The sequence below is a fragment of the Epibacterium sp. Ofav1-8 genome (genome assembly GCF_022348185.1).
In the GTDB taxonomy this organism is placed as follows: domain Bacteria; phylum Pseudomonadota; class Alphaproteobacteria; order Rhodobacterales; family Rhodobacteraceae; genus Epibacterium.
On sequence record NZ_JAKRFD010000002.1, the window covers coordinates 452,139 to 508,752 of the forward strand.

Below are 56,614 nucleotides of genomic sequence, written 5' to 3' on the forward strand. Positions count from 1 at the left end.
AACCCTAAGAAGGCCGTCACGACGCAAGGATGAGGCAAAAAATCATGTCGCAAGAGCTGATCGACGGGCTGCTGGCCGCGTTTCCGATGCCTGCCGTTCTGATCGATCAGACCGAGCGTTTGATCGCGGCCAATGTCGAAGGCGCAACCCTGCTTGGCCCGCAGGTGATCGGGCGCCATTTTGCCACCATCCTGCGGCAACCCAATGTGACCTCGGCGATCGAGTCCTGCTTGCTTGATCGCCAGCCACGCACCGCGCGCCACCTGTCCAATGACGGCGCGCAGGACACCACCTTTGAGGTCACCCTGCGCTATGTCCCGGGGGTGGGCGCGGTCAAGGGCGGCGCGGTGCTGTTGTGTTTCGACGACATCACCGACCGGGAGCAGGCCAGTCAGATGCGACGCGATTTTGTCGCCAACGTCAGCCATGAGCTGCGCACGCCGCTGACGGCGCTGATGGGGTTCATCGAGACCCTGCGCGGGGCCGCACGGGACGATGCCGATGCACGCGACCGGTTTCTCAATATCATGGAGGGCGAAGCCAGCCGGATGAATCGCCTGGTGGGGGACCTGCTGTCGCTGAACCGGGTGGAAAGCGAGGAACGCGTCCGCCCGAAAGAGCGGATCGATCTGGTCAGCTACCTGAACTCCACCATCAAATCGCTTGGCCCGCTGGCGGAATCCGGCGGCACCGCACTGACGCTTGATGCGCCGGATGCGCCGGTGGAAATCCCCGCCGATCCCGATCAGATCCAGCAGGTGTTCACCAACCTGATCGAGAATGCGCTGAAATACGGGGGCGAGACGGTCACCGTCTCCCTGAGCGCGCTGGACCGCGATCCGGCCCTGCGTTGCCCGGCCGTGCGGGTGCAGGTGACGGATGATGGCCCCGGCATCGATCCGGTGCATCTGCCGCGCCTCACCGAACGGTTCTATCGCGCCGACAACCACCGGTCGCGGGAGCTGGGCGGCACCGGCCTCGGGCTGGCGATCGTCAAGCATATCATCAACCGCCACCGGGGACGGCTGCGGGTGGAAAGCGACCTCGGCAAGGGCGCAACCTTCACGGTGATCCTGCCGCGATAAGCGCTGCGCGACCCGAAAACCTGCATTCTGTGACAACATGTTAACGGCCGGCACCTGCGGAAACCCCGCGCGTGCCGGCCGTAGGCCATGTAAAACAGCGCGCTTTGCGAACTGTTTCAGTTTTTTTCTCTTCCGGGCGCCGGTTGTCATACAGCTGTTACACAGCTGTCACAAAAGCCACACCTGCGCCTTCTAGGAGGGGCGCAAGATCATCTTGGGGGTGATCGTAAACTTCTTAAACTCATGGAGACGTAAATGTCCTTTGTGAAACTGACCGCATCGACCCTGGCCATCGCCGCCGTGTCGGCCACCGCAGCTGCTGCTCGTGACCAGGTGCAGATCGCTGGCTCCTCCACCGTTCTGCCTTACGCGTCGATCGTGGCGGAAGTGTTCGGCGAGAACACCGACTTCCCGACCCCGGTCGTGGAATCCGGCGGTTCCTCCGCTGGCCTGAAGCGCTTCTGCGAAGGCGTTGGCGAAAACACCATCGACGTTGCAAACGCATCCCGCAAGATCCGCGAAAAAGAGATCAAGGCCTGTGCCGACAACGGCGTGACCGACATCATCGAAGTGCGCATCGGCTATGACGGCATCGTGTTTGCCTCCCAGCAGTCCGGTCCCGACTTCGCCGCGTTTGAACCGGCCGACATCTACAACGCCATCGGCGCAACCGTCGTGAAAGACGGCGAGCTGGTCGCCAACCCGCACCAGAACTGGTCCGAGTTCAACAGCGATCTGCCCGATGCGGAAATCGCCATGTTCATCCCCGGCACCAAGCACGGCACCCGCGAAGTCTTCGAAGAAAAAGTCCTGCTGCAGGGCTGTGAAGACACCGGCGCCGTTGCCGCCATGGAAGAAAAAGGCATGGACGAAGACGCCATCGAAGACGCGTGCTTCGACGTGCGTCAGGACGGCAAGTCCGTGGACATCGACGGTGACTACACCGAGACCCTGGCGCGTATCGACGCCAACACCAACGGCATCGGCGTGTTCGGCCTGGCGTTCTACGAGAACAACACCGACAAGCTGAAAGTGGCGACCATGTCCGGCGTGACCCCGTCCACCGAGACCATCTCCACCGGCGAATACCCCGTGTCCCGCCCGCTGTTCTTCTACGTGAAGAAAGCCCACATCGGCGTGATCCCGGGCCTGCAGGAATACGCACAGTTCTTCGTGGCTGACGAGATCGCAGGCCCCTCCGGCCCGCTCGCCAACTACGGTCTGGTTTCGGATCCGGAACTGGCCAAAACCCAGGACGCCGTCGCCAACGCGACCACCATGGGCTCCGGCAGCTAAATCCGGCCCTAGGCCAAATGTTGGGGGCGGTGTCTAGCGCCGCCCCCATTCCCTTTCTGGACGTTTTACCGACAACATGACCTCGGGGGTTACGATGCCACTTTTCTGGCTGATCTTGATCGTGCTCGTGATCGCGGCGGTGGGCTATATGCTCGGCCGATCGCGGGCGCTGGCCAATGCGGGGGGCGACAGCAGAGAGCTGCACTCGCTGCCGTCCTATTACGGCTGGAACGTGGCGCTCAAAGCTATGGTGCCCACCTTCGGGCTTTTGATCGTCTGGCTTCTGGCGCAACCGCTCTATGTCAACTCGGTGATCTCCGGCATGATCCCCGACAGTGCCATCGACGACGGCTCCTCGCGCGGGCTGGTGATGGCAGAGGTGCGCCGGGCGGCGACCGGTCTCGACAATGCGGTCGCGCAGGGGCTGATGGACGAGGACTTCGCCCGCAACGCCCGCGCCGATTTCACCGATGTGACCCAGCGCCTCAAGGATGCCGGGCAGATCGTGACAGCCGAGGTGACCCAGACCGTGCTGCGCGCCGCGCAGCGTTACCGGATCGTCAATTCCACCGGCTATCTGATCATGTCGATCGCGGCGATCGTGGTCGCGCTGGCGGGCACGCTGTTCGCCCTGCGTGAAACCCGCGCCCTGTTCCGCGCCCGCAACGTGGTTGAATTCGGCATCCACGCGCTGCTGGTGGCGGCCGCCTCGATCGCCATCCTGACCACGGTGGGCATCGTGCTGTCGCTGGTGTTCAACACCTGGGAGTTCTTCCGCCTCTATCCGGCAAGCGACTTCTTCTTCGGCCTCAACTGGGCGCCGAGCTTCTCTGGCCGCGGCGGGTCGTCCGACCTCGGCGTGCTGCCGCTGCTGTGGGGCACCTTCTACATCTCCATCGTGGCGCTGGCCGTGGCGGTGCCGATCGGCCTCTTTGCCGCGATCTACCTGTCGGAATACGCCAGCCCCCGGGTCCGTTCCGTGGCCAAGCCGCTGCTGGAGATCCTCGCCGGTATCCCGACCATCGTCTACGGTCTGTTTGCCTTGCTCACCGTTGGTCCGCTGCTGCTGAAAGTCTTTGGCGATGACGGGCTCGGCTGGATGCAGGCCGGCACCGCCGTGATGACCGCCGGTCTGGTGATGGGCATCATGCTCATTCCCTTTGTGTCCTCGCTGTCCGACGACATCATCAACGCGGTGCCGCAGGCGATGCGCGACGGCTCTTACGGGCTGGGTGCGACGCAATCGGAAACCATCCGCCAGGTGGTGATCCCGGCAGCACTGCCCGGCATCGTCGGCGCCATCCTGCTGGCGGCCTCGCGCGCCATCGGCGAGACCATGATCGTGGTGCTTGGGGCAGGGGCCGCGGCCCGGCTCAGTCTCAACCCCTTTGAGGCGATGACCACCGTCACCGCCAAGATCGTCAGCCAGTTGACCGGGGACGCCGACTTTGCCAGCCCCGAGGCGCTGGTCGCCTTCGCCCTCGGCATGACCCTCTTCGTGCTGACGCTGGGTCTCAACATCATCGCCCTCTACATCGTCCGCAAATACCGGGAGCAGTACGAATGACCGACGCAAGCATGGACAACCCGACCCCTGCACGCTCCAGGTCGCTGAGCCAGACCGACCCCAACACGCGCCGTCGCAACGCCGCAGAGAGACGTTTTCGCGCCTACGGTATGGCTGCGATCCTGGTCGGCCTGTTCTTCCTGACGGTGCTGTTCGTGTCGATCGTCCGCTCCGGCCTGCCGGCCTTTACCCGGACGGTGGTGACGGTGGACTTCACCCTCACCCAGGAGCAGATGGACGCCGCCGAAAGCGAATTGTTCAAGACCAAGGCCTATTCGAACCTGTTCATCGCCTCCCTCCAGGAGCAGCTGCAACAGCGCGGCATGACCGTGGAATTCGACGAGGCGGCGATCGAGCGCCTGCTCGGCAAGGTGGGCGGCACCCTGCGGGCCCACTACCAGGCGAACCCGGATGAGCTGAGCCAACCGGTGGCTTTTGAACTTGCGGCCTCCAGCCGGGTCGACGGCTACTTCAAGGGCCGGGTGCAACGCGAAACCCTGCAAGACAGCCGCTTCCTGCAATTGAGCGACCTCGATCTGGTCGATGCGCTGGAAGAGGCGGGCATCATCAAGCAAGCCTTCAGCTGGGCCTTTATCACGGGCGCCGACTCGGGCGTGGACAACCCCGGCGGGGCCGGGATCGGCGCCTCGGTTGTCGGCTCCTTCTTCATGATGCTGGTGGTTCTGGTGCTGTCGCTGCCGATCGGCGTTGCCGCGTCGATCTACCTGGAAGAGTTTGCACCGCAGAACCGCTTTACCGACCTGATCGAGGTGAACATCTCCAACCTCGCGGCGGTGCCGTCGATCGTGTTTGGTATCCTCGGCCTTGCGGTGTTCATCCAGTTCATGCATCTGCCGCAATCCGCGCCGCTGGTGGGGGGGCTGGTACTGTCGCTGATGACGCTGCCCACCATCATCATCTCCACCCGCGCGTCGCTGAAGGCGGTGCCGCCGTCGATCCGTGACGCGGCCCTCGGCGTGGGCGCATCGAAGATGCAGGCGGTGTTCCATCACGTGTTGCCGCTGGCCGCACCGGGTATCCTGACCGGCACCATCATCGGCCTCGCCCAGGCGCTTGGGGAAACCGCACCGCTGTTGCTGATCGGCATGGTCGGCTTTGTGGCCCGCGGCTATCCCGAAGGCTTTGTCGAAGGCTTCACCGAGCCGAACTCGGCCATGCCGGCCCAGATCTACACCTGGGCGGCGCGCGCGGATGTCAGCTTTTACGAAAAGGCCTGGGGTGGCATCATCATCCTGCTTGCCTTCCTCTTGACCATGAACATCATCGCCATCATCCTGCGCCGTCGCTTCGAGCGTCGCTGGTAAGGGGAGTATTTCAAATGAACGACATGACAGCAGTGGATAAGACCGTGGAAACTCAACGTACCAAGATCGCCGCGCAAAACGTCAACGTCTATTACGGCGACAGCCACGCCATCAAGGACGTCAACGTGGAAATCGAAGACAAGACCGTGACCGCCTTTATCGGCCCGTCCGGCTGCGGCAAGTCGACCTTTCTGCGGTGCCTGAACCGGATGAACGACACCATCGACATCTGCCGGGTGACCGGGGATATCCTGCTCGAAGGCGAAGACATCTACGCCAAGAGCGTCGACCCGGTGCAGCTGCGGGCGCAGGTGGGGATGGTGTTCCAGAAGCCGAACCCGTTCCCCAAATCGATCTATGACAACGTCGCATATGGTCCGCGTATCCACGGGATGGCCAAATCCAAATCAGACCTGGACGACATCGTCGAGAAATCCCTGCGCCGCGGCGCCATCTGGGATGAGGTCAAGGACCGTCTTCATGCGCCCGGCACCGGCCTGTCCGGTGGTCAGCAACAGCGTCTGTGCATTGCCCGCGCCGTTGCCACCGAACCCGAGGTGCTGCTGATGGACGAGCCGTGCTCCGCACTGGACCCGATCGCCACCGCGCAGGTGGAGGAGCTAATCGACGAGCTGCGCGAGAACTATTCGGTCGTGATCGTGACCCACTCGATGCAACAGGCGGCGCGCGTCAGCCAGAAGACCGCCTTCTTCCACCTCGGCAACCTGGTGGAATTCGGTCCCACCGGTCAGATCTTTACCAACCCCGAAGATCCGCGCACCGAAAGCTACATCACCGGCCGTATCGGCTAAGGCAGAGAGACAGTCTCATGGAAGAACAACATATCGCATCCGCCTTTGACCGGGATCTCGAAGCGATTCAGGCCCGGATCATGAAGATGGGTGGCCTCGTGGAGGCTGCCATCATGGAAGCCGCCCGGGCCCTGGAAACCCGTGACGAGGAACTGGCCGCCCAGGTGGTCAAGGCCGACGCCGCCATCGACGGTCTCGAAGAGATGATCAACGAGGACGCCGCCCGGGTGATCGCCATTCGCGCCCCAGCGGCGGTGGACCTGCGCGTGGTGCTCAGCGTCATGAAGATCTCCGGCCATCTCGAACGCATCGGCGACTATGCCAAGAACATGGCAAAGCGCACTGGCGTGCTGGCCCAGAGCCCGGCCGTGGCCGACAGCGCCGCCGCCCTGCGTCGCATGGCCCGCGAAGTGGAACTGATGCTGAAGGATGCGCTGGACAGCTATATCCAGCGTGACGTGGAACTGGCCCAGGATGTCATCGACCGCGACCGCGATGTCGATCAGATGTACAATGCGCTGTTTCGCGAATTCCTGACCCATATGATGGAAGATCCGCGCAACATCACCTCCTGCATGCATCTGCATTTCATCGCCAAGAACATCGAACGCATGGGCGACCACGTGACCGCCATGGCAGAGCAGGTGGTCTATCTCGTGACCGGCAACAAGCCGGAAGAAGAGCGCGCGAAGGCGGACACCACCTCTATTTCGACCCAGGAGGTCTAAGCCATGGCAGTCGATCAGCCCACAGTTCTGGTCGTCGAAGACGAACTGGCACAGCGCGAAGTGCTGGCCTACAACCTGGAGGCCGACGGCTTTCGGGTGATCAAGGCGGAAAACGGTGAGGAAGCCCTGCTTCTGGTCGAGGAAGACATGCCCGACATCATCGTTCTGGACTGGATGATGCCCAATCTGACCGGGATCGAAGTCTGTCGCCGCCTGAAGACCCGCAACGAGACCCGTGGCATTCCGATCATCATGCTGTCGGCCCGCTCCGAGGAGGTCGACAAGGTCCGCGGCCTGGAAACCGGCGCCGATGATTATGTGGTCAAACCCTATTCGGTGATCGAACTGATGGCCCGGGTGCGCACCCAGCTGCGGCGGGTGCGCCCCGCCACCGTCGGCATGCGGCTGGAATTCGACGACATCATCCTGGATGCCGAAACCCACAAGGTCAGCCGTGCCGAACAGCCGTTGAAACTGGGCCCGACCGAGTTTCGCCTGCTGTCCACCTTCATGGAGAAACCGGGCCGGGTCTGGAGCCGGGAACAGCTCTTGGATCGGGTTTGGGGGCGCGACATCTATGTGGATACCCGGACCGTGGACGTCCACATCGGTCGGCTGCGCAAGGCCCTGACCCAGCACGGCGGTGAGGACCCGGTCCGCACGGTGCGCGGTGCGGGCTATGCCCTAGGATGATCTTCATCCGTCAGAACCCTGAAAGATAACATCTTTTCTGGATTTTAAACCTAGCGGGGCAGGGGGTCTTCGGGCTGCGCCTGCCCTGCAAGCCATTCGCGGAACTGCAACAGCCCCGGGTGGCGCGCTCTGGTGATCGGCCACACCAGATAATAGGCGCCACCGATGTCTTCGGCCTTGGGGTGCAAAGCCACAAGCCGGCCGGTCGCTAGATCCTGCTCCACCAGATAATCCGGCATCAGGGCGGCCCCGAGCCCGTGCAGCGCCGCCTGATTGATGGTGGAGAACTGGTCATGGAGCGTCCCGGTGAGGGCGGCCTCGGTCTCCACCCCGTGGCGCGCGAACCAATCGGCCCAGGCCCGTGGCCGGGTCTGGATATGCAACAGCGGCAGGTTCAGCAGATCCGCCGGTTCTGTCACCTGCCTCCGCCGCAGCAACTCTGGCGCGCAGACCGGCAGGAGCTGTTCGTGCTTCAACAGCAGCGCCTGCGTTCCGGGCCAATCGGCCTGACCAAAATGGATCGCTGCATCAAAGGCTTCGGTGGCGAAGTTGAAGGGCGCCAGACGGGTGGACATATTGATGGTCACATCCGGATGGCGCCGCGAGAATTCCGGCAACCGGGGCATCAGCCATCGCATGCCAAAGGCCGGCAGGATCGCAAGGTTCAGACTGCCCGCCAGCGGTGCGGACTGCACCTGAAGCGTGGCATTTGCAATCCGGTCCAGCGCGTGCCGCAGCTCGTCCGCATAGGCGGCGGCATCGGGCGTCAGGGTCAAGGCCTTTCCGTCCCGAACCACCAGATCCACCCCCAGCTGACGTTCCAGCGCCTGCAACTGGCGACTGACCGCGCCTTGCGTCAAAGACAGCTCTGTGGCCGCCGCGGAGGCGCTGCCGAGACGGTCGAGCGCTTCGAGCGCACGCAACGAAGCAATGGAAGGCAAGAAGCGGCGAGGCACAGACATGTATGATCTTTTGTCATAGGTGATTGCCAAAGTCTCGCTGTTTTTCGTCGCGGCGCGCGCTTAAGATGTCGTCAACATTTTATTGGAGGTCCCGATGCTGGATGAAAAACCGACCCTTCGCGCAAAAGACGCCCCCGACCTTGGCCAGTTCAGCTGGGAGGATCCGCTGCGTCTGAGCGATCAGCTGACCGAAGATGAACGCATGATCGAGGCGTCCGCTCGGGCCTACGCACAGGAAAAACTGCAAAGCCGCGTGACCGAGGCCTATGAGACCGAACAGACCGACCCTGAGATCTTCCGCGAGATGGGCGAGATGGGGCTCTTGGGCACCACCATCCCGGAGGAATATGGCGGCCTCGGTGGTGGTTACGTGTCCTACGGGCTGGTTGCGCGCGAAGTGGAACGCGTCGACAGCGGCTATCGCTCGATGATGTCGGTGCAAAGCTCGCTGGTGATGTATCCGATCTACGCCTATGGCAGCGAAGAGCAGCGGCAGAAATACCTCCCGAAGCTGGCGTCTGGCGAGTGGATCGGCTGTTTTGGCCTGACCGAACCCGATGCGGGCTCGGACCCGGCGGGCATGAAAACCCGCGCCGAGAAAACCGAAGGCGGTTACCGCCTGACGGGGTCCAAGATGTGGATCTCCAACGCGCCGATCGCGGATGTCTTTGTGGTCTGGGCCAAATCCGAAGCGCATGGCGGCAAGATCCGCGGCTTTGTATTGGACAAGGGCACCAAAGGGTTGTCGGCCCCCAAGATCCGACAGAAGATGTCGCTGCGCGCCTCCATCACCGGCGAGATTGTCCTGGATGGTGTCGAGGTTGGCGAAGAGGCGCTGCTGCCGCATGTCGAAGGTCTGAAAGGTCCGTTTGGCTGCCTGAACCGGGCGCGGTACGGCATCAGCTGGGGCGTCATGGGCGCGGCCGAAGCCTGCTGGCATGCCGCCCGTCAATACGGCCTTGATCGTCACCAGTTTGGTCGCCCTCTGGCAAACACGCAGCTGTTCCAGCTGAAACTGGCCAATATGCAGACGGAGATCGCCCTTGGTTTGCAAGCCTCGCTGCGGGTGGGGCGCCTGATGGATGAGGCCAATGCCGCGCCGGAGATGATCTCTATCGTGAAGCGCAACAACTGCGGCAAGGCGCTGGAAATCGCGCGCCACGCGCGCGACATGCATGGCGGCAACGGCATCAGCCTGGAGTTCCAGGTGATCCGCCACATGATGAACCTCGAGACGGTGAACACCTACGAGGGCACCCATGATGTGCATGCGCTGATCCTCGGGCGCGCGCAGACCGGCTTGCAGGCGTTTTTCTAAACCTTAATGCTGCGCATTACTGCAAAACCGCCCATGCATTTATGCAAGGGCGGTTATTTTGCGGGGATTCCCCTGCGCCGACCACCGACACCGGAGGCGCGGCATGGCGCCTGTGGTGTGTACCCCTTAAGGGTCTGATTAACGCTTGGCGACGAAACACTTAGAAGCACGACGGGAGCTGTTAAGCTTTCTAAAGCGCGAGCCACAGGCTTTGCAAAAACGACTGACCTAGCTCAGCGAGAAGACCACCAAAGGCGTACATACGCAAATATCGTTTTCAGCGCTGCTTTGGCCACCCGTCTGGCAGATCCGCAAGGAGGCACGCAGAGCAAGCCACAATTTCAAATGTAAATCACTTAACACGCCCTGCATTTTCACCACTTCGCAGGGCGATCCACGCGGCGCGCACCCTCAAAAGTCCAAAACTCGACCCAATTCACACCTCAACGGCACTCCTATCAGCATGCCGGTGCGGCGTCCGTCGGCAGTGACACCACAAGCGGGCAGGGGCGAGGGAAGTCTTCAGGACCACGACAGCAGCGCTGCCCAGGTTCCGGCTCTTGAGACCCGTCAGATCCATGCATGTAACGCATGGAAGCGAGGTCAGGGAGGTCCAGTTCCCAAAACTGAGATCATTTCTGAATTTTTCACCCCTGCAAAAATGCTGGTTGCATCTAAACTGGGCACTCATCACTCTGAGGGAAGACAGGTGGCGAAACTGCGGTGATCAACCTGGCATCTAGCCGTCGCGCGCTTTTGGGCCTGATGGGGCGAGCCACAGAGGGCAGATCCTGCAGCAGCACTCCACCCCTCGGATGATCAGGAAAAGCATGCGCATGTGCTTTGACTGTAAAATTAACTTGTAGCGGCATTCCCCGCATATTATCGGCACAACGACCGATTTCCGTTTTAATCAGGGAGAGAACTTATGGTCCTAAAACAAACACTTCTCGCATCCGCTGCAACCGTGGCACTGGGCTTTTCCGGCGCGGCCTCCGCAGCCGAACAGCAGTTTATCACCATCGGGACCGGCGGTGTGACAGGCGTGTACTACCCCACGGGCGGCGCGATCTGCCGGCTGGTCAACAAAGACCGCAAGGAACACGGCATTCGCTGCTCTGTGGAATCCACCGGCGGCTCTGTCTATAACACCCGCACCATCCGCCAGGGCGAACTGGAATTCGGCGTGGTTCAATCCGACGTCCAGAAAGCCGGCCTTGAAGGCACCGGCGCATTTGAATCCGATGGCGCATTCGAGGGGCTGCGGGCACTGTTCTCCGTGCACCCGGAACCGATGCACCTGATGGCCCGCGCAGACGCCGACATCGCATCGGTCGCAGACCTCAAGGGCAAGAAGGTCAATATTGCAAACCCCGGCTCCGGCACCCGCGTGCTGGCGGAAACCCTGATGCAGTATTCCGGCCTGACCAAGGATGATTTTGCCCTCGCCGCAGAGCTGAAATCCTCCGAGCAATCCGCTGCGCTGTGTGACGGCAAGATCGAGGCAACGATCTGGGCCGCGGGTCTGCCCAATGGGTCCAGCCAGGAGGCCACCTCCTCCTGTGACGTGAAGATCATCCCCTTGGATGGTGAGAACATTGAAACTCTTCTGTCCGAGAACTCTGCCTATGCGGCCGCGACCATTCCCGGCGGGATGTATCCCGGCAATGCGGATGACATTCCGTCCTGGGGCCCCAAGGCAACCTTCGTGACCTCTGCTGACGTTGCGGATGAGGTGGTCTATGCCGTGGTGAGCGCGGTGTTCGAAAACTTCGACGACTTCAAGAAACTGCACCCGGCCTTCGCGCGCCTGAGCGAAGAGGAAATGGTCAACGATGCCCTATCGGCAGACCTGCATCCGGGCGCGCTGAAATACTATCAAGAGCGCGGCTGGAAGTGACCTCATCACTTCTGATGTGAAATCAAAGGCTTTCGCCCCTGACCTCAGGTGGCGGGAGCCCTTTTTCGTTAAAAGCAAGAGTGCATAACAAACCGGGTGGGGACACGATGACGGAAAACCAAAGCGCCGCGGATCAGGACGACCGCACGCTGGATGACTTTGTAGCAGACAGCGACACGGGCGGGCGATTGCCCAAGGACAGGTTCGGGCGGAACGCGCTGTGGTACATTCCGCTTGTCTGGTCGCTATACCAGTTGTGGATCGCCTCTCCGCTGCCGTTCATTCTCGGCGTTGGGGTCTGGAATGACACGCAAACACGGGCCATTCACCTTGGCTTTGCGGTTTTGCTGGCCTTTATTGCCTTCCCCGGATTGAAATCCAGCCCACGCCATCACATCCCGATCACAACCTGGGCCATTGCTGCGGTGGGGGCGCTCAGTGCGTCCTATCTGTTCTATGCCTATGCCGGGGTGGCGGCGCGATCCGGCGCCCCGAACCAGACCGACGTCATCGTGTCGGTGATCGGCCTGATCCTGCTGCTGGAAGCGGCCCGACGCAGCCTCGGTTTTCCCCTAATGGGCGTGGCGCTGTTCTTCCTCGCCTATGTCTTCTTCGGCTCGTCTCCGTGGTTGCCGGAGGTGGTGCAGTGGAAGGGCGCATCCATCAACAAGGCGATGAGCCACATGTGGCTCACCACCGAGGGCGTGTTTGGTGTCGCGCTTGGTGTTTCTTCCGGTTTTGTCTTTCTTTTTGTGCTGTTCGGCGCGCTTCTTAATCAGGCCGGGGCAGGGAACTACTTTCTGAAACTGGCCTTTGCAGCCCTGGGTCACCTGCGTGGTGGCCCAGCAAAGGCCGCCGTGATCGGGTCTGCTGCGACCGGGCTGATCTCCGGCTCGTCCATCGCAAATGTGGTTACGACAGGCACCTTCACCATCCCGCTGATGAAACGTGTGGGCTTTCCGGCGACCAAGGCCGGTGCGATCGAAGTGTCCTCCTCGATCAATGGCGTGCTGACGCCACCGGTGATGGGGGCCGTGGCCTTCCTGATGACCGAATATGTCGGCATTCCTTATGTCGAGGTTGTGAAGACCGCCATCATCCCGGCGGCGATCTCCTACATTGCGCTGGTCTATATCGTGCATCTCGAAGCGCTGAAAATGGGCATGACAGGGAGCAGCCGCATGAACCCGATCAAGTTCTTCTTGGGTGCGATCTTCACCATTGCCATCTCCATCGTGATTGGCGGAGGAACACTCTGGCTCTGCGGGGTGATCGTCAATGCGCTTGAAGGCGTCGCCGGCGGGGCCAGCACATGGCTGATCGTGCTCATCATGGCCGTGCTCTATGTTCTAGCCTTGCGTGTCGCCGCCGCAGAGGAGGACCTGGAGCTGAGCATAGAGTCGATGCAGGATCTGCCGCCCGCGCGTGAAATCTTCAAGACCGGCATTCACTACATCATGCCGATCCTCTTGCTGATGTATCTCCTGATGATCGAACGGAAATCTCCGGGGTTGTCGGCGTTCTGGTCCTCGGTCGCGATGCTGGTCATCCTGGCGACGCAAAATCCGATCAAGGCCATGTTCCGCGGCCAGGATCATGCGATGTCCGAGTTTAAACAGGGTGTTGCAGACATCTTTGAAGGTTTGATCATCGGTGCGCGCAACATGATCGGTCTGGCCTGCGCCATGGGTGTGGCCGGCATTATCGTCGGCGCGGTGACCCTGACAGGTATCGGGCAGGTGATGGCGGAATTCGTCGAGTTCCTCTCCGGCGGCAACGTGCTGGCGATGTTGTTCTTTGTCGCGCTGATTTCCATCGTGCTGGGGATGGGCCTGCCGACCACTGCAAACTACATCGTCGTCAGTTCCTTGATGGCGGGTGTTGTGGTCGAACTCGGCGCGCAGAACGGCCTGATCGTGCCGTTGGTCGCGGTCCATATGTTCGTGTTCTATTTCGGCATCATGGCGGATGTGACGCCGCCGGTGGGGCTGGCCAGCTTTGCCGCCGCCGCGATTTCCAAAGGCGATCCGCTGCGGACCGGTTTTCAGGCGTTTTTCTATTCCATCCGGACTGCGCTGCTGCCGTTCCTGTTCATCTTCAACACCGATCTGCTGCTGATTGATGTGGGACCGGTGCAGGCGATCTTTGTATTCCTGGTGGCGATGATCGCGATGCTGCTGTTTGCGGCTTCGACGATGAATTATTTCCTCGTGAAATCAAAGCTCTGGGAGAGTGCGCTGCTGTTGCTTGTGGCATTTACGTTGTTCCGCCCAGGGTTCTTCCTGGACCAGATCCAGCCGGCGTTCGAGACACGTCCGGGCTCGGCTGTCTTTCAGATGGCCGAGAGGGTCGAAGATGGTGGAACCTTGCGCGTGCGTCTCAAGGGGGAAAGCCTCGAAGGCGATATGGTCGATGCCCGCTTCCTGCTACCGCTTGGTCCCAAGGGGGCTGATGGACGAACCCGGCTCTATGACGGAGCAGGCATCGAGTTTCGCGAGGAAAGTGATAGGATCTACGTGGACAGTCTGAACTTTGGCGGTCCAGCAGAACAACTCGGCATCGACTTCGACTGGGAACTCGTTGAAATGGAAGTTGAATCGGACCGTTTGCCCAAAGAAGTCTTCTATATTCCGGCGTTCCTGGTCCTGGCATTCATCGTGGCGCTACAGCTTGGCCGGAAGCGCAAAGAGGAAGGAATGGCCCAATGACCAAACATATACTCTGTGCGGTGGACCTGACGCATATGGATACTGAGGTGACGCTCTTGCAACGGGCTGCCGAGCTTGCGACGTTCTACGGGGCCACGCTGAGCGTGGTCACCGTGGTACCGGACTATGGCATGAGTATCGTCGGATCGTTCTTCAAGGAGGGCACGATGAAGGCGGCGGTGAAGGAAGCGGACAAGCAGCTGCATGCCTTTGTGAAGACCCATGTTCCGGACATGAAGAACGTCCAGCATATCGTTGAAGTCGGGGCAAACGTCTATGAGATGATCCTCGACGCGATCAAACGCGCTGACGCAGACCTTGTGGTCATGGGCGCGCATAAGCCGGAGCTGATGGACCGGTTGCAAGGTCCAAACTCTGCAAGGGTGGCACGGTATGCCAAATGCTCGGTGCTGATCGTTCGGGACTGACATCCAGCGGGTCAGAATAGGAAAAGCGCGCTCCAAATCAGGGCGCGCTTTTTTAGTATGAGGGCGCGTCAGCACCCATGATGAAGATGTATGTGAAGTCTTATAATCAGTAATATGAATGCGATTAAATCGGTATATTTTAAAGGGAGATATAATCCCCGCCCGATAAGCTCCATCACGGCTTCGTCTCACGTCCTAACTACAAAAGCAGCGGCGTTCGAGGGGGCGGGGGTAAGGCGGACCCTACGCGAATCTGTTTACCCGATCAAAGTAAGCAAATCAACGGCTTCTTTGGGGTGGTGACATGGCGCGCGGAAAAGGGATCACGCGTGAGGAGGATCACGTCATTCGCCTGGGCCTGCAACGAGGCCGGTCAGCTGGAGACATTGCCAACTTTCTAGGGCGGTCGCGGCAAGCAATCTATCAGCGCATCAAACGAATGGAGGAAACCGGCGAGATCCATCAGCTTTGTCTCGACATGGGGCAGTTCGATGAGTGAACCGGAATTTGGACTTACTCAGAAGGAGAGGCGGGACGCATATGCCTTCAAAAAGCATGCACTTGAGGTAGCGCTTATTGGCGGATCAGCGCTCGCGGTTTACAGGGTTCTGCTCGATCACATGAACTGGCGCACGCGTACCAGTTTTTGCTGTCGAAAAGAACTGTGCAAGAAGATCAAACGATCACCACGAACGTTAGATGACGCCCTCAAACTCCTGCGCAATACAGGCCACATTGAGGCCATAGCTTACCCAAACGGCGGGCGAGGAATGTCACCTGTATATCGGTTTAAGCGTGCCGAGCTGCTACGCAACCAAAGAGCGAAAACCCCCGAAGAAACCTACGCACACGAAAACAACCAAGAGGAGCAAACCTCCGAAGAAACCTACGCAAAAACCCCCGCAGAAACTGCGTACCCAATATCATCAGAATATAAGAAGGACGCGCCTAGTCGGCGCGACGTTGATAAATTGCCTGATGGCAGGCGTCAGACGGAAAACAGGCTGCTTAGTGAGTGGACCCGATTGCACGGTTACGCCCGGGCGCGGGTGATGCTGGAACAATGGATTGCAGAGCAAGACGCAGCAGCCTGTTAGGCCAGCGTTGCACCCAAGGGAGGGCGCTGCGCGCCCGCTGAGAAATGAGGAAGGTGGAATTTTCGGCCCTGATCGCTTGATTGCGACCGGGGCCGCTCTTTTGCGAACGGGGGCGGAACGGGGGGCAAACGGGGGAGGAACAACGCATGCGATTCGCGGAATTTGACGGTGCCTTGACGGGCAGGGGAGCCATATTTTGCACGTACCGTATACGTAGGGAATTGCAGCCTGATTTTTGACTCAAAATCAAAAGCTTAGTAAAAAGAAAACGCGGCCAGAATGAACTGACCGCGCTTCTTTCAAACCATGGGTCGCTGTTGTCGCAGCTTCCCACAAAACAGGATATCCACATGAAGGATATAGCACTCTGCGCTGTCGGCGCAATGGTCATCTATAGGCTCGTGAAGATGGGCACTCGCGTTCAGGAACTCGAACAGGCAAACACATTCCTTCGGGGGAATATTGAAGCCACCAGATCGAAACTTGAACGGCACTTGCTGGATAGCAAACCAGCGTAATCAGGAGGCCTCGCAAATTGCGGGGCCTTTGCTTTTCTCGCATCAGCGTTGATTTTTTGGCCATTCCCTGAATCTATAGTTGCATTCGCAACAGTTGCAGAAGGGACGGACATGCAACCAATGAAGGGAAGGGCCGAGGATCTACACCGTCGCGCCCAAGAGCTGCGCAAGGCCGGGGCCTTGGCGCAGATGACGCAGGGGCCGCAGCTGGTCGAAGAGACCGGGGCTTTTATGGTCGAACTGGCGGCGCGCCTGGACGCGATCACGCCATATCTGGATGAGGGGACAGCACCATGAGCTATAACGCCCAATTTCAGGTTCCCGCGCAAACTGTGCTGGGCATGGCCTCTTGCGAGTGCTGCGGTCGGGTCGTGCGGATCAAAGCGAACAAGACCGGCGGCGCTTACTACATGTGCACCCATGCCGACGAAGAGGGTATCGGCTGCAACCATCAGCAGCGGTGGGGCCAGCGGGTGAGCTGGGCCTTGCGCAAAGCCTACCGCGAGGCGGGCGAGAACCCGGTCAAGGTCCGGCTTCCGCTCAAAATCGGCAATGAAAAGCCCGCTGCACCTGTCGCGGCAGATCCTGCGCCGGTCGCCAACACCAACACAGCGCCGCAGGAGCGGCCCGTACCGAGCCGGGGAGGGCTTTTCGGGTGACTGACACTGAATTTCACGTAGAGGGCATACAGCGCCCGGAAAACGGACCCTCCGTCGATTCTGAGGGGCAGGGTGCGGAGCATCTGACCACATTCCGCGCGTCGGAGCTGGATACCGAAGGTGGCGGCGCTGATGATGTGGTGCCCGTTGACACCGAAACGGGGGAGCCGCTGGACGCGCTGGATGAGGTCGAGCAGATCACCAAGGACGCGTTTTTTGTGGCGTTCCGGCACAGCTTCGGCCTGCCGGGTATGTTCCTGCCGCACTGGAAGCCGCTCGCAATCCATCCCGAGGAAACCGAAATCGCCCGCGATGCTTCAGACGCGATCTATGACCTGTTGCAGATCTACTATCCAGCGGCGCTTATGCCGCAGTCTGAGACGCTCGCGCTGCTGTCGCGCGCCGCGCCGTTTGTGATCGCCAAGGTGATGGTTGTTCGCATGATCCTTGAAGAGCGCCGCCTTGCGAAAATGGAAGCTGTCAACGAACCCAAGGGAGAAGCGAAAGGCGAGTTCCGCAGCCAGCGAAAGGCCGAGGCACCGGCAAACGCCAACACGCCACCGCCCGCCAACACAAACAGCCCGTTCGCCTGGGCCGATGAAGGAGGGCAGGCCGCATGAGTGCCACCAGCAACGCGCGCCGCATCGGCGTTTGGGGCCGGTCGGGATCGGGGAAATCCTCGTATGTGAAGCGGATGATAAAGGGGCAAAAGCGGCTGGTGATCTTCGATCCGCTGGCCGAGTACGGCCAAGCTTTGCACGTACGTACCGTAGAGCACCGCGCCCGCAACAGTCTGGATGATGTGCGGCAGGCGATGGTTGACGACTGGAACGGGTTCCGGGTGGCCTATGTCCCGCCCGCCGGGAAAGAGGCGGCGGCGCTGTCGGCGCTCTGCCGGTTGCTCTTCGCGGCGCAACAGCCGTTTAAGGACGGCAAGCGCGGGGCCAAAATGTTGACGCTGGTTGTCGAGGAAATGAACCTCAGTTTCCCGGTGGCCGGTGGCGCTCAGAAATGCCCCGGCTTTGCCGATGTGTGCAGCCGTGGGCGGCACTTTGGGATTGAGGTGATCGGCGTCAGTCAACGGATTGCCGAGGTCGCAACCCGGTTCCGCAACAACTGCGACGAAACTGTCGTTTTGGCACAGAAGGGGCCTCGCGACCTGGACGCCGCAGCCGCCGAGCTGGGCGGCGACAAAGGCGCGGTGAAGGGGCTGGCAAACCTTGAGTACATCCACGAGCGCCATGGCGTCCTTAAACGCGGCAAGATCACGTTTCCCAGAGCCGCGAACAGCCCGCGCAAACCCGGTACGAAGGGAAAAAGTGCCTAACCCCGCAAATCACAACGTACCGTAACGCTACGGTACGTTGTTTTTACTGCTCTGCGCCTCTTCGTTTAGCTGATCCCGTGGAACTTACACGGGGTAATCATCATGAAGGCAAGTGACCTTCTAAGCGCGTTTGCAGTGACGGTTGCAGGGGGCCTCGCGGTCTTCCTGATCCGCCGCCACCTTGAAGGCGACCCCGTTTCAATCGGTGGCCTCATTCCGAGCGCCGAAGAAGAAGCAGAAGGGGAAGTCTATGCTTAAGAAACAGGACGTGAAGAGCGTCGGTCTGGTGACGGTTGGCGTCATGCTGGCCGGGTTCGTAATGTACCAGCTTCGTGACGTGAGCGTGATCGCTCAGGCACGCGCTGGCTACGACATGTAATCGGGGGCGCACATGACACGCACCCTCAAGAAAATGCCGACGCCGCAGGGCATCGGGCCGGGTCAAGTGGCGTCCGTAAGCCTGCCGCTGGGCCTGACCTATGAGCGGCTCTATATCCGCATGAACGTGGATGGAACGCCGCGCGATGTGCCTGCCGCTGACTGGGGAACCTACATCGACGAAATCCGCCTGATGGTGGACGGTGAGAGCAAAATCCAGATCACCGCCGCAGATCTGGTCAAACTGAACCAGTACTACGGCCAAACGCTGGTTGCCGGTGTGCTGCCGCTGTTCCTGTCCCGCCCGTGGATGCGGACCATGAACGGCGAGGATCAAACCGGATACGGCACCGCTGGGGGCATGGCAGCCTTCACGCTGGAAATGGACCTGAAAACCGGGATCACCATCAACAGCCTGACGGTTTCCGCCGTGCAGTCGCCGGGGCGCGCTTTCGGGCCGCATCTGCGCATTCAGCGGTACATCCACAATCAGGGCGTGACCGGCGAGGCCGAAATCGCAGACATCGTGCGCGGTGGCTATGCGATGCTGGGTCTGCACGTCGCAACCAGTGCGATCACCACGGTGGAAGTGCACGCGGATAACCGCAAGGTGCACGAGTCGGACAAGCCCCTGCGTGCAGCCCATTACGGGGTCATCGAACGCGCCCCGCAGACCGGCTTTACGCACATCGACTTTTGCACGGAAAACCGTCTCGCCGAGGCCATGCCCATGGCCTTGCAGGACTTCCGCCTGAAGCTCGATTTCACCGCGACCGGCAACCACTCGATCTATGCGGAGAGCGTCCAGGGCGCTGTCTGATCGGGCAAGAGCGGGGGGATAGCCCCCCGCGCATCAGGAGGAAACAAAGTGTCGATTTCGGACTACTTTTCCAAAAAATACGGGTCGAGCGCAGGCGGCAACACCTATTCCTGGGGCAGCAAATACGGCTCCACGGACATTTATCGCCCAAGCATCGGGTCGCTCGATTTGGGCGTCCCTGTGATGGAAGCACCGCGCGGCAGCGTGACCGGGTCCATTGATGGCAGCTCGCCCTCCGTGGACTGGCTCAAGGGCCTGACCAGCGTTGTGCTGAACAACATGGGGTCGAAAGGTGATGGCGGCGGCGGTGGCGGCGGCGCGCAGGTCGTGCCTGTCGCTTATGGCTCCGGCGGCAATGGCGGCGGCATGAGCTGGGGCGTGATCGCCCTGGGCGCGGTTGCGGTCGGTGCCGTGATCTACGCGGCGTCGGGCAAGTAATGGCTGCGGGCGGACCTTTGCCACCGCTCTCCCTGTCCTCTGGTCCGGCAGTGTCCGAGGCCGGGGGGTCGGGCGGGCAGTCAACAACCGGGGCCTTTCACTTCAAGAGCGCGGCGGCAGAGACGTGGCAGGAAGTGGCGCGGCAGGCGTTGCCCTGGGCAATCGGGGGATTGGTCGTTTGGCTTGCACTCCGAAAGTGACCTTTGGCGCGGCGCGGTGGTCGCGGCGCGTCGAGCGGGTTTTGTCCCGCATTCCGGGTTCTGCCGAGTTCATGGCGGATTGGCGCGAGGGCGTCACAAGTGGCCGCTTGGCTCTGTGGTCGGTCCAGATCGACGGAGAGCCGCAAGGGGGGCTTGTGTGGGACGTTGAGGCCGATGGAGCGCTGACGGTGCTTGCAATGGCCTGTGACGGCTCACACGGCGCGTCTGTGGCGTCTGAGGTGGCGCGGGTCTTTGAAGGTATGGCCAAGCTGACCGGCGCGCCGCGCTTGCGCTTCTGGACCCGACGCCCCGGCCTGCGCCGCATGATGGCGGGGCAGGGGTACATAAACCGCGAAATCCGGCCCGGGCCGATGTGGAAACTCGAAAGGGACATGCTCGATGGGCAGCAGTAGCAGCAGCAGCAACCAGACCCAGAACGTGACCGAGGATCGCCGCGTTGCGACCGATGCAGGCAGCATCGGGGTTTCCGCGACGGGCGATGTTTCGGTGAATGTGGTGGCGGATGAGGCGTTCGAGCTGGGGGAGCAAGCTCTTGCCTTTGGGGAGGAGGCGCTTTGGACCGGCGGCGATGCATTGGACCGCGCGGCGGAGCTGGTTGAGGGCGCTTTGCATGCCCAGGACGAACACACGGCGCGGGTCACAAACACCCTCTCCACCGCGCTAAAAACCACGCAACAGATGGCAAAAACCGAGGAAGGGCAGATTTCCGAGCTGATCGTTAAGATCGGCATTCCGGCGGCTGCTTTGGCCTTCATCGCTTCAAAGGTGCTGAAATGAACAACAAAGCCCCGCAATATCAGGCAAACACGTGGACGGTTCCCGCTGGGGGCCGGTTGGAGGTGGCGCGTCAGGCCGAGTTTCTGATTTGCCTTGAAGCAACGGCACCCTTCAAAATCGCGTTCGACAACGGCACCGAAACCAATTTCGAACAGGGCCTGACGTTCACCGTCAAAAACCAGTTCAACCGGATTCGGATCTACAATCCGCACGCCCAGGACATCAGCGTCCGGCTGGGCTTTGGCCGGGGCGATGTGACTGACGCGCGCCTTGTGGTTTCGGGGTCGGTCGAGGTCGAGACCACCGCGCCGAGCGTGATCGACACAATCGACGTTTTCACGGTCGGAGCTGGCGCATCCGCTCTTGTCGACGGTGCGGATCTGCGACGTCAGGAGCTGGCGGTGCGCAACCTGTCCGATACGGACGACGTTTGGCTGCGCGGCGATGCAATGACCACGGCAGGCGGTCTTTTGTTGAAAGCGTCCGAGGGCGCTTTGCTCACTGCTTCGGCGGCGGTCTATGCCTACAACCCAAACGGCGCGGGCGTCGATCTGTCGGCCCTATCGATCCGTAAGGAGGTCTGAGAATGTCGCAGCTTATTTTGGTTGGGCCGCGCGGCCCGCAGGGCATTCCGGGCGATGACGGGCAGGATGGCGCACCGGGCGCACCGGGCGCAGACGGACACAATTTCGGCAGCGGCAATGCAATTTCGACCTATGCCGCGAATGCCGATCACGTCGGAGATATTTACTATCACGACAACGGCAACGTTTACCAAGTTGATGCTGTCGATACTTACTCAGTCATTGGAGAATGGCAGGGCGCACCGGGCGACAAAGGCGACAAAGGCGACAAGGGCGATCCGGGTAACGATGGTTCGCCTGGACTGGTCTCGCGGCCTTCCTCCTATGGTGCGTCCGAAGTCGGCACGCCTGCATCAAATGACACCGCATTCGCCAACATGGCGGCGGCGGTCGGTGTGGGGCTGGTGGATCTTGAGGGCAAGAGCTGGCCGGTGACTGCGGTGCCAAACCTGCCCGGTGCACGCAACGGCTTTTGGCGCGTGGCGAACTTCGATGAGGCGGCGACCGTTGACCTTCCGGCACCGGGTACGATTGACCGGCGCAGCGTCATGATCGAGGGCGGGCGTACCGCGCTTGGGTGGCCGCAGGGAACGCCTGACGCATACAACGGCGTTGCACACGTGGGCTATATGGCCGCGCCGGGTCATGAACCCGGCTCGATGGATTGGTCCGAGGTCATTTTGACCGAGAAGGGCCGCAATGCTGCGCGGTTCCGCTCTGGACAAGAACTTGGAATGACCGGCGAAATCGAGGTATTCGGCGCGACCATCCTGCCACCAGTGGATGCGACCGAAGGTCCGAAACGGGTCGCGCTGGCGTCCGATGGCACGATTTTGAACTTTCTGTACCGCGACCTTCCAGAATACAGTCAGGACACAGCAGGCGGCGCACTGGTGCAGGCAGAGGCTGCATGGCAAGTCGCGACTTTCGGCGGCGCCAGTTTGGGCGCACGGCTGCGCACTACCGTAAATAGCGCATATAGCGTGACGACAAGCGGCCTGCCGACGCTGGTCACATCCCCGAGCGTTTATGGGTCGAATGACGGTGAAAACGGCAACGTTTACTTCGGCTTCCATGGGCTGACCGGGTTCGCGAGGCCATGCATTGGCTTTGCAAATGGTACGCCGAAAGATGGTGACGGGACTATTGCTTGGGTCGGCAACATCGGCAATCTGAATGCCGGGGTTGAACCGTCTGTATGCTGGTACAAAAACGGCGGAAGCTCTCGCCTCTGCGGCTTCATCCGCTCCCAAGGCAGCTCGTATCCAATTCGGTTTTGGTCCATCGACGAGGCCGGGATTGACCAAGCACGCATTGAGAGCGCGGCCATTCAGGATTGCCCGTTCGGGAACGATTTTGCGACTTATAGCCCGATCAACTGCAAAATGCGGCCGCGCCGGAAAGGTGTTGTCTCCGGCTGGTTGCCTACGTGGGAAACCATCGACGGGGACCAAACCGACGAGCTGCATTTCGTGTTCACCGGGCGGCGCTCGATTGACGGGGGCCCCGGCGATGTGTGGCTCTATTGGGGCCGCGTAGCGCGCGGATCGGGTCACTTCGACAACATCTGGGATCGCGCGCAGATCATCCCGATCAAGCGGCTGTATTTCGCGAACAGCAACAACAACGACACCAGCAACCAAGTAGGGACGCCGGATCTGTGCTGGATCGACGCGAACACGCTGCTGTTGACCTTCACAAACGAACGTCCGGCGGTCGCTGCGGACTATGACGAAAGCTACCTTGAGTGCATGACAATCAGCCTCCGCGATACCTACGCGGACGCCGCAGAACGTGTGCTTTGGGATGATGGGGCAGAAGCCATGGCCGATGTGGTCAAGGCACCCGAATTTGTTGCTTATTGAGGGGGCATAAGATGGGAAGTCGTGGAGCTTTGGCCGTTCTGGGCGCGGGTGTGGTGGTGGCCACATATGCAGCGTGGCGCGAGACCAAGCAGAAGGACGCCGAACAGCAGGCAATCATTCAGCCGGCGGTCTATCAGACCGGCGGAGCAAAGGCCAAACTGGCCGCGATGCAGGGCAGCGGTGGCGGGCAGGGTGGCGACCTGAAATCGGCCCTGGTCGGCTGGGGCGTTGACACCCTGTTTGGCGCGATCGAACGCGGCGGCTGGCTGGGCGGCGGCAAGAGCAGCCCCGGCGTCGGCGCCGGATGGGATATTGACCGCGTGCCGGGATCTGCAAACACCAATCGTCCGCCGGTTTCTGGCGGTACGTCGAGCCAAGGCAAAGGGGTTGGCGGCTTACTGGACCTGATCGGCAGCGTTGAGGCTCCGAAGGGCTATGACCAAGTTTACGGGAAAATTCGTGGCGCAGACAAACCACCAAAGCCGCTCACATCTATGACCGTGGGCGAGGTTCTGGATTGGCAAGACAGCATTGATAGCCGCTATATGTCCGAAGCCGCGGGGCGCTATCAAATCATGGAAGACACCTTGCGCGACCAAGTGCGCAAGGGAAACGTCTCACTTGATGCCCGCTTTGATGCCAATACGCAGGACCGCCTTGCAATCTCTCTCATGAACCAACGCGGCCTTGCCAGCTATCAGGCCGGATTGATCGACGCGGACGAATTTGCACAGGAGTTGTCCAAAGAATGGGCATCGCTCCCCGCGATCACACGGGATCGCAACGGACGTAAAGCTACAGGCCAGAGCTATTATGCGGGCGACGGGCTGAACAAGTCGCACGTCACGCAAAAAACCATTCTCGAACACATCAAGGGGCTTTTCTGATGGTTGCGCCGTTGGTGTGGGCCGGCATCGCCCTGGGCAGTCTCTACCTTGGCGGAAAAGCCATTAGCGACGCAGGGCAAGCCGCTGAAAGTGCGACAAAACTTGCCAAGTGGAGCGTTGCAGGCGGTGCGCTTTATGTGAGCTATCGCGCCCTGAAAGCCGGGGGGGTTCTCAAGTGATTACCCCGGAAATCGTGCAAACGGTGCTTGCGGTCGTGACCGTCGGCGGCGTGGGCGGGATCTGGTTCAGGCTTGGCGGCGTCCTGCGCGGTCAAGCTGAACAGGAAAAAGACATTGCGCGTCTGGATGAGCGCGTGACGTACCTCGAAAAGAGCTTTTGGAAAGGAGCATAACCATGTTGAAAACACTCATCATTTCGAAGTTTGCGGGTCCGATGATCCGTCACGGCGCGACCGTCTTGGGCGGCTGGCTGATGGCCGAAGGGATCGCGGATGAAGCGACCGCGCAACAGATTGTTGGCGGGCTGACCGCAGCGGGCGGCGTCGGTCTGTCGTATCTGGAAAAGATCATTCGCCTTTGATTTCAGATCATTAGGCGACGGAGTGAAACGCCGCGACTTGGTAGGTCGCGGCGTTTTCTGTTGCACACGCTCTGGCAGAAATTTGTTGACAGATGCAATTCAATAAATGTAGCCGTTGAGAAACATCCACAAGAGGGACGATAGACAAGATGCTGGGTAAGACTTTCCAAACCGCCAAACAGGAAAATCGCATAATCAGTATTATGTAAATATTTGATGCTGTGACATGCGCAAATGGCACCTCACAGCATCATTTTCCTACGCGAATAGCTCGTGCGCGAGCTCAAGGGCGTCGACCAGTCGATCCACTTCGGCCCGCGTGTTGTACATCCCAAACGACGCGCGACAGGTCGCCGTCACACCCAGATGATCCATGAGCGGTCCGGCACAGTGGTGACCGGCACGCACCGCAACGCCTTTCTTGTCGAGGATCGTCGAAATGTCATGTGCATGCGCTGCACCTTCGAGCGTGAGGCTGAAAATCGCCGCCTTGCCAGGAGCATGCCCCTGGACGTTCAACCAGTTGAGCCCCTGGAAACGTGCCGTCGCATAGTCGCGAAGATCGGCCTCATGCGCAGCAATCTGTGACATGCCGATATCCATCAGATATTCCAGCGCCACACCAAAGCCGATGGTCTGGACGATCCCGGGCGTTCCGGCCTCGAATTTCATCGGCGGATCATTATAGATCACGCGATCCCTGGAGACCTCCTTGATCATATCGCCACCACCGATGAATGGCCGCATCTCGGCCATACGCTCCGGTCGGATATAGATCGCACCGGACCCGGATGGCCCATAGAGCTTGTGTCCGGTGATCGCATAGAAATCGCACCCGAGATCCTGCACATCAACGGGCATGTGCACCGCGCCCTGAGATCCATCCACCAGCACTGGCACGCCTTTGTCATGGGCTCTGGACGTGATGGTTTTCACATCAACAACGGTTCCCAGAACATTGGAACACTGGGTGATTGCGATCAGTTTTGTTCGCGGCGTGATGGCATCCAGCACCTTCTGCGGATCAAGGCTGCCGTCGGTTTCGGTTTCAACCCATTTCAGGACAACCCCCTGACGCTCGCGCAGGAAATGCCAGGGAACGATATTGGCGTGATGCTCCATCACAGACAGGATGATCTCATCGCCCGCCTGAAGTTGCGGCATGGCCCAGCCATAGGCCACGAGATTGATGCCTTCGGTGGTGCCGGAATTCAGGACAATATGGTCCTCATGCGCGGCGTTCAGGAACCGCGCGATCGTGCCGCGCACGCCTTCGTATTTCTCTGTCGCGAGATTAGACAGATAATGCAAGCCACGGTGAACATTGGAATATTCCTCCGCATAGGCTTTGGTCACGGCGTCGATCACGCAGCTCGGCTTTTGCGCCGATGCGCCGTTGTCAAGATAGGTCAGCGGCTTGCCGTTCACCTCTCGCGAGAGGATCGGGAAGTCGGCTCTGATTTTTTCGACATCATACATTGGACGTCTCCAGGATTGTGGGAGCAAACAGCCCCATCAGGATCAGCACGGCAGTCATCGCGCCAAGGCCAGCCATAAAGATCACACCGAACGATTTTCCGAGCGCGTTGAGACCAAGGCCTTCGTTGGTGAAGTGCGCCAACACATAGATCCCATAGATGGCGGCGACCAGATTCAATATCGCCGCAACAGGCGGAACGATAAATACAAGAACGATTGCAATGGCTTGCACAGCGATATTCACAAATCGCAGCCACACAAGCAGGGCAAAGAACGGCACAAATGCCGCCTGCCCGCCCATCCATCTGCCAATGGACACGGAACAGATGGCATAGCCCAACTGCAACACCACCAGAAAGCCGCCAAAGAGTGCCGGGCTGAGGTTGGGAAACAAGGCGTTTGATGACAGGCCGAGCAGCTGGGCCTGCAACGCATAGAGAAAGACGCTCAGCACGACCGTCAGTCCAAAGCCTGTCCAGACCACGTCGGCCTCAAACCTCTGGGCCAGAACGGAACGCGCCGCCTGCGCAGGGTTTGTGATTGTCTCGATCGCCAGGGCTTTGAAATCCATCATGCCCGTCCCCAATAGGCTTCGCGCAGGCCGGAGAGCCAGAACCAGAGGAACACAGCCAGCCACAAAAGACCAACGCCATTCAGCGCCGGGCCTGAGCCGATGAACCCGGCCACAAGCCCGTTCAACAGCAGGATCGGCGTCGACGCCAGGAAGGCCCAGAACAGCGCCAGACGGCCCCTGAACCCATCGCCCTGCCCGCCCAGGACACGCGCCAGCATATGCGAAAGCCAGGCAAACGCATAAAGCGCCAGCGGCGCGATAAAGATGATGCCCAGCAGCGCGCCACCCAGCAGCATGTTGAGGTCCTGTCCGGTCAGATGCGCCTCGCGGGCGAGACGCGGCATCTGTGCGATGAACATCAACGCACAAGCCCCCATCAGAAAAGCCAAAAGTCGATCTTCACGGTGCCCCATCGACAGAAGCCGCGCAATCACCTTGCGCGGCCCCCGATAGGTTGCCGTGATGTCTGCCGTCACAGCCATGCCGGACCTCAGCGCCGACGCGCGAGCCAGCCATAGAGGCGGTCGTTGATACTGGCGGCGATCTCATCGCTTTCGATCTCGGCCACCGCCTCGGCCAGAAACGCCAGGGTCATCAGGTCGGTTGCCTCGCTCTCGGGAACGCCGCGCGAACGCAGGTAGAACAGCCCGTCCTCGTCGATCGCACCCGAGGTGGACCCGTGCGAACAGGCCACATCGTCGGCATAGATCTCAAGTTCTGGCTTGGCGAGGAACTGGCTGTCATCATCCAGAAGCAAAGACTGGGAAATCTGATAGCCATCCGTCTTTTGCGCGCCTTCCTTCACCAGGATCTTGCCCTGGAACACGCCGGTTGCGCCGTTGCGCAGAACCTTTTTGAAGACCTGACGGCTCTCGCAATTCACCGCGTCATGGGTGACAAACACCGTATCGTCGTGATGAAAATCACCGTCCCCAACGCAGGCCCCGGCCACATGCGCCACGGCGTCGTCGCCAAGGAACTCAACCACGGCTTCGTTGCGCGTCAACACGCCATTCACGGTGAGCGTAAAGCTCTTGAAAACGGATTCCCGACCCAGACGCGCAAACAGATGCGTCGCCGCACGGCGTTCATGATCGCGACCCTGCGCGCGCACCAGATGCAGCGTGCCGTTGTCCGCAATGTCGATTTCCATCGCCTTGTTGAAGCGCGATGCGGCAGGGCCGTTTTCAAGGATCGTGGCCTCGGCGCCGCTGTCCACCTTGATCACATGGTGCAGGATCGCGTCGGAGGATTCATTCTCGTGGCGATAGACCAGATTGATCGGTTTGGACGGCGTGCCGGTGACGTGAATGACCACGCCATCGGTTGCAAACGCGGTGTTGAGCGCGGCCAGAGGGCGCTGCACCGGCGTTTGTCCACGCGCTTCAAGAACGCCGTATATGTCCTTGGCCCAATGGATATCTTTACCCTGGATTTCGGCAAGGCGCTCAATGCTCACCCCCTCCAGCGAAAGATCGTCGGAGGCGTCGGCATCAAAGACACCATCGACAAAGACGATGCGGATGCGATCAAAGGTGTCGAACATCGGCGCTTCGCCGCTGTCGAAGACGGCCGCGGTCGGACCCTGTACCGCCGTCAGCGTATCCGGACGGGTGTATTTCCAATATTCGTCACGGCGATCCGGCAGGCCCATCGTTTGAACCCGCGCCACCGCCGCCCGGCGCGCCGCATCAAGGCAGCCGCCCTCGGGCAATGACAAGGCAGCCAGGCGCGCCTCGGTCGTCGATTGTTTCAGCTCGGGAAGTGCCATTACGCCACCTCGGACATGATGTCTGCGTAACCGTTGTTTTCCACCTCAAGCGCCAGCTCGGGGCCGCCGGTCTTGACGATGCGGCCATCGGCCATGATGTGCACGACGTCCGGTTTGATGTGATCCAGCAGACGCTGGTAGTGGGTGATAACGAGGAAGCCGCGGCCTTCGTCACGCAGCGCGTTCACACCATCGGCCACCAGTTTCATCGCATCCACATCGAGGCCGGAGTCGGTCTCGTCCAGGATGCACATTTTGGGCTCCAGCATCGCCATCTGCAAGATTTCGTTGCGCTTTTTCTCACCACCGGAGAAGCCGACATTGACCGGGCGCTTCAGCATTTCAGCGTCGATCTTCAGCTCCTTGGCCTTCTCGCGCACATGTTTGAGGAAATCCGCCGCCGACAGCTCCTCCTCGCCACGCGCCTTGCGCTGCGCGTTCACCGCGGTGCGCAGAAAGGTCATGTTGCCGACACCCGGGATTTCGACCGGGTACTGAAACGCCAGGAATACGCCAAGCGCCGCGCGCTCTTCCGGCTCCAGCTCCAGCAGTTCCTCACCCAGCAAGGAGGCGGAGCCTTCGGTGACCTCGTAGCCATCCTTGCCCGACAGCACATAGGACAGCGTGGATTTGCCAGAGCCGTTTGGCCCCATGATCGCATGCACCTTGCCAGCTTCGACGGTGAGGTTCACACCTTTGAGGATCTGCTTGTCTTCTTCCTCAAGTTTCACGTGCAGGTTTTTGATTTCGAGCATTTTTTCCTCGTCTTGTATCGATGAGACACCTTTGTGCCTCTTGTTCCCATACCCCTCGGGGCGAAATTCTTATCCGATCACCACGGCGGTGCCGCTGGCCGAGACCATCAACATGGATTGACCAACAACCTCATAGTCGAGGTCAACGCCAACGACCGCATTCGCACCAAGTGCGCGGGCGCGGTCTTCCAGCTCGTTCAGCGCCGTTTCGCGTGCATCCTGCAGCTTGCTCTCGTAAGCGCCTGATCTGCCACCCACAATGTCGGTGATCTGGGCAAAGACATCACGGACCACATTGGCGCCCATGATCGCCTCGCCCACGACGATGCCCTTGTATTCGGCGATCTGGTAGCCCTCAACGGTGCCAGTGGTCGTCACGATCATGGTGCGGTCTCCTTTGCGTCCTTGCCAGGGGCCGGACATCAGCCAACAGATCCTTCAAGCGAAATCGCAACCAGCTGCTGGGCTTCCATTGCAAATTCCATCGGCAGTGCTTGCAGCACGTCCTTGCAGAAACCGTTCACAACCAGTGCGACCGCTTCTTCTTCGTCCATGCCACGCTGGCGACAGTAGAACAGCTGATCGTCATCCACCTTGGAGGTTGTCGCCTCGTGTTCGCAGCGCGAGGAATTGTTCTTCACCTCGATATAAGGCACCGTGTGCGCCCCGCATTTGTCACCGATCAGCAAGCTGTCGCACTGAGTGTAGTTGCGCGAGTTCTTCGCCTTCGGGTGCATCGAGACCAGACCGCGGTAGGTGTTCTGCGCCTTGCCGGCAGAGATGCCCTTGGACACGATTCGGCTCTTGGTGTTCTTGCCCAGGTGGATCATCTTGGTGCCGGTGTCGGCCTGCTGGTAGTTGTTGGCGATGGCGATCGAGTAGAACTCGCCCTGGCTTTCTTCGCCGCGCAGGATGCAGGAGGGGTATTTCCAGGTCACGGCAGAGCCGGTCTCGACCTGGGTCCACATCACCTTGGCGCGGTCGCCACGGCAATCGGCGCGTTTGGTCACGAAGTTGTAGATGCCGCCCTTGCCGTTCTCGTCCCCGGGGAACCAGTTCTGCACGGTGGAGTATTTCACTTCGGCGTCTTCTTCGACGATGATCTCGACCACAGCGGCATGCAGCTGCGCGGTGTCGCGCTGCGGTGCAGTGCAGCCTTCCAGGTAGCTGACATAGCTGCCTTTGTCCGCGATGATCAGGGTGCGCTCGAACTGTCCGGTGTTCTCCGCGTTGATGCGGAAATAGGTGCTGAGTTCCATCGGGCAGCGCACGCCCGGCGGCACGTAGACAAACGAGCCATCAGAAAACACGGCCGAATTCAGCGTCGCATAGAAGTTGTCCGACACCGGCACGACGGTGCCGAGGTATTTCTTCACCAGTTCGGGATGTTCGCGGATCGCTTCGGAAATGGAACAGAAGATCACGCCGGCCTTTTTCAGCTCGTCCTGAAAGGTGGTCCCGACGGACACGGAGTCGAACACCGCGTCCACGGCGACCTTGCGGCCTTCGGACGGCGCATCTTCGGCCCCTTCGACGCCTGCAAGAATCATTTGCTCTTTCAACGGGATGCCGAGCTTTTCGTATGTGGCGAGCAGCTTCGGATCGACCTCATCGAGCGACTTGGGCTTTTCTTCCATGCTCTTGGGGCGGGCATAGTAGTATTGATCCTGAAAGTTGATTTCAGGATATTCCACCATCGCCCAGTCCGGTTCGACCATGCCGGTCCAGCGTTCAAAGGCCTGCAGACGCCATTCGGTCATCCACTCCGGCTCTTCGTTCTTTTCGGAAATCAGGCGCACGATATCCGGGTTCACGCCCTTGGGGGCGTATTCCATCTCGATATCGGTTTCCCAACCGTATTTATAGGTGCTGACCTCGCGCACCGCATCCACGGTTTCCTGATCAACGCCTTCCTTGGCTTCGAATTGGTCCAGAGCGGCCATCGTCTTCTCCTCACCTCACGCCGAACGGGCGCGATGTTTCTTCTGTTTGGCGCACCAGCTTTCAGCAAAGCGCAGCACATCCGTTTCCGTCGTCTGCGGCCCGAGCGATACGCGGATCGCACCCTGGGCCGTCGTCTCGTCATATCCCATTGCGGTCAGAACCGCGCTGGCGCGCACCTTGCCGCTGGAGCAGGCGCTGCCCGCGCTGATCGCGAACCCCGCCAGATCCATCTGCATGACCTGCGTCTCGCCTTTCCATCCAGGGGTGGCGAAACAAGAGGTATTGGGCAGGCGACGCGCATCCTTGCCCACAAAAATAGTGTCTGGGCACTCCGCCGCAAGCGCCTTTTCTAGAATATTTCTAATTTCTGCAACCCGGTCCCAAACCCCGCTGTCGAGGTCCCTGGACGCCGCTTCAGCTGCGGCGCCGAACCCTGCGATTCCAATCACATTTTCCGTCCCGGACCGGCGTCCCATCTCCTGACCGCCGCCTTTGATCTGCGCAGCGAGATCCGTCCCACGTTTGAGCACCACGGCACCAATGCCCTTGGGCCCGCCAAGCTTGTGCGCCGAGATCAGCGCCATGGTTGCGCCCATCCAGTTGAACGCCACCGGCAGTTTGCCAAAGGCCTGCGTCGCATCCGTCACCGCAAGCCCGTCGGGCAGGTCCTGGATAATGCCGGTTTCGGAGTTGGCCAGCTGCAGGCAAGAGGCCTGCGGGTCGGTAACCTGCACGTGGCCAGAAGTATCGACAGACAAATCCTCTTTGATCCAAGCCCTTACAGCATCATGTTCAAGCGCGGACCCATGCAGGTCACGCCCGGCCAGGGCCAGTGCTGCCCCCTCTGTCGACCCGGAGGTAAAGACCACATCCGCGCCCTCGGCCCCAAAGGCGGCAGCCACCTGAGCCCGGGCACGTTCGATGATCGCCTTCGCCGCACGCCCCTCGGCATGCACAGAGGACGGATTGCCACTGACTCCCATCGCCGCAATCATCGCGGCTTGCGCTTCTGGGCGCAGGGGCGATGTGGCATTGTGATCAAGATAAACACGGGTCATGGAGTCATCTTTTTGAATTGGCCAGTGGGCTGGGTGATCGGCGGATGTGTCCTGTCAGAACCGGCTATTCATCCACCACCGAGAAGAGATTTGGAACCGCCGGACAGGGCGCGAGGTCGTTTTCGATCACATCGGACAGGCGGGTCTGGTGCAGGAACACATAAACATGCGCGCTCAGCCCTTCCCACAGGCGATTGGTCAGGGATTGCGCCCGGCTGCCGCAAGAGCCACCGGACACCCCGGCCCCTTTGTGCATGGCATCAACGGTCTCATCAACAGCCGCCAGGATTTCCACCACCCGGATCTCCGACGCCGGACGAGCAAGCCGATACCCGCCGCCGGGGCCGCGCACCGAGGCCACCAAACCGGCGCGCCGCAGCTTGACAAACAGCTGCTCCAGATACGGCAGGGAAATCGCCTGGCGTTTCGATATGTCTGCCAGAACCACCAGCCCCTCGGCCGGTTGCAGCGCAATATCCGCCAGCGCGACCATTGCATAGCGGCCCTTTGTCGAAAGCTTCATCTGCTCACCCTTTCACCGAAAAGGCAGCAAATGATTGACGATACCCCTGTCAATGCGTATCTCAGCTTGACAAGGTGCCGGTGCCCACCTGCGCCTCTTTAGAATTGTTCTAAGATGTCAGAGAGATTTCGTCAAGCATATCTCTCCGGCATCCCCGCCAAAAAGAGTAGGATCCACCCACCCATGCCTGAGGTCATTTTTCCCGGACCCGAAGGACGGCTGGAAGGCCGTTATCACCCGCAAAAGGAAAAGGACGCGCCGATCGCCATCGTGCTGCATCCGCACCCGCAATTCGGCGGGACCATGAACAACAAGGTGGTCTACAACCTCCACTATGCGTTCTACAACATGGGCTTCACTGTACTGCGGTTCAATTTCCGTGGCGTGGGCCGGTCGCAGGGCGAATACGATCAGGGCGTTGGCGAGCTGTCGGATGCGGCCTCGGCACTCGATTATCTCCAGTCGATGAACAACAACTCCAAGCATTGCTGGGTTGCGGGCTTCTCCTTTGGCGCCTGGATCGGCATGCAGCTGTTGATGCGTCGTCCGGAAATCACCGGGTTCATCTCGGTTGCGCCGCCGGCGAACATGTACGACTTTTCCTTCCTGGCGCCCTGCCCGTCCTCCGGCCTGATCATCAATGGCACCGCCGACCGTGTGGCCCCGCCCGCCGATACCGTGAGCCTTGTGAACAAGCTGCACGAGCAGAAGGGCATCACCATCACCCATGATGAGATCGAGGGCGCGGATCACTTCTTCCAGGAGCCGCATATGGACACGATGATCGGCAATGTCTCCGATTATGTAAAACGGCGCCTCACCGAAAGCAGCCGCTGATGTCGAGCCTGGACACGCTGGCCGCACAGTTGGCGGAGGACACCATCAAGGTCCAGGATGCGCTCGGCGAGGACCGCCTGTTCATGGAGGTCGCCCAGGTTCTCGGGGCGGCGTCCCAATCTCTCGAAGAAGCCTTTCTGACAGAGGTTCGGATTCGCCTTGCAGAACGCAAGGCGCGCGATTTTCTCGGCAAACGATTAGAGGCCGCTAAGGCCGCGCTTGAAGCAGAGGCAAAAAACCGATCATGACGACCCATCTTGTGCAGCAGTTCGAATTCCTCTCTGAAATCGAAAGGCTGCGCGAGGTGGAGCGGCAGAATCTCCTGCTCGATGGCAGCCGGGTCGAGAACTCGGCGGAACACAGCTGGCACCTGGCGCTTTATGCGCTGGCCTTTGCGCCCTACGCACCGCCCGCGGTGTCCATCCCGCGGGTCATGCAGATGCTTCTGCTGCATGACATCGTCGAAATCGACGTTGGCGATCATCCCATTGATGAACCCACCGACTGGAGCGCAGTCGCTGCAGCCGAAGAACGCGCACAGAAACGGATCTTTGGGCTCCTGCCCGATCCGCAGGCCACCGCACTGCAAGCCTGCTGGCAAGAATTTGAAGCCGCAGAAAGCGCCGATGCGCGCTTTGCAAAAGCACTGGACTACTGCCAGCCGATCTTTCAAACGCTTTGCGCTGTTTCGCCTCCCAGGGATCATCTGCGCGTGGTCCGTGAAAACCTGACCACCGGCCGCGCAACCACCCTGAAGGACCGCTTTCCCGAGGCCTATGCGGCGGCGCTTGAACTCTTGCGCGGGGCTGAGGTCAGCGATCCCGACTTTGCCGCAAGGTTGGCGTTCCTCTCCGAAGCGGACCGGTTGAAATCCATCCTGCGGGCCTCTCGCATTGCCTCCGATCAACGTTACGAGAATTCAGCCGAACACAGTTGGCACATCATGCTCCATGCGTGGATCCTGGCCCCGCACAGCATTGCGCAGGTCGATGTGACGCGGGTGCTGACCATGCTCCTGCTACACGATTTGGTGGAGATCGATGCCGGAGATGTGCCGATCCACTCGACGCTCGACGCTGCTGCGCTTGCCCGGATCGAGGCGGAGGAACTGGCGGCCGCGCAGCGCATCTTTGGCCTGCTGCCCGATGCTCAGGCTGCAGAGTGCCTGAAGCTCTGGCAGGAATTCGAAGCCGCGAACAGCAGTGACGCCATCTTTGCGAAATCCATCGACCGGGTGCAGCCGGTAATGTTGAACATCGCCACCGGTGGCGGCAGTTGGGTCGAATATGATGTCACCCTGCCCCAGCTCGAAAGCCGCGTTGGGGACAAGATCGCCCGTGGCGCACCAAAGGTCTGGGCCCATGTGCGCGCCCTCCTGCTGCCGTGGTTTACCGAACGCGGCAGGCTGTGACGCCCGCGCGGTGCAGGGCAACCGCGGTTCACGAAATTTCCCCTCTTGCGTCGGCGGGCAAGGCAGGATTTGACAGGCCTGCCGCCAGCCCTCCCGGCCCAGGGCGGCCTCATGAGGCAAGAGGACACGTCATGCATTATCTCTACCTGATGGCCGCCGTGCTGGCCGAAACCATTGGCACCACCGCCCTTCAGGCCAGCCAGCAATTCACCCGGCTGCTGCCCTCGGTCATTGTTGTCGTGGCCTATGGGGCATCATTCTTTCTGATGAGCTTGACGTTGAAATTCATGCCCGTTGGCATCGTCTACGCGATCTGGTCGGGCCTGGGCATCGTGCTGATTGCGGCGATCGGCTTTATCGTCTTTGGCCAACGCATTGATCTGCCTGCACTTGCCGGCATGGCGATGATCATCTGCGGCATCCTGATCATCCATCTGTTTTCCGCCAGTTCCGGCCACTGACCGCCTGTCCGGGCGCTACAGGGTGCGGCAGCGCAGCGACGGTTGCGCGGGCAACCCGCTTTTGCACTAGCCATGGCGGCTTTATCGAGGTATGCGCCCGGCAACCCCAATCAAAGGCATACCTCATGGACCTGCGCAATATTGCGATCATCGCGCACGTTGACCACGGCAAAACCACACTGGTTGACGAGCTTCTGAAACAATCCGGCGCCTTCCGCGAAAACCAGGCAGTGGCGGAACGCGCCATGGACTCGAACGATCTGGAACGCGAACGCGGCATCACCATTCTGGCCAAAGCCACCTCTGTGGAATGGAACGGCACCCGCATCAATATCGTCGACACCCCCGGCCACGCCGATTTTGGTGGCGAAGTGGAGCGCATCCTCTCCATGGTTGATGGTGTGGTGCTGCTGGTGGACGCCGCCGAAGGCCCGATGCCGCAGACCAAATTCGTGACCTCCAAGGCGCTGGCGCTGGGTCTGCGCCCCATCGTGGTGCTGAACAAGGTCGACAAGCCCGACGCTGAGCCAGACCGCGCGCTGGATGAATGCTTCGATCTCTTTGCCAATCTTGGCGCAGATGACGATCAGCTTGATTTCCCGTCCATGTATGCTTCCGGCCGCTCCGGCTGGGCCGATATGGAACTGGATGGCCCGCGCCAGGATCTCTCGGCGCTGTTTGACCTGATCGTGAAGCACGTTCCCGCGCCCAAACAGATCGCGCAGAAGGATGAGCCCTTCCGCATGCTGGCCACCACGCTTGGCTCCGACCCCTTCATGGGCCGCATCCTGACCGGCCGTGTTGAGAGCGGCACGCTCAAGGTCGGTGACAACCTCAAGGCCCTGAGCCGCGAAGGTGACCTGATCGAGAACTTCCGCGCCACCAAGATCCTTGCGTTCCGCGGCCTTGCCCAGCAACCGATTGACGCCGCCGAGGCGGGTGACATCGTCACGATCGCGGGCATGACCAAAGCCACCGTTGCGGACTCGCTGGTGGACACCTCGGTCACCGAGGCCCTGCCCGCGCAGCCGATCGATCCGCCGACCATCACCGTGACCTTTGGCATCAACGACAGCCCGCTGGCGGGTCGTGATGGCAAGAAAGTCCAGTCGCGCGTGATCCGGGATCGCCTGATGAAAGAGGCGGAACTGAACGTGGCGATCGAGGTCACCGACACCCCCGGTGGTGAGGCGTTTGAGGTCGCGGGCCGTGGCGAATTGCAGATGGGCGTTCTCATCGAGAACATGCGCCGCGAAGGGTTCGAACTGTCGATCTCCCGCCCGCAGGTGCTGTTTACCGAGGAAAACGGCCAGCGCATGGAGCCCGTCGAAGAAGCCACCATCGACGTGGATGACGAATATTCCGGCGTGGTGATCGAAAAGCTCACCGGCAACCGCAAGGGTGAGCTGGTCGAGATGAAGCCCGCAGGTGCCGGCAAGACCCGCATCATCGCGCATGTGCCGTCGCGTGGCCTGATCGGCTATCACGGCGAGTTCCTGACCGACACCCGCGGCACCGGCGTTCTGAACCGCGTGTTTCATGGCTGGACCCCGCACAAGGGCTCCATTCCGGGCCGCCGCGCTGGCGTTCTGATCTCCATGGAGAACGGTCAATCCGTGGCCTACGCGCTGTGGAACCTCGAAGAACGCGGCAAAATGTTCATCGGCGCACAAGCCGACGTTTACACCGGCATGATCATTGGCGAGCACAGCCGCGACAATGACCTTGAGGTGAACCCGCTCAAGGGTAAAAAGCTGACCAACGTGCGCGCCTCCGGCTCTGATGACGCCGTGCGCCTGACCACGCCGGTCACGCTCTCGCTGGAAGAGGCGATTGCCTACATCAACGATGACGAGTTGGTCGAGGTGACGCCGAACTCCGTGCGCCTGCGCAAGCGCTACCTTGATCCGCATGAGCGTAAGCGGATGGCAAAGACCAACAGCTGATAGCTACCTGAAGAATGCAAAGAGGCCCGGTCATTTTTGACCGGGCCTTTTCATTTCTGCATATTTATTCAGAGGACAGGAACAAAGTCCTCTATTTCCGCGTCCTCAGCTGTGTATCGACAGAAGGACCCGGCGGGCACGGATTGCCAGCATTCCCCCTTGTGCAGGGGTTCAGACACCACCAGACGCCCGCGGCCGTCGGCTGTCTTGCTGCTGTAGACGGTCGGCGCCAGATGATCGGAGGCATAGCGCACCGCATAGAGCACGCCGCCGCAGCTGAAGGCAGCACCAATCCGCATATGGGGTGTGTGGCCGAACTCTCGACTCAGGCTTTCGAGTTTCCCCACCGCCCGCTGCATCGCGCCTTTGGGATCTTCATAGAGACCCTCCGCGATGGCGATCAGGAACAAGGCCTCACTGTCCGTGGCCCCCTTGCGGGCGCCATATAGTTCGTCCGGGATCATCATATCGGCCCGGCGGCGAAAATTCTCGAACCCACCGACCTGACCGTTGTGCATGAATGACCAGCAGCCATGCGTAAACGGGTGGCAATTGTTGCGACTGGTCGCGGTGCCGGTCGAGGCACGTACATGCGCCAAAAACAGACCTGAGCGCACCTGATGAGTGATCGACCGCAGGTTGGGATCCGACCATGCCGGATGCGTGTCTCGGTAGAGCCCCGGCTCCTCGCGACTGTCATACCACGCTATGCCAAACCCATCGGCATTGGTTTGTGTTTTACATTCAAAGGCATGAATCGATTGTGCGACCAGAGATTGCTCCGGTTTGCACACAACCTCGTCCAGATAGACTGGAGCTCCGATATACGCGGCCCAACGGCACATGATGTTCTCCTCGACTCGTCGCGATATCCTGTCACCGAGACGTCGAGGCGCTGTTAATCATGAAAAAGGGCCACGCGAAACGCGCAGCCCAATCTTCTGTTTTGCACAGGCTTTCCGTGTTCAGGCGCTGGTCTCGACGACCATCAGCTCCCGCTCGGAGGCGTCGCGCGCGTGGCTCAACGCCTCCTGATATTCGGGGCTGTTGTAGCAGTCGACGGCGGCCTCAACGCTGGGGAATTTTGCGACCACATTGCGCGGACGTTCCTTGCCTTCCAGCTGAACAAACCGCCCACCGCGGGCGATGAACTCGCCGCCGTGCTTGGCAATCGCCGGGCCCGCCAGTTCGGCATATTTGCCGTAGGCGTCAGCGTCGGTGACGGTCACATGTGCGATCCAGAGTGCGGGCATGATGCGTTATCCTTCCAGAAAAGTTTCGGCGGCCTTGATGGCCTCAGCGGCACCAGAGAAATCCTTGCCGCCGCCCTGCGCCATATCGGGACGACCACCGCCGCCCTTGCCACCCACGGCCGGAACCGCGGCCCGCAGCACATCGACGGCCGAGATGTCACCGGTCAGATCGTCAGTCACACCAGCGGCAACCGCAACCTTGCCGTCATCTTCGGCGATCAGCAGGATCACACCGGACCCGATCTTCTGCTTGTGTGCGTCGATCAATCCGCGCAGATCCTTGCCGGACACCCCTTGAAGCGCCTGACCGAGGAAAGTCTTGCCGCCGATCTCCTTGGTTTCGGCGCCACCGTCGGAGCCGCCGCCCATGGCGATCTGCTGTTTGAGCGTGGCAATCTCATTTTGCAGCGCCTTGCGCTCGTCCATCAGCACCTTCAGACGGTCCATCACGTCAGCGGGCTGCGCCTTGAGTGCTCCGGCGACCTCCGCCATTCGGGCCGCTTCGCGCTCCAGGTGGTCAAAGGCTGCCGCACCGGTCAGCGCCTCGATCCGGCGCACCCCAGCAGAGGACGCGCTATCCCCGAGGATCACAAAGGTCCCGATATCGCCGGTCTGTTTTACATGCGTGCCACCGCAAAGCTCGATGGAATAAGTATCGCCATCGGCACCCTTGCCGGTGTTAGCGCGCCCCATGGAGACCACGCGCACTTCTTCGCCGTATTTCTCCCCAAAGAGCGCCTGCGCGCCCAAGGCACGGGCATCATCCGGGGTCATGATCCGCGTGCTTACCGGAGAGTTTTGGCGAATGAAATCATTCACTTCCGAGGCAATCTTTGTCAGGTCTTCCTGGCTCACGGCCTTGTTGTGGCTGAAATCGAACCGCAGACGATCCGCCGCATTGAGCGAGCCCTTCTGCGCCACGTGATCACCAAGCGCGTTGCGCAATGCCTCATGCAGCAGGTGTGTCGCAGAGTGGTTGGCGCGGATCTGAGTGCGGCGGGTGTGGTCCACCTCCATCGCCGCGCCGCTGCCCACGGAAATCTCGCCTTCGGTCACCTCGGCGATATGCAGGAACAGGCCCTCGACCTTCTTGGTATCGGTGATCCGTGCGGCGCCGCCCTCAACGGTCAGAACGCCAGTGTCGCCGACCTGACCACCGCTCTCGCCATAAAACGGCGTCTGGTTCAGGATGATCTGGACGCTGTCGCCTTTTGTGGCCGTTTCAACCTTGGCGCCATCCTTGATCAATGCAACGATCTGCCCCTCGGCCTTCTCGGTCTCATAGCCGAGGAATTCGGTCGTGCCCTCAGCGTCGACAATGTCGAAGTAGACTTTGACATCCGCAGCGTCCCCCAGACCAATGCCACCGGCGCGGGATTGCTCCTTCTGCGCCTTCATCGCGGCATCAAAACCATCGGTGTCGACGTCGACGCCCCTGGCGCGCAATGCATCCTGAGTCAGGTCGAGCGGGAAGCCAAAGGTATCGTAGAGTTTGAACGCGGTTTCGCCGGGCAGCACGTCGCCTTTGTCGAGGTCGACGGAGGCCTCGTCCAGCAGTTTCAGACCTCGGTCCAAGGTCTTGAGAAAGCGGGTTTCTTCCTGCTCAAACGTCTCCTCAATGAGCGCCTGACCCTGACCCAGCTCCGGGTAGGCCGCGCCCATCTGGCTGACCAGCGCCGGCACCAGCTTGTGCATCACCGGATCGGTCGCCCCCAGCAGGGAGGCATGCCGCATCGCGCGGCGCATGATGCGGCGCAACACATAGCCACGGCCCTCATTGGAGGGCAGCACACCTTCGGCAATCAGGAAGGAACAGGACCGCAGGTGGTCGGCAATCACGCGATGGTGCACGTTCTGATCGCCGAACGGCTCACTGTTGGTGACCGTCGCCGAGGCCTCGATCAGATATTTGAACAGGTCGGTCTCGTAATTGTCATGGGTGCCCTGCAGCAGCGCTGCAATCCGCTCCAGCCCCATGCCGGTGTCGATCGACTGCATGTCGAGATCAACCATGGCCCCATCTGCAAAGCGCTCGTTCTGCATGAACACGAGATTCCAGATCTCGATAAAGCGATCCCCGTCTTCCTCGGGCGAGCCCGGAGGGCCACCCCAGATATGATCGCCGTGGTCATAAAAGATCTCGGTGCAGGGACCACAGGGACCGGTATCGCCCATCTGCCAGAAGTTGTCAGAGGTCGCGATGCGGATGATCCGATCCTCGGGAACGCCGACTTTCTTCCAGATTTCAAAGGCTTCGTCATCTGTGTGATAGACGGTGGTATAAAGCTTGTCCTTGGGGATATCAAACTCGCCGGTGATCAGCTCCCAGGCAAAGGGGATCGCCTCGTTCTTGAAATAATCGCCAAAGGAGAAGTTGCCGAGCATCTCGAAAAACGTGTGGTGGCGGGCGGTGTAACCGACGTTGTCGAGGTCATTGTGCTTGCCGCCCGCGCGCACGCATTTCTGCGAGGTAGTCGCCCGCACGTAGTCGCGCCTGTCCACGCCGGTAAAGCAGTTCTTGAACTGCACCATGCCGGAGTTGGTGAACATCAGCGTCGGGTCATTGCGCGGCACCAGCGGGCTGGAGTCCACGACCTCATGGCCCTGCTTGGCAAAATAGTTCAGAAAGGTCGACCGGATGTCGTTCAAGCTGGGCATGTCAACGCGGCTCTCTAGATGTGATTGGAACAGTCCAAAGCGGTTTATCGCGCCCATGCAGGGCTGTCCACCGCCCAAAGCGCATGTGGCAGTTTCCCAAAGAAAACAGTGGGATTGAGCGTTATTTTTTGATCATAAGATCGCCGGTGGAAAACGATCCCGCGCGTTCGACGGAACAGAGTATCCCCCGCAGGCGCAGCGCGCGGTTCTCTGGCAGGTTCACCCAATCCTTGGCCGCGGTGCCATAGCGGGCTTTCCACTTGACGCAGCCATCGTTGAAGACGTCAGACGCCCGCAACGCGGCGCTGCCCACCTGCAACAGCTGTCCGGCAGGCAGGTTTTCCTCGGAGAGATCCATATCCACGATGAATGTATCGCCGGGGTGTGGCACCTCCTCGCGGTTGCGCCAGACCAGATCCAGCACGCGCTTTGACAGGATACAGACCTGAATGCCGGGATGGGGCGCGCCATCCTCCAGCGTCAGCCACGGGCGGCTGGACCAACGCTCGCCGGGGATGCCGCCCTCGGGCGTTACCGAGATCTCCTCGACAAAGCGGCGCTGATTGTAGGCCGGACGCAGACACAACATGGAAATGGCCGCCCGATCCTTCGGGGCGGCCATCACATGCGGCAGGGCCGCATTCAGTTCATCAGGCGTGACGTGCATCGTCAGCCTTCGAACAGGACGTCATCATCCTGCGCCTCGGGCGGCATGTCGAAATCAAGCCCATGGGCGGCGCGGATCTTGTCCTCGATCTCCAAAGCGATACGAGAGTTTTCGCGCAGATAAGTCTTGGCGTTCTCACGCCCCTGCCCGATCCGCTCATCCCCGTAAGAGAACCACGCGCCGGATTTGTTGACCACGCCCGCAGCAACACCAAGGTCGAGCAACTCGCCCATCTTGGAGATGCCCTCGCCATACATGATGTCGAATTCGACCTGCTTGAACGGCGGTGCAACCTTGTTCTTCACCACCTTGACGCGGGTGGCGTTGCCGACAACCTCATCCCGGTCCTTGATCGAGCCGATGCGGCGAATGTCCAGACGCACGGAGGAATAGAACTTCAGCGCGTTGCCGCCGGTGGTGGTTTCGGGCGAGCCGAACATCACGCCGATTTTCATGCGGATCTGGTTGATGAAGATCACCATGCATTTGGAGCGGCTGATGGACCCGGTGAGCTTGCGCATCGCCTGGCTCATCAGGCGGGCCTGCACGCCGACGTTGCTGTCGCCCATGTCGCCCTCAAGCTCTGACTTCGGAGTCAATGCTGCCACGGAGTCGACGATCACCATGTTCACCGCACCGGAGCGCACCAGCGTGTCGGTGATCTCAAGCGCCTGTTCGCCGGTGTCGGGCTGCGAAATCAGCAGCTCGTCCAGGTCGACGCCGAGTTTGCGCGCATATTGCGGATCAAGCGCGTGTTCCGCGTCCACAAAGGCACAGACACCGCCCTTTTTCTGCTGTTCCGCAATGCAGTGCAGCGTCAGCGTGGTCTTGCCCGAGCTTTCCGGGCCGTAAATCTCGACAATGCGGCCCATCGGCAGGCCGCCGATGCCAAGCGCGATGTCCAGGCCCAGCGAGCCGGTGGAGCTTGCCTCGATCTCCTGCAAGGCCGTGCCATCGCCGAGTTTCATGATCGATCCCTTGCCGAACTGCCGTTCGATCTGGGCAAGCGCGCTGTCCAAGGCCTTCTGCTTGTCGCCGCTCTTCTTGTCGTCCTTCATGGTCAATAGATCCGCCATAGTACCCGTGTCCTTCTCTATGTGTCACACCCGGAGGCGGACGACAATGACTGCTTTGTTCTCCCCTTGTTCCTTATGGGGTCAAAACAAGAACATTGCAAGGAAATTTCATACTCTCTCACGGGACTGGCAACGTGGTTAAGGATCGGTTTACAAAGCCGTGACAGTTTGAACTATTTCCGGAGCTTTAACGTCATGATGGTATTTTACCGCGCGCGACTGGCGCTGCTATCGGTGCCCAAGACCGGTACCACGGCGCTGCAATCGGCGCTCCGGCCGCATGCGGATTTGGTGATTTCCGATCCGCCAGAGCTCAAACACGCGCCGCTCTACCGCTACAACCGCTGGCTCCGGCCGATGTATGAGAGAGTTTGCGACGCCGAACTGGAGGTGGTTGCCATCATGCGCGAGCCGATCAGCTGGCTCGGCAGCTGGTATCGCTTCCGCCAGCGGCCGCATCTCGATGGGCGGCCAACCTCGACCAAGGGCATCAGCTTTGACGAGTTTGTCACCGATTACTGCCGCGGCAAACGCCCGCCGCATGCCAATGTCGGAAGCCAGGCCAAGTTTCTGGAGGCGCAGCCCAATGGCTGCCGTGTGACGCATCTTTTTGCCTACGAGAACCTCGCCCCCTTTCATGCGTTCATGCAGGACCGCACCGGCCTTCGCATTGAAACGCAACGGGAAAACGTCAGCCCGGCGGGGGATCTCAGCCTGAGTGCCAACATCGAGGAAAAGCTAAAGCGCAAACACCCGGAGGAGTTTGCGCTTTATGGCGCGATCCCGCGCTGAGACAGCCTATTGCAGCTGCGACTGCACCGTTTCGGTCAACTGGCTGAGCGAGAACGGTTTGGCCAGGAACACGGAGTTCGGCACATCCGGTTCCGCATCACCAAAGGCCCCTTCGGAATAGCCGGAAACAAACACCACCTTGGTGCCGGGGCGCTCTTCAAGCGCTTTGCGCACCCATGTGGGGCCGTCCATGCCGGGCATAATGACATCGGTGACAAAGACATCGACGCTGAGGTTCGGGTCCTCCAGCGTGTCGAGTGCCTCCTCGGCGGATTCGGCCTCGAGCACCGTGTAACCGCGCATCCTGAGCGCGCGTGACGCAAAGGCGCGCACCGGCGCCTCATCCTCCACCAGCAACACAACCCCTTCGCCATGCTGCGCCGCGGGGGCCTTGGCCTTGGCTTGCGTGGCGGTGTCGTCTTCCTCCACCGGGGCGTCGCTGCGATAGACCGGGAAATAGAGCGTGAACTTGGTGCCCTGATTCAGCACGGAATCGACAAAGATGAAGCCGCCAGTCTGCTTGATGATGCCATACGCCGTGGACAGGCCAAGACCGGTGCCCTCGCCAGTGCGCTTGGTGGTGTAGAAGGGCTCAAACACCTTTTGCAGCTTGTCCGGTGAAATCCCGGTGCCTTCATCGCTGACCTGAATGGTCACCCATTCGCCCGGCGGCACCACGGCGCGGTTGCGCTCCAGCGGGGTGTCCAGCGAGACCACCTCGGTCTCCACCCGGATCTCGCCGCCGCTCGGCATCGCATCGCGCGCGTTCACCACGAGGTTCATCAACACCTGCTCCAGCTGGCGTTTATCGGCACGGATGGAGCGCATGACCGGATCGTGGCTGAGCGTCAGCGACACTTTTTCGCCCACCAGACGGTTCAGCAGATGCGTCAGATCAGAGAGCGTCTCGCGCACATCAAGCACCTCGGGCTGCAAGGTCTGCTTGCGCGAGAAGGCCAGAAGCTGGCTCACGAGGGCGGCGGCGCGGTTGGCGTTCTCATGGATCTGGATCAGATCGCCATAGTCCTGATCGCCCTGGTCATGGCGCAGCAGCAGCAGATCGCAATGGCCCGAAATCGCCGTCAGCAGGTTGTTGAAATCATGCGCAACACCACCTGCAAGCTGGCCGATCGCCTGCATTTTCTGGCTTTGCACAAATTGCGCCTCGAGCGTTTTCAGCTCGGTTGCGTCATTCAGCACCGCCATCAGCAGCGTCTCACCCTCTTCGATCACCCGCGTCAGGGTGACCTGGACAAAGACCTCCTTGTCGTCGCGCGAGACGCGCAGAAATTCGGATTTATGCGGCGCAAGCCCCTTGGCCGTTTCCTGCAGCCAGTCGTTCATCGGCCGGCCCAGCCCTTCCATCAGCTGGCCCAGCTGCACCCCTTCGGCCTGTTCAACGCCAAGAAGCCGCATCGCCATGCGGTTGACCGACAGCACCTCGCCCCCCGGGCGGATTTTCAGCAGCGGCACCGGCAACCCTTCGAATCCGGTGTGCGGGCCGCTGTCCTCGACCTCGGCCTTCATGAAGTAAAGCTCGCTGCGCCCCTGTCCGCGGCTGTGCTCGCTGACAAGAACCTCGACCGCGCCGGCCTTGGTCATGATCGTGTTGATGCGCCCCGGCACCACCGGCAGCGATGTGAACAGGCGCTCGGTGGATTTGACACGCTCTCCGATCAAGCTGCGCGCGGCCTCGTTCATGAACAGAACCGCGCCCGTGCGCCCGACCGAGATCATCGGCACGGGGCTCGATTCCGCGTTGCGCCCGGTCTGGCGCTCGCCCATGTCCTCGACCCGCCACAGGAAACTGGCATTGGCCATCTCATGCACCGACAGCCGGACGTGGCCACGACGGGTCACGATATCCTCGCGCGCTGCCCCTTCAAGCTTGGCGCGGCTCTGAAGCCGGAACAGCACTGCCGAGGGATTGGCCAGAACCGAGCGCAACGTGCCGGCGATGGTCTCGCTCTCGGTGCCGTCGAAGCGTTTGATCGCGGCACTGTTGCAGGCGTGGATCACACCGTCCTCGTCGGTGACGAAACTGGGCGACGCATCCTTGTCGATGAATCCCGCCAACAACTCGCTGGCCATGGTCCGGGCATTCTGGCGCACGCGGGACTGCATAAAGATCAGGCTGGAGACCCCGGCGAGGGTCAGGCCAACGGCGATCAGGGCGCGCCCGATCCAGTCCGGCACCGGCAGAATCCAGGGCACGAGGACCAGCAGCAGGGCCAGGAAAAACGTCGCGGCGAGCCGCGCCTGTTCGGGCGTCTGTACCTTGAGGTCAGGCACGATCGAGGAGGTACGACCGATCATTTCGGCTCCGTTTACAATCTTCATGCGGCAATAACGCGTTATCCTTGGTTAAAGCGGGGTTAACCAAAGCGCCCTATCGCAGAACTTTCCAACAGATTAATGTTACCGGCCCCGCCGGAATACAGACACATAAAGGCCATCGGTGCCAGTATGAACATGCCAGGATTGCGTGCTCAAGGCCTGCCACCCCGGGGTGCGGTCCAGAAAGGCTTGCGACTGATGCGCATTTTCCACATCCAGCATGGAACAGGTGGCAAAGGCCAGAACCCCGCCCTCTGCCACCAGCTGCGCCGCATCATCGAGGATGCGCGCTTGCAGCGTGGTCAGCTCCTTCAGCGCTTGAGGTGTCAAACGCCATTTGCCTTCGGGATCACGCCGCCAGGAGCCGGAGCCGCTGCAGGGCGCATCACATAATACCAGATCAAACGGCGCATGGCTGCGCAGCTCTTGGGTACTCAGGCAGGAGATCGTCACCCCGGCCCGCGCGGCGCGCTCCGGTATATCTTTCATCCGGCGCGGTTCGACGTCATGCGCATAGAGATCGAGATCGGCGGCGGCGGCCATCGCCAGCGCCTTGCCTCCACCACCGGCACAATAGTCAAGCACCCGCTGGCCATTTTGCAAAGGTAGCGCATCGACGACCGCCTGACTGGCAGCGTCCTGCAATTCCACAAAGCCTTGGGTGTAGCTTTCCGCGTTTTTCACACGGCGCGCCCCCGAGGTTACGGTCAACGCGGTCGGAGACGCCGGATGCGTGGTGGCCTCGATCCCCTCTGACGCAAGGCGCGAGATGGCGGCCTCTCGATCGCCTTTTTTCCGGTTCACCCGCAGATGCACCGGTGCCCGGCTGCGCAGGGCTTGCGCCGCTTGCACCGCCTGCGCACCGAGGCTGCGTTCAAACACGGGCCAGAGCCAGTCGGGCAGATCATTGGCCTCGGCCAGAGACCCAAATTCCCGTGGTGACTGGGACTCTGTCGTCTCAAGCGGTGACGGCGCGTGCCCGACACCGGTGAACAGCTCCGCCGGATCAAGCCCGTCGTCCCGCATGGCGCCGATCAGCAGCCCCCGTCCGGTCCGGCTGCCCCCCAGAACCGCATGTGACCGCAGGCAGCGCAGGGCCTGAAACACGTGATCGCGCACCGCAGCCCGGTCCTTGGACCCGGCAAAGCGGCTGCGGCGGCCCCACGTGGTCAGCGCTCTCTCCGCCGCCTGCCCCGCAAGGATGTCATCAAGGATCTCGATCGCCGCCTGCACGCGGGCGCCGGGCGTCATCGGGCGCCCTTTGCAGAAATGGTCCGTGTCACGCCAAGCCCTCAGCCGATGCGGTAATTCGGGCTTTCGCGGGTGATCTGCACGTCGTGCACATGGCTTTCCTTCAACCCGGCGCCGGTGATGCGGACAAACGAGCAGTTCTTGCGCATGTCAGGCACGGTGGCGCAGCCGGTGTAGCCCATCGCCGCCCGCAGACCGCCAACCAGCTGGTGGATGACCGCGCCCGCCGAACCCTTGTAGGGCACCTGCCCCTCGATGCCTTCTGGAACCAATTTGTCGCTGGCAGCGTCTTTCTGGAAATAGCGATCCGCAGAGCCGCGCGCCATCGCGCCCATGGACCCCATGCCACGATAGGATTTGAACGACCGGCCCTGATAGAGGATCACCTCGCCCGGGCTTTCATCGGTGCCCGCGATCATCGAGCCGACCATGGCGCAGGAGGCCCCGGCGGCGATCGCCTTGGCAAAATCGCCCGAGAATTTGATCCCGCCATCGGCGATCACCGGGGTTTCGCCCGCAGCGCCAGCACAATCCATGATCGCCGTCAGCTGCGGCACGCCGACGCCCGCAACCATGCGGGTGGTGCAGATCGAGCCCGGGCCGATCCCGACCTTGACCGCATCCGCGCCTGCGTCGATCAGCGCCCGGGTGGCATCGGCCGTCGCGACATTGCCCGCGATCACCTGAACTTCGCTCGACAACGCCTTGATCCGCTTGACCGCTTCGATCACCCCTTCGGAGTGGCCATGGGCAGTGTCGACCACCACCACATCCACACCGGCATCAATCAGCGCCTCGGACCGTTCAAAGCCGCTGTCGCCGACGGAACTGGCAGCCGCCACGCGCAGGCGTCCCAGATCATCCTTGCAGGCGGTCGGGTTCAGCACCGCCTGTTCCGTATCCTTGAGGGTCAGCAGGCCGGTCAGCTTGCCGTCCTTGTCGGTCACCAGCAGTTTTTCGATGCGACGCGCCTTCATCAGGGACTTGGCCTCTTCGCGCTCTGCCGGTTCCTGCAGCATGGCAAGGTTCTCGGAGGTCATCATCACCGACACCGGGGTGTTGTCATCCGACGCAAACCGCATATCGCGATTGGTGACGATCCCGACGACGCGACCCGCATCATCCACCACCGGGAAACCGGTCACGCGATAGCGCTCTTGCAGGGCCTTGGCATCCGCGAGGGTCTGGTTGGCATGCAGGGTGATGGGGTTGTAGACGATGCCGCTTTCGAAGCGTTTGACCCGCCGCACCTGGCGCGCCTGCTCTTCCACATCGAGGTTCTTGTGAATGACCCCCATGCCGCCCGCCTGCGCCATGGTGATCGCCATACGGGACTCTGTCACCGTGTCCATCGCCGAGCTCAGAAGCGGAATATTGAGCGAGATTGCGCGGGTCACCCGCGTGCGTGTATCCGCCGTATTCGGCAGAACACTGGATGCGGCCGGAACCAGCAAAACATCGTCAAAGGTGAGAGCCTCACGAATCTGCATCTGTCTTCCCCATGCAAAACACCGTTTGGCGGTGACCCTATTGCACAGTTTGACAGGATGGGAAAGAGGCCACGTCCATTTTTCGCCGCAACGCGGCACCGCTGTCGTGTTTTCCTGATACAGATCAAAGAGCTGTCGCATACCTCCTCTATACCCCGATCACAGAGCCCCCTGAACGGAGACACGATCATGAGCAGCCCCCTCGACGGTGTCGTCATCCTTGACCTGACCCATGTGCTGGCTGGCCCCTATGCCTCGATGACGCTGGCCGACCTTGGCGCTCGGGTGATCAAGGTCGAACGCCCCGGCACCGGCGATGATACCCGCGCATTCCCTCCCTTCAAGGACGGCGAAAGCGCCTATTTCGCGACCATCAACCATGGCAAGGAGAGCATCGCGCTCGACTTGAAGAACATCGATGATCGCTCTGTTTTCGAAGCGCTTCTTGCCCGGTCCGATGTTGTTCTGGAGAATTTCCGCCCCGGCGTGATGGAGCGGCTTGGCTATGGCTGGGAGGATCTCCGGATCAAACATCCGCGGCTGATCTACGGCGCGGTGTCCGGCTTTGGCCACACCGGACCCGAGGCGGCGCGGCCTGCCTATGATATGGTGGTCCAGGCCCGGGGCGGCGTGATGTCCATCACCGGCGAGCGCGACCGGGAGCCGGTGCGGGTCGGCGCCTCGATCGGGGACATTGCCGCCGGCATGTTCCTGGCCCAAGGCGTCCTGGCCGCGCTCCTGCATCGCCAGCAGACCGGCCACGGCCAGAAAATCGACATCGCCATGCTGGATTGCCAACTGGCGATGCTGGAACACGCCATTGCCCTGACCACCGTAAGCGGTGAACCGCCACGCCCCTCCGGCGCGCGCCACCCCTCGATCACGCCCTTTGAAACCTTTCACGCGGCCGACGGGCTGTTTGTCATCGCGGCCGGAAATGACGTGCTGTTCGCCCGCCTCTGCGCGGCGCTGCAATTGCCGATCGCCGAAGATCCGCGCTTCAAGACCAATCCGGCGAGATGCGAGAATGCGCGTCTTCTCAAACGCTTGATCGAGGCCGTTACCCTGGAGGAAGGCAAACAGCACTGGATTGACCTTCTGACAGAGGCCGGCATTCCGACAGGTCCGATCCAGAATGTTGCAGAGGTCTTGCAAGACCCGCAGATCCGCGCGCGGAACATGGTGGTGGATGTGCTCGACCCGGCCGGACGCCCCGCCTATGTCGCCGCCGGAAACCCGATCAAGATGAGCGCGCTTGCCGATCCCGACACCCGAGCCCCCGCCCCCAGCCTGGATGGCGACCGGGCCGAGATTCTCGCTTGGCTCAACAGCACATAGGCGCCGCCCCCCCCCGGTGCGGCACGCCCAAATCCACACCCGATGCCGCCGATGTGTCAAAAAATGACGGTGGCTGCCTATCCTCCGGCCAAAAGTGACATATGCTCTGCATGAAATGCGGAAATAAGAGGCTGAGGCATGTCTGACGATCCCCTCGTTGTGTTTACTCCATCCGGCAAGCGCGGACGGTTTCCTGTTGGCACACCGGTGTTGACCGCTGCGCGGCAACTCGGGGTGGATCTCGATTCGGTTTGTGGCGGGCGCGGGATCTGCTCCAAATGCCAGATCACGCCGTCTTATGGCGAGTTCTCCAAACACGGGGTGACGGTGGCCGATGACGCCCTGTCCGAGTGGAACAAGGTCGAGCAACGCTACAAGGACAAGCGCGGGCTGATCGACGGGCGTCGCCTCGGCTGCCAGGCCCAGATCGAAAAAGACGTGGTGATCGATGTCCCGCCGGAGAGCCAGGTCCACAAGCAGGTGGTGCGCAAACGGGCCGAGGCCCGCGACATCGTCATGAATCCCGCAATCCGGCTGTTCTACGTCGAGGTGGAAGAGCCCGACATGCACAAGCCCTCGGGCGATCTTGAACGCCTGTGTGAAGCCCTGGACAAACAGTGGGAAATCAAGGACGTAAAGGCCGACATTCACATCCTTCGGCAATTGCAACCAGTGCTGCGCAAAGGGGCCTGGAAGGTGACTGTCGCCGTGCATCTGGGGAATGACTACCAGCCCCCGCGCATCATGCACATCTGGCCCGGATATTATGAGGGCACCATTTACGGACTTGCGGTCGACCTTGGCTCGACCACCATCGCGGCGCATCTGTGCGACCTCAAGACCGGCGAGGTGCTGGCCTCCTCCGGTATCATGAACCCGCAGATCCGCTTTGGTGAGGATCTGATGAGCCGGGTCTCCTACGCGATGATGAACAAGGGCGGCGATCTGGAGATGACCCGTGCCGTGCGCGAGGGCATGAATGCGCTGTTTGCGCAGATCTCGCAGGAAGCACAGATCGAGCAGTCGCTCATCATGGACGCGGTCTTCGTCTGCAACCCGGTGATGCACCACCTGTTCCTGGGCATCGACCCGTTCGAACTGGGCCAGGCGCCGTTTGCACTGGCCACTTCCAACGCTCTGGCGCTTGATGCCAGCGATCTGGACCTCACCTTGCACCCGGCGGCCCGGGTCTACCTGTTGCCCTGTATCGCCGGCCATGTCGGCGCCGATGCCGCTGCGGTGGCCCTGTCGGAAGCGCCGGACAAATCCGAAGACCTCGTTCTTGTTGTCGACGTCGGAACAAACGCCGAGATCCTATTGGGAAACAAGGACAAAGTCCTCGCCTGCTCGTCGCCGACCGGCCCCGCCTTCGAAGGGGCGCAGATCTCTTCCGGACAACGCGCCGCCCCCGGTGCGATCGAGCGGGTCGAGATCAACCCCGACACCAAGGAACCGCGGTTCCGGGTGATCGGATCGGACAAATGGTCCGACGAGGACGGGTTTGAAGAAAGCATCGCAACCACCGGAATTTCCGGCATTTGTGGCTCCGGTATCATCGAAGCGATTGCGGAGATGCGGCTTGCAGGCGTGCTCGATGCCTCCGGCCTCATCGGCTCGGCCGAGCAGACCGGCACTGCGCGTTGTGTCCCCGAGGGCCGCACCAATGCCTATCTGCTCTGGGATGGCAGCGCCGAGGGCGGACCGCGCATCACCGTGACCAATCCCGACATTCGCGCAATCCAGATGGCCAAGGCCGCGCTTTATTCCGGGGCCCGGCTTCTGATGGATAAGATCGGCGTCGATACGGTTGACCGTGTGGTTCTCGCAGGCGCCTTCGGGGCGCATATTTCCGCCAAACACGCAATGGTCCTGGGCATGATCCCGGATTGCCGGATCGAAAAGGTCACCAGCGCCGGCAACGCCGCCGGCACCGGGGCACGCATTGCGCTTCTCAACACCAACGCCCGCAATGAAATCGAGGAAACGGTGCGCCGGATCGAAAAGATCGAAACCGCCGTGGAACCCCGCTTCCAGGAGCATTTTGTCAATGCCTCCGCGATCCCCAACTCTGCCGACCCCTTCCCGATCCTGGAGACCGTGGTCACCCTGCCGAATGTGTCCTTTAACGTCGGGGGGGGCGAAGGCGACAGCGCAGGTGGCCGCCGTCGCAGGCGGCGCGGATAAGGCGTTGAAAATTCGCCACGCGCGCACTTGACGACCTTGGCGCAGAGGCATAAAGCTCTGCTCCACAGGCGCGGGTATGATGTAATGGTAGCCTGTCAGCTTCCCAAGCTGAACGCGCGGGTTCGATTCCCGCTACCCGCTCCAAAAGACCCCAATTAAAATCCAGAAATATGAAATGCTTACGCGCCGAAGCTCACTGAATCACGACACGCTTCGTGGTCTTGGAATGGGAAAAATGGGAAACAAAATGGAAGCTTCGGGAGTATGAGTCCCGAAGTAATTCCCGAAGATACCTGTGCAGTGGCGACCTAAGCGACCGCATCAATTTCTGGCATCGACCAGAGAAAACCATGCCCGAAAAGCGACGAGGCTCCGCACTATGGCGGGGCCTTTCTTTCAATATAGCTTTGCTGGCCCAATCGATCTTGAAACTGATTGGATTGTGCGGAGCACTTCAGCCCGCACCATTTCGCGCGCTTATTCCATCGCCTTCACGCGCCCATGTCTAGCAGTCAGGGACCATGTCGGCCAAGTCCAAGGTAGGGCAGCGTTGAACGTGTGTTCTTACTATATTATCCTCGTGTCGAGAGAGAATGCCGGGGAACAGCTCAGCCACGACATTCATGCAGCTTGCCGTGAAGGCACTGCTCCGAACGCGAAGTACTTCCCGTTAGCAGACCTTCAAAACTGCGCAGCTGGCCTTGGGGATGCCGCGCCTTGCATCAAAGTCAGCTATGCGCAGAGAACCGTTATCTCGGAGACGCTTAGTTAGGGGCGCAGGCCAGTTGACTTCGAATACCGATGGAATTATTCATCTTGGAATTAATTCATGGCGGGATAAATTCATGCACGGCAGAGAGAAAGAGCGCAGCATGCTGCAACGCAAGCTTAAAGCCGGACAGAACATTCACATGCCTGCCCCCCGACGCATCGGAAAAACTTGGACAATCAACAGACTCGCGGAGGACATGCGGAAAGAGGGCTGGCTGATCGTCGAGGTTGATGTCCAAGGCATGTCCACTCCGGACAAGTTCGCGCGGCGCCTGTGCCAGAAGATTCAAAGTCAGTTGCCCACAAAGTCAGGTCTGCAAGCAGCATTCAACAACCGGCTCGATGCATTGATCGGGGGAGATTGGGGCACCAACCCCATCAACGCGATCGGCCAAGTCGATCCCGTGGCCTTCTTGGACGCGCTTTTGAAAACGCTAGAGAACGAAGAAGGGCGGTCAGCGATCTTCGTGGACGAGATCGCATATTTCGTCCTAGGCTTCGCAGAGAAGAATGTGGACGACGCCAAGGACTTCTTCTACGAGCTGAGGAACCTGCAGGCCGAATACTCGAACGTCCGTTGGCTATTCACCGGCTCGATCGGCCTGAACTTTGTGGCCGAACGATTCAGCCTTGGCGGCGCGTTCGTGGATCTGACCACGTTCATCCTCGAGCCGTTCGACGAAGCCGAAGCCGGGTCCTTTCTGCGTGATCCGGCCACGCAGATGGGGTTCAACCACCAGTTCCGCGTCAGTGACGAAGACCTCAAGATTTTGTTCAAAGAACTGGGTTGGCTAGCGCCCTACTACCTCAAGCTGGTCGGTAATGAAGTGCGCCCATCTGGACCCGAACAAGACGGCACGCTGACCGCGAAGCCGGAGGACCTGCAAGCCGCCATGGAAAAACTTCTTGAGCCGACCCGGAAATCCGAGTTCGCCGTCTGGCGCGAGCACATCGACAAGAACTTGCCCCAGACCGATCGTGATCTCGCGCGCGGGGTGCTGGACCGTGTGTCGGCCGCTGCGGATGGCGAGACGTTGGAAACGTTGCAGGCTGCCATGGCCCAAGCCAAACCGAAAGCCGTGCGAGATATTCTTGACATCCTGCAAAGCGATGGCCTGACTGACCTGACCGAAGGGCGCTACAGGTTCCGGTCCGGCCTGATCCGTCGCTACTGGCAGCAGTACGAGGCGGATTTGCCGTGATCCCGCAGTCGACGCTCTACAATCAGACCATCCTTAATGACGATGATTTCGTCGGCAGCTTCGTGGCGCGCCGCGATACGCTCAAGACAATGTGTCGCCGCTTGAAATCAGTCGGACCAGAGGACGACGGGCAGCACCAAATCCTGATCGGCACGCGGGGGATGGGAAAGACCTCTCTGCTGCGTCGCATGGCGATTGAGATAAAGCGCGATCACGAATTGTCGGACCGTTTTGTCCCGCTTATGTTCCGCGAAGAGCAATACAACGTACTGCGACTGCAGGATTTCTGGCGCAACTGCGGAGAATCCCTCGCTGGATGGGCAGAAAGCCAAGGCCGCGACGACTTGGCGGAGCATCTTGACGACGCAGTCTTCTCAAGCAGTTGGGACAGCGACGATGCCGCCGCAGAGCAGTTCGAGGCGGAGATGCATGCGCTTGGCAAACGGGCAGTTCTGCTCATCGATAACCTCGACCTGATTCTGGATGCGCTCAAGGACGAGGACCGCTGGACCCTGCGCGCCAGCTTGCAGGCGCGGGGCGGGCCAATCCTTGTCGGTGCAGCAACCCAGTCACTGAAAGAAACCGCGGACCGCGAGGCAGCCTTCTACGAGTTCTTCCAACCCTATTACCTTGAGCCCCTGGAGCTGCCGGAAGCCGAGACCTGTATGCGAGTTCTCGCAAAACAGCGCGGCGAGGTCGGGCGCCGCGTTCTCCATGTAATGCACACCGATCCCGCACGGCTCCGTGTTATTCACCGGTTGACCGGTGGCAACCCTCGGATCCTAGCCCTGACATATCGCCTCCTCGAGACCGAGGACTCCCACAGCGCGATGGCTGATCTAGAACGGCTGCTGGACGAGGTCACGCCTTATTACAAGGCCCGTGTCGAAGAATATCAGACCCCCTTGCAACGGGCGATCATCGATGCCATCGCCTTGCATTGGGACCCAGTCACCACCGGGCACCTGTCTGAAATAACTGGCATCCCGACCACGACGCTGTCGCCGCAGCTGTCCCGGCTGCGCAAGGATGGTCTGATTGAACGGATCGAAACCTCGGGCTCATACGCGGGCCATCAGGTCGTCGAACGGTTCCTGAATATCTGGTACTTGATGCGGCACGGAACGCGCCGCACTCAGCAGCGAATGCGCTGGCTCGTCGCGTTTCTATCGAGCTTTTATTGCAAAGACGAGTTGGAAGAAATCGGTCGAACCGCACGCGCAACGGGCCGCTTCGATCTCTGGACCCAGGAATACTTGCATGCGTTCGAACAGGCGACGCAGATCGCGCCAGCGCGCGAGCGCCTCGGCATGAAGTCGGCGGGGCCCCGTCACAACGACATGAGAGTAGCAGACTATCCGGCTTCGCCCGAAGCTAAAAAGGCGAATGAGATGGGCGACAAGGGCGTATCCCTCGGTAGAGACGGAGAGAGTGTAGCTGCGCTCAAGATATTCGAGGAGGTGATCGCTCAGTATAGCGACAGCCCAGACCCGCAAGTAAAGGAACAGGTCGCGCGGGCCATGCTCAACAAGGCGTTCCAGCTGGGCCAGACCGGCGATCCTGCGGCGGCGCTCGAGACCACCGACGCGCTCATCGCCCGCTACGGCGATAGCGACACACTCCCGCTGCAGGAACAGGTCGCCCTGGCCATACTCACCAAGTCGGTCGCGCTGGACCAGATCGGCGATCCTGCGGCGGCGCTCGAGTCCTACGACGCGCTCATCGCCCGCTATGGCGACAACGACGCCCTCCCGCTGCAGGAACCGGTCGCCCAGGCCATGCTCTGCAAGGCGATCACGTTTGACCAGACCGGCGATCCTGCGGCGGCGCTCGAGGCCTACGACGCGCTCATCGCCCGCTATGGCGACAACGACGCCCTCTCGCTGCAGGAACCGGTCGCCCA

General features: G+C 60.8%; 57 protein-coding genes and 1 tRNA gene (1 of these 58 running past the window's edge). 40 read left to right on the forward strand and 18 right to left on the reverse strand.

Annotated features, from left to right (window positions below; translation table 11 throughout):
* The first annotated feature begins 44 nt into the window (after positions 1-44).
* The 7 genes from MHM97_RS04955 to phoB all read left to right on the forward strand — a co-directional run bounded on the left by MHM97_RS04955 (position 45) and on the right by phoB (position 7,506).
* Positions 45-1,085 carry a sensor histidine kinase gene (locus MHM97_RS04955; protein WP_239320192.1) on the forward strand — a complete coding sequence of 347 codons (1,041 nt, stop codon included), beginning with the start codon at positions 45-47 and terminating at the stop codon, positions 1,083-1,085.
* A 255-nt stretch (positions 1,086-1,340) separates the two neighbouring features.
* A complete protein-coding gene (locus tag MHM97_RS04960) occupies positions 1,341-2,381 on the forward strand; it encodes a substrate-binding domain-containing protein (RefSeq protein WP_239320195.1) in 1,041 nt (346 codons plus the stop codon).
* 94 nt (positions 2,382-2,475) lie between these two features.
* Positions 2,476-3,948 (forward strand): phosphate ABC transporter permease subunit PstC, encoded by a 1,473-nt coding sequence (pstC, locus tag MHM97_RS04965; protein WP_239320198.1) that lies wholly within the window; start codon positions 2,476-2,478, stop codon positions 3,946-3,948.
* Entirely contained in the window at positions 3,945-5,273 is a 1,329-nt protein-coding gene (pstA, locus tag MHM97_RS04970) for a phosphate ABC transporter permease PstA (protein WP_239320201.1), read from the forward strand. Before pstC ends, pstA begins: the two co-directional genes overlap by 4 nt.
* 14 nt (positions 5,274-5,287) lie before the next feature.
* Complete coding sequence (gene pstB / locus MHM97_RS04975; protein ID WP_239320203.1) at positions 5,288-6,085, forward strand: phosphate ABC transporter ATP-binding protein PstB; 798 nt, start codon at positions 5,288-5,290, stop codon at positions 6,083-6,085.
* A 17-nt stretch (positions 6,086-6,102) separates the two neighbouring features.
* Entirely contained in the window at positions 6,103-6,813 is a 711-nt protein-coding gene (gene phoU / locus MHM97_RS04980) for a phosphate signaling complex protein PhoU (protein WP_239320205.1), read from the forward strand.
* 3 nt (positions 6,814-6,816) lie between these two features.
* The gene (gene phoB / locus MHM97_RS04985; RefSeq protein WP_239320207.1) at positions 6,817-7,506 is read left to right on the forward strand and encodes a phosphate regulon transcriptional regulator PhoB; all 690 of its coding nucleotides are present in this window, start codon (positions 6,817-6,819) and stop codon (positions 7,504-7,506) included.
* A 50-nt stretch (positions 7,507-7,556) separates the two neighbouring features.
* On the opposite strand, the gene MHM97_RS04990 is transcribed toward phoB, so the two are convergent.
* Complete coding sequence (locus tag MHM97_RS04990; RefSeq protein WP_239320209.1) at positions 7,557-8,468, reverse strand: LysR family transcriptional regulator; 912 nt, start codon at positions 8,466-8,468, stop codon at positions 7,557-7,559.
* A gap of 94 nt (positions 8,469-8,562) precedes the next feature.
* Between MHM97_RS04990 and MHM97_RS04995 the strand changes: the two genes are divergently transcribed.
* The 22 genes from MHM97_RS04995 to MHM97_RS05095 all read left to right on the forward strand — a co-directional run bounded on the left by MHM97_RS04995 (position 8,563) and on the right by MHM97_RS05095 (position 24,933).
* Positions 8,563-9,786, forward strand: coding sequence for an acyl-CoA dehydrogenase (locus MHM97_RS04995; protein ID WP_239320211.1), 1,224 nt, complete (start codon positions 8,563-8,565; stop codon positions 9,784-9,786).
* A gap of 928 nt (positions 9,787-10,714) precedes the next feature.
* The gene (locus tag MHM97_RS05000; protein WP_239320213.1) at positions 10,715-11,686 is read left to right on the forward strand and encodes a TAXI family TRAP transporter solute-binding subunit; all 972 of its coding nucleotides are present in this window, start codon (positions 10,715-10,717) and stop codon (positions 11,684-11,686) included.
* A 107-nt stretch (positions 11,687-11,793) separates the two neighbouring features.
* On the forward strand, positions 11,794-14,394 hold the full coding sequence (locus MHM97_RS05005; RefSeq protein ID WP_239320214.1) for a TRAP transporter permease: 2,601 nt from the start codon (positions 11,794-11,796) through the stop codon (positions 14,392-14,394).
* Complete coding sequence (locus tag MHM97_RS05010; RefSeq protein WP_239320216.1) at positions 14,391-14,822, forward strand: universal stress protein; 432 nt, start codon at positions 14,391-14,393, stop codon at positions 14,820-14,822. Before MHM97_RS05005 ends, MHM97_RS05010 begins: the two co-directional genes overlap by 4 nt.
* 304 nt (positions 14,823-15,126) lie before the next feature.
* Positions 15,127-15,321, forward strand: coding sequence for an HTH domain-containing protein (locus MHM97_RS05015; protein ID WP_239320218.1), 195 nt, complete (start codon positions 15,127-15,129; stop codon positions 15,319-15,321).
* Positions 15,314-15,919 carry a hypothetical protein gene (locus MHM97_RS05020; RefSeq protein ID WP_239320220.1) on the forward strand — a complete coding sequence of 202 codons (606 nt, stop codon included), beginning with the start codon at positions 15,314-15,316 and terminating at the stop codon, positions 15,917-15,919. The genes MHM97_RS05015 and MHM97_RS05020 overlap by 8 nt, the downstream gene beginning before the upstream one ends.
* 638 nt (positions 15,920-16,557) lie before the next feature.
* Complete coding sequence (locus MHM97_RS05025; RefSeq protein ID WP_239320223.1) at positions 16,558-16,734, forward strand: hypothetical protein; 177 nt, start codon at positions 16,558-16,560, stop codon at positions 16,732-16,734.
* Positions 16,731-17,096, forward strand: coding sequence for a zinc ribbon domain-containing protein (locus MHM97_RS05030; RefSeq protein WP_239320226.1), 366 nt, complete (start codon positions 16,731-16,733; stop codon positions 17,094-17,096). Before MHM97_RS05025 ends, MHM97_RS05030 begins: the two co-directional genes overlap by 4 nt.
* Positions 17,093-17,716, forward strand: a complete 624-nt coding sequence (locus tag MHM97_RS05035) for a hypothetical protein (protein WP_239320229.1) — start codon at positions 17,093-17,095, stop codon at positions 17,714-17,716. The genes MHM97_RS05030 and MHM97_RS05035 overlap by 4 nt, the downstream gene beginning before the upstream one ends.
* Positions 17,713-18,423, forward strand: a complete 711-nt coding sequence (locus tag MHM97_RS05040) for a helicase HerA domain-containing protein (protein WP_239320232.1) — start codon at positions 17,713-17,715, stop codon at positions 18,421-18,423. Before MHM97_RS05035 ends, MHM97_RS05040 begins: the two co-directional genes overlap by 4 nt.
* 102 nt (positions 18,424-18,525) lie before the next feature.
* Entirely contained in the window at positions 18,526-18,681 is a 156-nt protein-coding gene (locus MHM97_RS05045; protein WP_239320234.1) for a hypothetical protein, read from the forward strand.
* Entirely contained in the window at positions 18,674-18,802 is a 129-nt protein-coding gene (locus MHM97_RS22710; RefSeq protein ID WP_255729313.1) for a hypothetical protein, read from the forward strand. Before MHM97_RS05045 ends, MHM97_RS22710 begins: the two co-directional genes overlap by 8 nt.
* 12 nt (positions 18,803-18,814) lie before the next feature.
* Positions 18,815-19,621 (forward strand): major capsid protein P2, encoded by an 807-nt coding sequence (locus MHM97_RS05050; RefSeq protein ID WP_239320236.1) that lies wholly within the window; start codon positions 18,815-18,817, stop codon positions 19,619-19,621.
* Between the two features lie 48 nt (positions 19,622-19,669).
* Entirely contained in the window at positions 19,670-20,059 is a 390-nt protein-coding gene (locus MHM97_RS05055) for a hypothetical protein (RefSeq protein WP_239320237.1), read from the forward strand.
* Between the two features lie 178 nt (positions 20,060-20,237).
* Positions 20,238-20,672, forward strand: coding sequence for a hypothetical protein (locus MHM97_RS05060; protein WP_239320238.1), 435 nt, complete (start codon positions 20,238-20,240; stop codon positions 20,670-20,672).
* Positions 20,659-21,057, forward strand: coding sequence for a hypothetical protein (locus MHM97_RS05065; RefSeq protein ID WP_239320240.1), 399 nt, complete (start codon positions 20,659-20,661; stop codon positions 21,055-21,057). Before MHM97_RS05060 ends, MHM97_RS05065 begins: the two co-directional genes overlap by 14 nt.
* Entirely contained in the window at positions 21,054-21,641 is a 588-nt protein-coding gene (locus MHM97_RS05070; protein ID WP_239320242.1) for a hypothetical protein, read from the forward strand. Before MHM97_RS05065 ends, MHM97_RS05070 begins: the two co-directional genes overlap by 4 nt.
* 2 nt (positions 21,642-21,643) lie before the next feature.
* Entirely contained in the window at positions 21,644-23,506 is a 1,863-nt protein-coding gene (locus tag MHM97_RS05075; protein WP_239320244.1) for a collagen-like triple helix repeat-containing protein, read from the forward strand.
* Between the two features lie 29 nt (positions 23,507-23,535).
* On the forward strand, positions 23,536-24,393 hold the full coding sequence (locus MHM97_RS05080; protein WP_239320246.1) for a hypothetical protein: 858 nt from the start codon (positions 23,536-23,538) through the stop codon (positions 24,391-24,393).
* A complete protein-coding gene (locus tag MHM97_RS05085; RefSeq protein ID WP_239320248.1) occupies positions 24,393-24,572 on the forward strand; it encodes a hypothetical protein in 180 nt (59 codons plus the stop codon). Before MHM97_RS05080 ends, MHM97_RS05085 begins: the two co-directional genes overlap by 1 nt.
* Positions 24,569-24,745, forward strand: coding sequence for a hypothetical protein (locus MHM97_RS05090; RefSeq protein ID WP_239320251.1), 177 nt, complete (start codon positions 24,569-24,571; stop codon positions 24,743-24,745). The genes MHM97_RS05085 and MHM97_RS05090 overlap by 4 nt, the downstream gene beginning before the upstream one ends.
* 2 nt (positions 24,746-24,747) lie before the next feature.
* Positions 24,748-24,933: a Pam3-gp28 family putative phage holin gene (locus MHM97_RS05095; protein ID WP_239320254.1), complete on the forward strand. Its 186-nt coding sequence runs from the start codon at positions 24,748-24,750 to the stop codon at positions 24,931-24,933.
* 258 nt (positions 24,934-25,191) lie between these two features.
* Here the strand turns inward: MHM97_RS05095 and MHM97_RS05100 are convergent, their stop codons facing one another.
* The 9 genes from MHM97_RS05100 to MHM97_RS05140 form a co-directional block, all read right to left on the reverse strand.
* A complete protein-coding gene (locus MHM97_RS05100; RefSeq protein WP_239320256.1) occupies positions 25,192-26,412 on the reverse strand; it encodes a cysteine desulfurase in 1,221 nt (406 codons plus the stop codon).
* Positions 26,405-26,986: a YIP1 family protein gene (locus MHM97_RS05105; RefSeq protein WP_239320258.1), complete on the reverse strand. Its 582-nt coding sequence runs from the start codon at positions 26,984-26,986 to the stop codon at positions 26,405-26,407. The genes MHM97_RS05100 and MHM97_RS05105 overlap by 8 nt, the downstream gene beginning before the upstream one ends.
* Positions 26,983-27,468, reverse strand: a complete 486-nt coding sequence (locus MHM97_RS05110) for a YIP1 family protein (protein WP_239320260.1) — start codon at positions 27,466-27,468, stop codon at positions 26,983-26,985. Before MHM97_RS05110 ends, MHM97_RS05105 begins: the two co-directional genes overlap by 4 nt.
* A gap of 8 nt (positions 27,469-27,476) precedes the next feature.
* A complete protein-coding gene (locus MHM97_RS05115; RefSeq protein WP_239320262.1) occupies positions 27,477-28,757 on the reverse strand; it encodes a SufB/SufD family protein in 1,281 nt (426 codons plus the stop codon).
* On the reverse strand, positions 28,757-29,512 hold the full coding sequence (gene sufC / locus MHM97_RS05120) for a Fe-S cluster assembly ATPase SufC (protein ID WP_239320264.1): 756 nt from the start codon (positions 29,510-29,512) through the stop codon (positions 28,757-28,759). The genes MHM97_RS05115 and sufC overlap by 1 nt, the downstream gene beginning before the upstream one ends.
* Before the next feature lie 69 nt (positions 29,513-29,581).
* Positions 29,582-29,896: a heavy metal-binding domain-containing protein gene (locus MHM97_RS05125; RefSeq protein ID WP_239320266.1), complete on the reverse strand. Its 315-nt coding sequence runs from the start codon at positions 29,894-29,896 to the stop codon at positions 29,582-29,584.
* Positions 29,897-29,934: 38 nt separating this feature from the next.
* Positions 29,935-31,455 (reverse strand): Fe-S cluster assembly protein SufB, encoded by a 1,521-nt coding sequence (gene sufB, locus MHM97_RS05130; RefSeq protein WP_239320268.1) that lies wholly within the window; start codon positions 31,453-31,455, stop codon positions 29,935-29,937.
* Between the two features lie 15 nt (positions 31,456-31,470).
* Positions 31,471-32,514 carry a cysteine desulfurase family protein gene (locus tag MHM97_RS05135; RefSeq protein ID WP_239320270.1) on the reverse strand — a complete coding sequence of 348 codons (1,044 nt, stop codon included), beginning with the start codon at positions 32,512-32,514 and terminating at the stop codon, positions 31,471-31,473.
* 64 nt (positions 32,515-32,578) lie between these two features.
* The gene (locus MHM97_RS05140; RefSeq protein ID WP_239320272.1) at positions 32,579-33,037 is read right to left on the reverse strand and encodes an Rrf2 family transcriptional regulator; all 459 of its coding nucleotides are present in this window, start codon (positions 33,035-33,037) and stop codon (positions 32,579-32,581) included.
* Between the two features lie 183 nt (positions 33,038-33,220).
* Between MHM97_RS05140 and MHM97_RS05145 the strand changes: the two genes are divergently transcribed.
* The 5 genes from MHM97_RS05145 to typA all read left to right on the forward strand — a co-directional run bounded on the left by MHM97_RS05145 (position 33,221) and on the right by typA (position 37,692).
* On the forward strand, positions 33,221-33,874 hold the full coding sequence (locus MHM97_RS05145) for an alpha/beta hydrolase (protein ID WP_239320273.1): 654 nt from the start codon (positions 33,221-33,223) through the stop codon (positions 33,872-33,874).
* Complete coding sequence (locus MHM97_RS05150; protein ID WP_239320276.1) at positions 33,874-34,122, forward strand: hypothetical protein; 249 nt, start codon at positions 33,874-33,876, stop codon at positions 34,120-34,122. The genes MHM97_RS05145 and MHM97_RS05150 overlap by 1 nt, the downstream gene beginning before the upstream one ends.
* Positions 34,119-35,285, forward strand: a complete 1,167-nt coding sequence (locus tag MHM97_RS05155) for an HD domain-containing protein (RefSeq protein WP_239320280.1) — start codon at positions 34,119-34,121, stop codon at positions 35,283-35,285. The genes MHM97_RS05150 and MHM97_RS05155 overlap by 4 nt, the downstream gene beginning before the upstream one ends.
* A 131-nt stretch (positions 35,286-35,416) precedes the next feature.
* Positions 35,417-35,746, forward strand: coding sequence for a DMT family transporter (locus MHM97_RS05160; RefSeq protein ID WP_239320283.1), 330 nt, complete (start codon positions 35,417-35,419; stop codon positions 35,744-35,746).
* A 125-nt stretch (positions 35,747-35,871) separates the two neighbouring features.
* Entirely contained in the window at positions 35,872-37,692 is a 1,821-nt protein-coding gene (typA, locus tag MHM97_RS05165) for a translational GTPase TypA (protein WP_239320286.1), read from the forward strand.
* A gap of 68 nt (positions 37,693-37,760) precedes the next feature.
* On the opposite strand, the gene MHM97_RS05170 is transcribed toward typA, so the two are convergent.
* From MHM97_RS05170 to recA, 5 genes are all read right to left on the reverse strand, one after another.
* A complete protein-coding gene (locus tag MHM97_RS05170) occupies positions 37,761-38,537 on the reverse strand; it encodes a class II glutamine amidotransferase (protein WP_239320289.1) in 777 nt (258 codons plus the stop codon).
* Positions 38,538-38,657: 120 nt separating this feature from the next.
* Positions 38,658-38,945 (reverse strand): DUF1330 domain-containing protein, encoded by a 288-nt coding sequence (locus tag MHM97_RS05175; protein ID WP_011538572.1) that lies wholly within the window; start codon positions 38,943-38,945, stop codon positions 38,658-38,660.
* A gap of 6 nt (positions 38,946-38,951) precedes the next feature.
* Complete coding sequence (alaS, locus tag MHM97_RS05180; protein ID WP_239320292.1) at positions 38,952-41,603, reverse strand: alanine--tRNA ligase; 2,652 nt, start codon at positions 41,601-41,603, stop codon at positions 38,952-38,954.
* 121 nt (positions 41,604-41,724) lie between these two features.
* Positions 41,725-42,270, reverse strand: coding sequence for a hypothetical protein (locus MHM97_RS05185; protein WP_239320294.1), 546 nt, complete (start codon positions 42,268-42,270; stop codon positions 41,725-41,727).
* 2 nt (positions 42,271-42,272) lie between these two features.
* Complete coding sequence (recA, locus tag MHM97_RS05190; RefSeq protein WP_239320297.1) at positions 42,273-43,346, reverse strand: recombinase RecA; 1,074 nt, start codon at positions 43,344-43,346, stop codon at positions 42,273-42,275.
* Between the two features lie 195 nt (positions 43,347-43,541).
* Between recA and MHM97_RS05195 the strand changes: the two genes are divergently transcribed.
* The gene (locus MHM97_RS05195) at positions 43,542-44,138 is read left to right on the forward strand and encodes a gamma-glutamyl kinase (protein ID WP_239320300.1); all 597 of its coding nucleotides are present in this window, start codon (positions 43,542-43,544) and stop codon (positions 44,136-44,138) included.
* A 6-nt stretch (positions 44,139-44,144) separates the two neighbouring features.
* On the opposite strand, the gene MHM97_RS05200 is transcribed toward MHM97_RS05195, so the two are convergent.
* The 3 genes from MHM97_RS05200 to guaB form a co-directional block, all read right to left on the reverse strand.
* Positions 44,145-46,454 carry an ATP-binding response regulator gene (locus MHM97_RS05200; RefSeq protein WP_239320302.1) on the reverse strand — a complete coding sequence of 770 codons (2,310 nt, stop codon included), beginning with the start codon at positions 46,452-46,454 and terminating at the stop codon, positions 44,145-44,147.
* 102 nt (positions 46,455-46,556) lie between these two features.
* Positions 46,557-47,726 (reverse strand): RsmB/NOP family class I SAM-dependent RNA methyltransferase, encoded by a 1,170-nt coding sequence (locus MHM97_RS05205; protein ID WP_239320304.1) that lies wholly within the window; start codon positions 47,724-47,726, stop codon positions 46,557-46,559.
* Positions 47,727-47,767: 41 nt separating this feature from the next.
* Positions 47,768-49,216 carry an IMP dehydrogenase gene (gene guaB / locus MHM97_RS05210; RefSeq protein WP_239320306.1) on the reverse strand — a complete coding sequence of 483 codons (1,449 nt, stop codon included), beginning with the start codon at positions 49,214-49,216 and terminating at the stop codon, positions 47,768-47,770.
* A gap of 189 nt (positions 49,217-49,405) precedes the next feature.
* Here guaB and MHM97_RS05215 point away from each other — a divergent pair, with 189 nt between their 5' ends.
* From MHM97_RS05215 to MHM97_RS22845, 5 genes are all read left to right on the forward strand, one after another.
* Positions 49,406-50,554 carry a CaiB/BaiF CoA transferase family protein gene (locus MHM97_RS05215; protein WP_239320308.1) on the forward strand — a complete coding sequence of 383 codons (1,149 nt, stop codon included), beginning with the start codon at positions 49,406-49,408 and terminating at the stop codon, positions 50,552-50,554.
* Between the two features lie 138 nt (positions 50,555-50,692).
* Entirely contained in the window at positions 50,693-52,738 is a 2,046-nt protein-coding gene (locus tag MHM97_RS05220; protein WP_239320310.1) for an ASKHA domain-containing protein, read from the forward strand.
* Positions 52,739-52,808: 70 nt separating this feature from the next.
* A tRNA-Gly gene (locus MHM97_RS05225) sits at positions 52,809-52,882 on the forward strand.
* Positions 52,883-53,583: 701 nt separating this feature from the next.
* On the forward strand, positions 53,584-54,711 hold the full coding sequence (locus MHM97_RS05230) for an AAA family ATPase (protein WP_255729341.1): 1,128 nt from the start codon (positions 53,584-53,586) through the stop codon (positions 54,709-54,711).
* Positions 54,708-56,614: the 5' portion of a tetratricopeptide repeat protein gene (locus tag MHM97_RS22845; protein ID WP_239320314.1), read on the forward strand. It continues 1,447 nt past the right edge of the window; 1,907 of the gene's 3,354 nt are visible here — the first part of the coding sequence; its start codon is at positions 54,708-54,710; its stop codon lies off the right edge, out of view. The genes MHM97_RS05230 and MHM97_RS22845 overlap by 4 nt, the downstream gene beginning before the upstream one ends.

What these genes read in the sequence shown, in the direction of transcription:
- MHM97_RS04955 (WP_239320192.1), top strand. Translation starts at nt 45, where the DNA reads ATGTCGCAAGAGCTGATCGACGGGCTGCTGGCCGCGTTTCCGATGCCT.
- MHM97_RS04960 (WP_239320195.1), top strand. Translation starts at nt 1,341, where the DNA reads ATGTCCTTTGTGAAACTGACCGCATCGACCCTGGCCATCGCCGCCGTG.
- pstC (WP_239320198.1), top strand. Translation starts at nt 2,476, where the DNA reads ATGCCACTTTTCTGGCTGATCTTGATCGTGCTCGTGATCGCGGCGGTG.
- pstA (WP_239320201.1), top strand. Translation starts at nt 3,945, where the DNA reads ATGACCGACGCAAGCATGGACAACCCGACCCCTGCACGCTCCAGGTCG.
- pstB (WP_239320203.1), top strand. Translation starts at nt 5,288, where the DNA reads ATGAACGACATGACAGCAGTGGATAAGACCGTGGAAACTCAACGTACC.
- phoU (WP_239320205.1), top strand. Translation starts at nt 6,103, where the DNA reads ATGGAAGAACAACATATCGCATCCGCCTTTGACCGGGATCTCGAAGCG.
- phoB (WP_239320207.1), top strand. Translation starts at nt 6,817, where the DNA reads ATGGCAGTCGATCAGCCCACAGTTCTGGTCGTCGAAGACGAACTGGCA.
- MHM97_RS04990 (WP_239320209.1), bottom strand. Translation starts at nt 8,468, where the DNA reads ATGTCTGTGCCTCGCCGCTTCTTGCCTTCCATTGCTTCGTTGCGTGCG.
- MHM97_RS04995 (WP_239320211.1), top strand. Translation starts at nt 8,563, where the DNA reads ATGCTGGATGAAAAACCGACCCTTCGCGCAAAAGACGCCCCCGACCTT.
- MHM97_RS05000 (WP_239320213.1), top strand. Translation starts at nt 10,715, where the DNA reads ATGGTCCTAAAACAAACACTTCTCGCATCCGCTGCAACCGTGGCACTG.
- MHM97_RS05005 (WP_239320214.1), top strand. Translation starts at nt 11,794, where the DNA reads ATGACGGAAAACCAAAGCGCCGCGGATCAGGACGACCGCACGCTGGAT.
- MHM97_RS05010 (WP_239320216.1), top strand. Translation starts at nt 14,391, where the DNA reads ATGACCAAACATATACTCTGTGCGGTGGACCTGACGCATATGGATACT.
- MHM97_RS05015 (WP_239320218.1), top strand. Translation starts at nt 15,127, where the DNA reads ATGGCGCGCGGAAAAGGGATCACGCGTGAGGAGGATCACGTCATTCGC.
- MHM97_RS05020 (WP_239320220.1), top strand. Translation starts at nt 15,314, where the DNA reads ATGAGTGAACCGGAATTTGGACTTACTCAGAAGGAGAGGCGGGACGCA.
- MHM97_RS05025 (WP_239320223.1), top strand. Translation starts at nt 16,558, where the DNA reads ATGAAGGGAAGGGCCGAGGATCTACACCGTCGCGCCCAAGAGCTGCGC.
- MHM97_RS05030 (WP_239320226.1), top strand. Translation starts at nt 16,731, where the DNA reads ATGAGCTATAACGCCCAATTTCAGGTTCCCGCGCAAACTGTGCTGGGC.
- MHM97_RS05040 (WP_239320232.1), top strand. Translation starts at nt 17,713, where the DNA reads ATGAGTGCCACCAGCAACGCGCGCCGCATCGGCGTTTGGGGCCGGTCG.
- MHM97_RS05045 (WP_239320234.1), top strand. Translation starts at nt 18,526, where the DNA reads ATGAAGGCAAGTGACCTTCTAAGCGCGTTTGCAGTGACGGTTGCAGGG.
- MHM97_RS22710 (WP_255729313.1), top strand. Translation starts at nt 18,674, where the DNA reads ATGCTTAAGAAACAGGACGTGAAGAGCGTCGGTCTGGTGACGGTTGGC.
- MHM97_RS05050 (WP_239320236.1), top strand. Translation starts at nt 18,815, where the DNA reads ATGACACGCACCCTCAAGAAAATGCCGACGCCGCAGGGCATCGGGCCG.
- MHM97_RS05065 (WP_239320240.1), top strand. Translation starts at nt 20,659, where the DNA reads ATGGGCAGCAGTAGCAGCAGCAGCAACCAGACCCAGAACGTGACCGAG.
- MHM97_RS05070 (WP_239320242.1), top strand. Translation starts at nt 21,054, where the DNA reads ATGAACAACAAAGCCCCGCAATATCAGGCAAACACGTGGACGGTTCCC.
- MHM97_RS05075 (WP_239320244.1), top strand. Translation starts at nt 21,644, where the DNA reads ATGTCGCAGCTTATTTTGGTTGGGCCGCGCGGCCCGCAGGGCATTCCG.
- MHM97_RS05085 (WP_239320248.1), top strand. Translation starts at nt 24,393, where the DNA reads ATGGTTGCGCCGTTGGTGTGGGCCGGCATCGCCCTGGGCAGTCTCTAC.
- MHM97_RS05095 (WP_239320254.1), top strand. Translation starts at nt 24,748, where the DNA reads ATGTTGAAAACACTCATCATTTCGAAGTTTGCGGGTCCGATGATCCGT.
- MHM97_RS05100 (WP_239320256.1), bottom strand. Translation starts at nt 26,412, where the DNA reads ATGTATGATGTCGAAAAAATCAGAGCCGACTTCCCGATCCTCTCGCGA.
- MHM97_RS05105 (WP_239320258.1), bottom strand. Translation starts at nt 26,986, where the DNA reads ATGATGGATTTCAAAGCCCTGGCGATCGAGACAATCACAAACCCTGCG.
- MHM97_RS05110 (WP_239320260.1), bottom strand. Translation starts at nt 27,468, where the DNA reads ATGGCTGTGACGGCAGACATCACGGCAACCTATCGGGGGCCGCGCAAG.
- MHM97_RS05115 (WP_239320262.1), bottom strand. Translation starts at nt 28,757, where the DNA reads ATGGCACTTCCCGAGCTGAAACAATCGACGACCGAGGCGCGCCTGGCT.
- sufC (WP_239320264.1), bottom strand. Translation starts at nt 29,512, where the DNA reads ATGCTCGAAATCAAAAACCTGCACGTGAAACTTGAGGAAGAAGACAAG.
- MHM97_RS05125 (WP_239320266.1), bottom strand. Translation starts at nt 29,896, where the DNA reads ATGATCGTGACGACCACTGGCACCGTTGAGGGCTACCAGATCGCCGAA.
- sufB (WP_239320268.1), bottom strand. Translation starts at nt 31,455, where the DNA reads ATGGCCGCTCTGGACCAATTCGAAGCCAAGGAAGGCGTTGATCAGGAA.
- MHM97_RS05135 (WP_239320270.1), bottom strand. Translation starts at nt 32,514, where the DNA reads ATGACCCGTGTTTATCTTGATCACAATGCCACATCGCCCCTGCGCCCA.
- MHM97_RS05140 (WP_239320272.1), bottom strand. Translation starts at nt 33,037, where the DNA reads ATGAAGCTTTCGACAAAGGGCCGCTATGCAATGGTCGCGCTGGCGGAT.
- MHM97_RS05145 (WP_239320273.1), top strand. Translation starts at nt 33,221, where the DNA reads ATGCCTGAGGTCATTTTTCCCGGACCCGAAGGACGGCTGGAAGGCCGT.
- MHM97_RS05150 (WP_239320276.1), top strand. Translation starts at nt 33,874, where the DNA reads ATGTCGAGCCTGGACACGCTGGCCGCACAGTTGGCGGAGGACACCATC.
- MHM97_RS05155 (WP_239320280.1), top strand. Translation starts at nt 34,119, where the DNA reads ATGACGACCCATCTTGTGCAGCAGTTCGAATTCCTCTCTGAAATCGAA.
- MHM97_RS05160 (WP_239320283.1), top strand. Translation starts at nt 35,417, where the DNA reads ATGCATTATCTCTACCTGATGGCCGCCGTGCTGGCCGAAACCATTGGC.
- typA (WP_239320286.1), top strand. Translation starts at nt 35,872, where the DNA reads ATGGACCTGCGCAATATTGCGATCATCGCGCACGTTGACCACGGCAAA.
- MHM97_RS05170 (WP_239320289.1), bottom strand. Translation starts at nt 38,537, where the DNA reads ATGTGCCGTTGGGCCGCGTATATCGGAGCTCCAGTCTATCTGGACGAG.
- MHM97_RS05175 (WP_011538572.1), bottom strand. Translation starts at nt 38,945, where the DNA reads ATGCCCGCACTCTGGATCGCACATGTGACCGTCACCGACGCTGACGCC.
- alaS (WP_239320292.1), bottom strand. Translation starts at nt 41,603, where the DNA reads ATGCCCAGCTTGAACGACATCCGGTCGACCTTTCTGAACTATTTTGCC.
- MHM97_RS05185 (WP_239320294.1), bottom strand. Translation starts at nt 42,270, where the DNA reads ATGCACGTCACGCCTGATGAACTGAATGCGGCCCTGCCGCATGTGATG.
- recA (WP_239320297.1), bottom strand. Translation starts at nt 43,346, where the DNA reads ATGGCGGATCTATTGACCATGAAGGACGACAAGAAGAGCGGCGACAAG.
- MHM97_RS05195 (WP_239320300.1), top strand. Translation starts at nt 43,542, where the DNA reads ATGATGGTATTTTACCGCGCGCGACTGGCGCTGCTATCGGTGCCCAAG.
- MHM97_RS05200 (WP_239320302.1), bottom strand. Translation starts at nt 46,454, where the DNA reads ATGATCGGTCGTACCTCCTCGATCGTGCCTGACCTCAAGGTACAGACG.
- MHM97_RS05205 (WP_239320304.1), bottom strand. Translation starts at nt 47,726, where the DNA reads ATGACGCCCGGCGCCCGCGTGCAGGCGGCGATCGAGATCCTTGATGAC.
- guaB (WP_239320306.1), bottom strand. Translation starts at nt 49,216, where the DNA reads ATGCAGATTCGTGAGGCTCTCACCTTTGACGATGTTTTGCTGGTTCCG.
- MHM97_RS05215 (WP_239320308.1), top strand. Translation starts at nt 49,406, where the DNA reads ATGAGCAGCCCCCTCGACGGTGTCGTCATCCTTGACCTGACCCATGTG.
- MHM97_RS05220 (WP_239320310.1), top strand. Translation starts at nt 50,693, where the DNA reads ATGTCTGACGATCCCCTCGTTGTGTTTACTCCATCCGGCAAGCGCGGA.
- MHM97_RS05230 (WP_255729341.1), top strand. Translation starts at nt 53,584, where the DNA reads ATGCACGGCAGAGAGAAAGAGCGCAGCATGCTGCAACGCAAGCTTAAA.